This window comes from Brucella sp. TWI432, assembly GCF_039674445.1.
GTDB lineage: Bacteria > Pseudomonadota > Alphaproteobacteria > Rhizobiales > Rhizobiaceae > Brucella > Brucella chromiisoli.
This window is the reverse complement of the sequence record NZ_JBDJNL010000021.1, coordinates 1-57,671: the sequence shown is the minus strand read 5'-3', so window position 1 is coordinate 57,671 and position 57,671 is coordinate 1. Positions and strand designations below refer to the sequence as shown.

Here is a 57,671-nt window from a genome sequence, read left to right as displayed (position 1 = left end):
AGCTTCATAGACTGCCTTAAAAAAATGTGACTGATCAAACTCTGATACGCGTGTCAGATCTTTATATAGCTCCTGTCTGGAGACATTGAGCATACGCAATTTCAGTTGCGCGCCAGTTTCGCTGCTTTGTACGAGATAATGCAGGCCGCGCCAGCTGCCTTCTAGCCGGCTAAACTCCGGCGCTTGCATAATGACGGAAAGCTGACGGGAAATGAGTGCGTCCAGCCTGTCCACGGCCTCACGGATCGTAACCGTAAAATTACGGTTAAATGTGACGGCTCCGGCCATAGCCTGACTGGTTAAAGCGCGTATCATATCTTCCACACGGTCAGGGGCAGTCTGTTTTGTGACCGCAATAATTTGTGGCAGCAGAGCGTGGTCTTTCACATCTGCTTCGTGGGCAATATCATCTTTTACTTCTGCGTTCATATCTGAGGCATCCTGATCTCAAAGAGAATTATTGCGGGGTTTCTTCCGTCGTGTTCTGCGGTGCGTCCGGCTTTTCAGAGGATTGGCTGTCGAGTTCTGCGACCAGTTTTTCAAGGACAGTCCGGTTCTGAAGTAAGTTCTCAAGCATGGACTCGAGTTCCATTGAAAGATCTGCCTTACTCATCAGATCACGCAGCATATTACGGATTTCGAGCAGTTTTTTTAGCTCTGGAACCTGATCTACAATCGCGGCCGGTTCGAAATCACTCATTTTGGTAAAACTGAGCGTAACGGGCAGTTCGGTGTCATTGTTCTCCAGCAGATTTGGCACTTTGAGATTGATTGCCGGCGCAATATTACGCATGACGTCGTCAAAATTATCGCGGTCGATCTGGACAAATTTTCGCTCATTGAACGGCTTTGAACGGTCACCGGCATTACCGAAAAAATCACCAAGAACACCGACAACAAAGGGTAATTCCTTTTGGACTGTAGCGCCCTCAGTTTCGATCTCATATTTGATATGGACCCGTGGTTTCCGTACGCTGTCTATCTTATCGTATATACCAGTCATGTCCGGTCTCCTTGCTGGGGCTAACGGCTTTCACAAATTGCGGAATGAATACCTGCAGCTGCCAGAATGGCGCCGCGTGTCACATCATCGGCAAGTAAATCTTCAAGCAGTGCGGCAAAAGGCAGGCGCCCTCGGCGGACTAGCGTTTCGATTGCGGGAGCAATGGGAGATTGTGGCTCATTCTGGTGAAAAAAATGAGCCACATCACCCAGTAATTGCAGTGCCTGCTCGCGATTGATAATTGTGATATGTGTAGAACTCGTCACAGGGCTAGTCGCTGACAAATCTGTTGCTGTAATATCAGTCAGATTTTGCTCCAATGTATTTTTGAAGCCGGTTAGATCATTGATGGCATGAACATACTCATGTAAAATATTAAGTAAGTTAGCCGATGCGGGCGGATTATCGGGGAATAGTTCTGTAAATTGAGCAATCATTACCTGATAAGCTGCAATACAGGCAAATGCAGTATCGCGATGCCCATGCATGACGGCGCTGCCGGCATCATAAACGGTTTGTGAAAGAGAGCGAAATGCCTCATTTTCATTGCGATTCTGGATATTGCTTTGATATTGCCACAGGCTGTTTGTGCCGTATGGTTGACCTGGCACGAGTGCGCATAGGCGTAAAGGCTGGATCAGCACACCTTCCCGGCCTTCGCCACTTAATTCGGAAATTGGAGTGATCCAGTATTGTGGCATTTCTGTTGCTGACTCTACAGAATGCAGATTTGTTCCATGCGTCTCTATAAGTTGGCTGATAGTATGGAAAACTTGCTTTAATCCGGATATTCCTTCAAGGCGCAGAACTGCCTCGGCTAGCCAGCCGCATAATTCTAAGTCCGCACATCCCAGACTAAACATCTGCGTGAGTTTCTGATGGATAATTTTCCATTGATCATGAACCGCGGGGGAAATGTCGCCATGCTTTTCCTTTTGACGTGCAGCCATACACAGATCTTTCACTGAATAATAAAGCTCTCGAGCGGCAGGAAAAATACGAGGGTCCATAATACTTACTATAATAAAATGAAAGTTGTTTATTATTAATAATAATGCATATCGTCGAAATTATACAATAGCAATGAATGGCTAGTTATAAAGTGCTATTTACTTATTAATATATATCTATAAATTGGTTTCAAATGTTTTAAATATATAAAAAGGTATGGGGAATGGGTATTTATCTAAGGTTGGAAGGTGTAGAAGGCAATGCAACTCATGATAATCATAAGAAATGGATTGATATAGACTCGTTAAATTTCAATATAAGCCGATGTATTACAAGCGTTTTAGGTGCTATTACCAACCGCGAGGGTGTGCAACCAAATTTCAGCGACCTACAATTACGTAAGCGTTATGATAAGTCTAGTGTCAAACTGAAGCAGTTTGCGACTTCTGGTCTGTCATCTAAAAAAGTTGAAATTCATTTTGTTACAACGGGTGACCCGGGTGAAACCTATCTAGAAATCACTCTTATTAACGTGCTGCTCTCTAATTATACGTTGCTCTGTGGCGATGGCCGTATGCCGGAAGAAGATTTTTGGTTGAATTTTTCTGAAATTGAATGGAAATTTACAGATTATAACGATAGTCATAAAGCACAATCGCCGCTCGTAGGCGGATATAATCTCGCGACGTGTAAAGTAAAGTAATACTTTAATTGATAGATTTTCCATAATGTTTTGTTTCAAAGCGGATAACAAACAATGTCTGCAGCTGAGCAGAGTAGCTATAGTTCAAAAAGTCGCTCTCTTCGTCTCGCATTATCTGGCATATCTGGCAAGGTACATGCCATATCTGCCGACATCAGCGAGGGTGTAAGCTGGCTCTTTTTTGCAGATATTGTGTTTATGAGTGAAGAAGTTATTGCCCCGCAAAAGCTAATTGGCAGCAATGCGCAAGTTGAGTTTATTTTTCCGTTATCCGGCAGCAAGGAGGGTATTTGTCGAACGATCAACGGAGTTGTGACAGAGATTGAATTTCAGTCAACCTCGCAACAAGGCTGGCAGCAATGTCGTATTGTCGTTCGGCCGGCTCTTTGGCGTCTCAGTCAATCATCGGATCATCGTATCTGGCAGCTTATGAGTGCTGTCGATGTAGCAGAGACGCTCATACGAGAATATAGTTTGCCCTCTGCTCAATTGCGGTTACAGCAGCAGGTGCCTGTTGTAGAATATAGTGTTCAATATGGTGAGACTGATCTTGATTATATGATCCGCCGTCTAGAGGCTGCGGGGCTGTTTTGGTGGTTTTACCACGCTAATGGCCAGGATAAATTATGCATTGGGGATCAGGCCTCTTCGTGGATCGCTGCAACGGACTGGCCTGATGCAACATCTGCATTTTATGTAGATAGTCAGCCAAACCGGCAGGCTCAAATTTATCAGTGGCAGAAGACATTTCGTTATGTGCCCGCTGCGCACGCAGGAGGTGACTGGAATTTTGAAATGCCGGATGCTGCAATTATGGCTCAGGTACCTTCGCTGGTTCACTGTGCGGATCGGACTAATAAAGAACGCTTTGCATTTCCATCCGGTGCGCAAACGGCAGAGGCCGCAGAGCGTTTGCAAAAATTAAATATGCAGGCAGAGGAAGCGCGATATTGTACGATTGAAGGGCAAAGCACTGTGCATGTTCTAGCTCCTGCCCGGGTATTTAGACCTAAATTTGTTCATGGCGAGATGCTGCCAGATCACGTGATTACTGATATAGTCCACCATATATCTGCGGCCGCGCCTGTATCAGGCAAACAAGTTCCGTCTTATTATAATAGTTTTACGGCTATACCTGCAACTGTTCCACTGACGCCCCAGCGTACACACGCTAAGTTGCCTATCGAAACGATGCAGACCGCAATTGTTGCCGGGCCTGAAAAAGAGCAAATCCACTGTGATAAATATGGCCGTGTCAAATTATGGTTCCCCTGGGACAGGCGCGCAAAAAAAGACGGCTCAGATACCTGTTGGGTGCGTGTGGCTCAAATTTGGGGCGGATCGAATTACGGGGCGCAAATTATACCTCGTGTCGGCACAGAAGTGGTGGTGTCTTTTCTGAATGGTAGTCCGGATCATCCGGTGATTACGGGCACTGTTGCTAATCCGCAGACAATGCCTGCCTACACGTTGCCTGATATCAAGTCGCGACTGACACTCCGTTCTCAGAGCTATAAAGGGGAAGGTTTTAACGAGCTGTCTCTCGAAGATACAGCAGGTGAAGAAAATTTTTTCACCTGCGCACAAAAAGAAAGAACAGAAACAGTTGGTGGTAGTGATACGAGCCGGATTACTCAGCACCAAGTCATGCAAGCTGGTGGTAATCAGATCTATAGTGTTACTGGAAATTATAAGATTGAGACCGGAGGTTCAATGCATATTGCTGTCGGCGAAAACGGCGCAGGCGCAAAAAGTGTTTTTGAAAGCCTCTCAGATCTAAACAGAAAAACGACGAAATTACTCGATCAGGGTGCTGAGCTTGCGAGTGGAGCAGGGCGCATTGGACTGAAGGCGCTAGCCGATGCACTACGTGGCAACCAACTGGGCTTCTGGTCCCAAAATGCGATTCAAAAAAAGAATGATTATCTTAAAAATAATGCCGGGCTTGATGCAGGTAAAAAACTGGCAGAGCTAGGCACAGCACTAGGTGCAGATCTTGGCAGTGCGTTTGATGGCGCCGGCGAACATCATACAATTATTGCGCGGTTGAGTTCCGAAACAGTTGGACAGGCCTGTGTGGAGCAAATTGCTGGCGGTAAGGTGCTACATATAGGTGGTGTTTATCTCAGTCATACAGCGGAAGAACATACCACCACTGCGGGCAAAATCCTGACGATGCTAAGCGGTGAAGCCACCAATATTGAATCCAAGAAAGTTGAAATCTTTGCTGATGCGGCGATCCGTCTTTCAACACCAGGCGGTTATATTGAACTGAGTAAGAGCGGGATAATCCTGCATGGTCTAAAAATTGATATTCAGGGCAATAAGGTCGATTTTCAGCAGGGTGGAGGCGGTGAAGGTACCAGGAAGCCTTTGCCAGAGAGTTAGTTAGTAATATTACTAAACGCTATCAGAAGGGGAGAAATTGTGGCCGGAATGCCCATTGCTCTATTGGGGCATAATCATATCTGCCCCCGTGTCGAAATCGTTGGTGGTGTATCAGTCCCCCATATAGGCGGACCAATCATCAGTACACAGCAGGTTTTCGTTACTGTTTACGGTGTGCCGGTTGCCACCATTTCAGATAAAACTATTTGTACAGGAATGGGACAGCCAGATGAAATTAGGACCGGATCATCAATTGCTAGTATTCAAGGAAAAAAAATAGCCCGTATTGGCGATCAGTGCAAGCATGGCGGTATTATCGTGCAAGGTATTCCGTGGATTATAGTTTCATAAATTCAATATTTATTGCCAAACCGGATCTTCAACTCAGCTTTGTTGCAAAATTTCACGTCTGCTTGGTTATTATCGTTCTGTTGGCTCAATTGAGCATAGGTGAATGGGCATGACAATCAATTTTAAAGCGGCTCAACGTCCTAGAAGTATTATCTTCTATGCTGTTTTCTTTTACGTTCGCTATCCCTGTTCCTATCGTGATCTGCAGGAAATTACGGCTGAACATGGGGTAGACGTTGGCCATGCAACATTGAACCGGTCGGTTGCTCGTTATGCGGCACAGATCGCCGCGCACGAAAAGAAGCTTCAGCGCCCAATGCTTGGCTCATGGCGGTTTGACGAGACCTATATCCAGATCAAAGGCAAATGGTCTTATCTATACCGGGCTGTTGATCGTGATGGTCAAACGTTAGATGTCATGCTCACTGAATGCCGCGATCTTGGCGCTGCTCGGCGTTTTTTTAAGAAAGCGATAACAAGCAATGGCATTCCGCACAAGATTGTCATTGATAAAAGCGGAGGCAATCTGGCCGGAGCGCAAGCTTTAAATGCGATCTTGATAATCGCGGGTCACATCACGATGATTGAGATCCTGCAGGTCAAATATCACAACAATCGTCCTGAACAGGGCCATCATCTTATCAAGTGGATTACAAAAAACACTTTAGCTTTCAAAGCACTTCACAGTACATCTGCAACAATTGCGGGCATCGAAGTGGCTCATATGATCCGCAAGAAGCACTTCGCAAATAACAATCGCTCGCCATTAGAGCTCTTTACGGCGCTCGATGCATAATACCGTTCCAGCATAAGGGCGCGTTTAATAGATTCTAAAAAATTTATTATAAAATATTCGTAGATGGAAATCAATTAAATATATAGGTTTTAATATGTTAAATTTAAAATCAACGTATAGCGCTATGCAATCCTTGGCTACATGTAATAATTATGAAAAATGCTTCATAGCAGATACTATAAGTTTGGTAAATTTATTAGATAGGCAATCGCTACGTGTTATACAAAATTTGAGAGTTAATGAAAGGGACGTGCTTTCCAAGATAGAAGATATATTCAAAAAAACAAAAAATAAAGATTTCGGATTTAAAGATTTAGATTATTACAATAAAAAGCATGTAGCTCGACTTAATAAAATTAACGAAGACTACACATATTATAATACTTCTTATGGTGATATATTATTTAAAAATCTTGATACTAGACAGCGGTATGCGAGCAATACATGTTCATTTAGCAATGCATTTAGTTTAAGTTTCGGATTCATAGCTACGTTAGTTGGTATTTTATTTCCTGATATCGATGGAATTAGCGAGAGAACAAAAAATGGAGTTAAGATTTGCATTTGTTTATTAGCATTTTGCTTTTCTGCACTCGGTTATTTCTATGGTTGGTATGCGAATTCTAGTAGATTATCATACAACGATCTCGCAAGACATATAAAAATATTAATCGATATTGTTGATAAAAGAGTTAAACTAATTGATGATATATGTTGTATTCAAGCTGCTCTGAATGATAACGAAACAATGATTAATTATGTGGAATCAAAAGCGGTAAAACATTCAGATTATCAGAACGTGGCTGTTTTTTTCAAAGAAATCAAACACCTCATAAATTACGAAAGAATAAGACTCCCAGAACTGTCGAATACTAATTTTTGCGACAGATGCCGCACTCTTTATTCAGACCTTCAAATACCTTGGTCTGACGCGGGGGAAATTGATTCAGTGTATGAATTATACATGAATAAACAATTGCGCGGATACGAGACCTTGCGTACCCCTAGGGAGGATTTGTCGCAAAATCTTCGCGTCTGGAGAGGTATTTCACGTCGGCGGTATAATTGAGTGAGATGAATGGCAATGGCGACTGGGTTGAAAGCTATTGCCATCTCTTGCTACCTCAAGCCATGGTCCGTAATGACAGGCATGTAAGATAAAAATGTAAAAGTTTGCGACAGAGCCAGCAACTTCGTATCCATCGTCGAAATCACAGCTGTTTCAGCTTAATCAAACCCGCCCGCACGGCCTAAATGTGAATTAACCCCGTATATCGAAAATAACTATTTTCTATTGTTCTATAGTTTTTGGGTTTCTGAAATGGTTTGTGCCGCATTTTGAATCAGAGGCCCAAAATTATCGCTGAAACTTTCTGCAGTCCATTCCTGCAAACTGCCGGCAACGTGAATCGCGCCAATCGGCATGGATGAAGAGTCCAGTATCGGTGCACCTATGGCGACTTCGTGACTCAATAATTGCCCGCACAAGACCGAATGACCGCGCTCGCGTGTGGCACGAACCTCGTGCATGACACCGTCCAGATTACAAATAGTGTGGGGCGTGAAAGGCGTCAGATCAGAGCGCGCGACAATGTCTGCAATCGCCGCATCCGGCAGACGGGCCAGGATGGCGATACCGCCTGCCGTACAATAGGTCGGGACCGCATGTCCGACGATCGTGGCACTGAAAATCTCATGCTTCGACGGCATCCGAAGCGCATAGACAACGCGCACATCATCGAAAAGAGAAAGATCGACACGCTCGCTGACACGGCGTCGCAATTCCAGCATGACGGGATTCGCGCGCTGAAGCATTGGGTTCAGTCGCAGCAGATCATGCGTCATATCCAGAACGCGTAATCCCGGCAGATAGCCACGATCTTCAGGGTCGCGCGCCAGCATATCAAGTTTTAAAAGCGAATGAATGATGCGTTGCGCAGCACTTCTGTCTATTCCTGCAGCAGTTGCAACTTGGCTAAGCGACAAGGGATGGCGCGCCGTTTGAAACGCCGACATGACTGCGACGGTTCTTGCTACAGATCGCAAGAATAGGGGATCATCCTTGAAAGCCTCCGCTTCGTCGGGATCAAAGGTAGATATACCGCGCAGGTCTCGAAATGTGTTCATAAGAAAAAGCTATAATCCTGATTCAGTGATTGACAAGCGTCAAAGTTGGTCCCTATCATAAAAATCAATATAGATGTATCGCTGATAGATACACGTCATAGCCCGAGGGGGCAATCAATAAAATGGGAGTACGCTCGTGTCAAAACGCGTGGCTGTAGCTGGCTTTCTGCATGAAACGAACACTTTTGCTGCCACTCCAGCAACATTGGCAGCGTTCGTTCAAGGTGGCGGATATATCCCGCTTTCGCGTGGTGATGCGATTTTCAACAATGCGCAGAACGTCAATCTTGGTATCGCCGGGGCGCTGAAATTTGCGCAGGAAGCGGGCTGGGAAGTCGTGCCGATCCTGTGGGCCGGGGCTATCCCTTCAGCGCCCGTCACAAAGGACGCTTACGAGACAATCGTCTCCGAGATTGTCGAAGGCTTAAAGGATTGCGGCCCGCTTGATGGTATCTTTATCGACCTGCATGGCGCCATGGTTGCCGAGCACATCAATGATGGGGAAGGTGAACTTCTGGAGCGGGTGCGTGCGGTGGGGCGCAAAGAGCCGCTATCAGTCGCGCTCGATTTGCATGGCAACATTACAAAGCGCATGTTCGACCATGCAGATGTCATGGTTGGATTTCGCACCTATCCGCATATCGATATGGCTGAAACCGGTTATCGCGCAGCAGAAGCGTTGCAGGCACTAATGGACAAGCCTGATGGCTGGCATAAGGCAATGCGACAGGGTGAATATCTCATCCCGATTGCGTGGCAGTGCACAGATGAACAGCCCGCCAAGGACCTTTACGGCATGACCATTGAGCTACCGGACAACGTGCTGACGGCGTCGCTTTTCATGGGATTTCCGGCGGCTGATTTTGCAGAATGCGGTCCATCCGTTTTTGCTTATGGCTGGGACCATAAGGCGGTGGAAGCCTGTGCAGATAATATACTTGCGGCACTTTCCGCGGCCGAGCCAGCCTTTGCAGGTACAGCCTATCAGCCTGAAGAAGGCGTTGCGAAAGCGATCGAGCTTTCCCACGATGCAAGTCGTCCGATCATTATTGCTGATACGCAGGATAATCCCGGCGCTGGCGGCAGTTCCGACACCACCGGAATGCTGCGTGCGCTTGTCGCCAGCGGTGCGCAGCGCGCTGCGATTGGCTGTATTCATGATCCTGAAGCAGCAAAAATTGCCCATCAGGCAGGCGAGGGGGCGGAAGTTGAAATTGCCCTTGGTGGCAAATCCGGCATTGCAGGCGATGAGCCATATAAAGCGACATTCACTGTTGAAAAACTGTCGGATGGTAAGGCGCATGCGACAGGCCCTTACTATGGTGGCACGTGGCTTGATATGGGACCATCCGCCTGTTTGCGGCTTGGCGGAACCCGTGTCGTGGTAACAACCAATCTCGCTCAGATGGCAGATCGCGCGCTTTATCGCATGGTCGGCATTGAGCCGGAGCAGGAAGCTATTCTTGTCAATAAAAGTTCGGTGCATTTCAGAGCCGACTTTGCGCCGATCGCTGAAAAGCTTCTTGTCTGCACCGCTCCCGGCGCAATGCCGCTCAGCCCAGCACAATTGACATGGAAGAACTTGCGTTCAGGCATTCGGCTTGAGCCGCTGGGAGACACATTCAAATAAAACAATAAAAACAACCTTCAGAGGAACCAAGTATATGACGTTTTTCAAACCACCACAGACTGGGCCTATCCTCCGCAAACTCAAATATGGCATTGCCGCTTCGCTGATCGCGCTCAGTGCTGGCCATGCCGCAGCAGAAACAACACTGACTGCCGTTATGCACTCGGATCTGCGCATGCTCGATCCGGTCATCACTACAGCGCATATCACCCGCGATCATGCCTATATGATCTATGATGTGCTGATTGCCGTTGATGAAAATTTCAAGCCGCAGCCGCAGATGGCGGAATGGACTGTTTCCGATGATGGCAAAACCTATACATTCACGTTGCGCGATGGTCTGAAATTCCATGATGGCGCGCCGGTAACGGCTACTGATGTTGTCGCTTCGCTTGAACGCTGGGCCAAGCGCGACACTGGTGGGCAGCTGATCATGGATATTACGGATTCGCTGAAAGCAAACGACGACAAAACGATTGTCTGGACACTCAAGGAGCCTTTTGCGCCGTTCCTCGATACGATTGCCAAACAGTCGGCTCTTCCGCCATTCATCATGCCCGCACGCATAGCTGCCACGCCTGCCGACACGGCTATTACCGAACATATAGGGTCAGGTCCCTTCAAGTTTGTACCCGCCGAATTTCAGCCCGGTGTCGGCGTGACCTACATCAAGAATGAAGATTATGTGCCACGCAGTGAACCTGCGAGCTGGATGGCAGGCGGCAAGGTCGTTAATGTTGACAAGGTTCGCTGGGTCACAATGACGGATGCGCAGACCGCTGCCAATGCCCTGACAAGCGGAGAAATCGACTACATTGAACAGGTTCCAGTCGATCTGGTACCGCTGTTCGAGGGTGACGACACGGTTGTTTTGGAGCAGCGCGATCCGCTAGGCTACCAAACCATGGGTCGGTTTAACTTTAAACATCCGCCATTCAACAATCCGGATATTCGCCGTGCGGCGTTCCTGGCCATGTCGCAGGAGCCGGTGTTGGCAGCTTTGATGGCTGATCCGAATTACTATAAAGTATGCGGCGCAATTTTTGGTTGTGGCACTCCAAATGCCACCGATGTCGGCTCCGAAACTATTGTTGCACAGGGCAATATCGAAGAAGCAAAGGCTTTGCTGAAAAAGGCCGGTTATGACGGAACGCCTGTTGTATTGATGCAGCCAACCGATGTTTCCAGCCTTTCGCCACAGCCCGTTGTTGCAGCCCAGCAGCTGCGTGCGGCTGGGTTCACCGTCGATATGCAGCCGATGGACTGGCAGACACTGGTTGGTCGGCGCGCATCGAAAGATGAGCCTGCGAAGGGGGGCTGGAATATGTTCTTCACCAACTGGCAGATTCCGGAAATATCAACGCCATTGAATTCCGTCATGCTGAACGGCCGTGGTGAAAAGGGATGGTTTGGCTGGCCGGAAGATGAGAAGATTGAAGCGCTGAAAAAGGAATATATCGCAGCCAAAACACCGGAAGAGCAGAAAGCTGCCGTTGAGAAGATTCAGGCCCAGACGCTTGAAAATGTTCTCTACATTCCCCTTGGTGAATATAACCCGCCACAGGCCCGCAGAAGCAATGTGGTTGATATGCTCGGCTCACCCGTTCCAGTCTTCTGGAACGTGAAAAAGACCGAGGAATAATCCGCCCGCAGCTATCGCTTTAACGCGATGGCTCCCAGTTCAACGTGGGACCGGCGCTCTGTCGGTCCCACCTCAAGCGGGACGCGCATATGGCTGTCTATCTGTTAAAACGTATCTTCGCACTCGTGCCGGTATTGTTGCTGGTATCAGTGTTTGTATTCCTCCTCCTGAGACTGACACCGGGTGATCCAGCTGCAATTCTGGCCGGCGATGCCGCCACCACTGAACAGCTTGAACGCATCCGCGAAGCGATGGGCCTTAATGAACCGATCCTCACGCAGTATTTCACCTGGATGGGAAACATTCTGCAGGGCGATTTCGGCGTGTCACTGATTTCCGGTGTTCCGGTTATCGATATGGTCTCCCAACGTATCGGACCAACCATCTCCATCGCAATTCTGACCATCATCATCGCGGTGCTTGTTGCGATACCGATGGGTGTGATCGCTGCATGGCGGCATCGTTCATGGGCGGACTATCTTGTCATGAGTTTCTCGGTGCTCGGCTTTTCCGTTCCGGTGTTTCTGGTTGGCTATGTGCTTTTGCTGATTTTCTCGGTCAATCTGGGTTGGCTTCCGGTGCAGGGCTTCAAGCCGATTTCATCAGGCCTTGGTGGATTTCTTGAGCGCGCAATCTTGCCTGCTCTGACGCTCGCTTCGATCTACATCGCGCTGATTGCCCGCATGACCCGTGCGGCAATGCTGGATGTGCTTGGCGAAGATTATATTCGTACCGCACGCGCCAAAGGCGTGAGTGATCGTCGCCTTCTCTTCGTTCATGCGCTGAAAAATGCGGCTGTGCCGGTCGTGACAATCGTTGGTACCGGCTTTGCACTGCTGATTTCGGGCGTAGTTGTGACAGAAAGCATTTTCAACATTCCGGGCATCGGGCGTCTGACGGTCGATGCGGTGCTTGCGCGTGATTACCCTGTCATTCAGGCAATGATCCTGCTCACAAGTGCGCTCTATGTCTTCGTCAATCTTCTGATCGACCTTTCCTATACACTGTTCGACCCAAGGATCCGCTATTGATGCGCTCAGAACCGACATCGGCAGGTATGCACTGGATGCTACGCCTGTTCTCGCTGCCGCGCGTTACACGCGTTGGTATCGGGCCACTGATTGCCGCCATTCTTCTCGCTGCAATCATTCTTCTTACCCTTATTTCCCCATGGATCGCACCACACGATCCACTCACCATGAACCCGATGATGCGGCTTAAGCCACCATCGGATGACTATCTGCTTGGCACCGATAATTATGGTCGTGACCTCTTTTCGCGCATGATCCTCGGTGGGCGTATTTCGTTGTTGATCGGACTTCTGGCAGCTGCAGCTTCTATTGGTGTGGGTGTCATGATCGGTCTGATTGCAGGTTTTTTCCGCACTGCGGATGCTATCATCATGCGCATGATGGATGCGCTGATGGCAATGCCATCAATCCTGATTGCAATCGCACTTGTAGCACTCAATGGCCCCTCTATCGGTTCGGTCATTCTGGCAATTACCATTCCGGAAATTCCCCGCGTTGTGCGTCTGGTCCGCTCGGTCATTCTGACCGCGCGTGAAGAACCTTATGTTGAAGCAGCGCTGGCACTTGGCTCAAGCACGCCCAAGATTTTATTCCGGCATCTGCTGCCCAACACGATGGCACCGTTGATTGTGCAGGGCACTTATATTATTGCCTCCGCAATCCTCACCGAAGCAATCCTCTCGTTTCTCGGTGCCGGTATCAGCACGGAAATCCCGACCTGGGGCAATATCATGGCAGAAGGTCGCCAATTCTTCCGTATCAAGCCATCAATCGTGCTTTGGCCGGGCCTGTTGCTGACACTCTGCGTTTTGTCGATCAATCTATTGGGTGACGCAGCGCGCGACACACTCGACCCACGACTGAAAAAGCGGGAGGGCTGATATGGAACTGCGCAATCGTGATTTCACAAATGAGCCAGTCGTTCTGGATGTCGAAAATCTTGTTGTGGCGCTTCCGGGCGGCACACCCGTTCTGCGGGGCGTAAGCTTTGATATTCGCAAAGGGGAGACCGTCTGTCTTGTGGGCGAATCCGGGTCTGGCAAATCAGTGACGTCGCTCACCGCCATGGGCCTTTTGCCGAAAGATGCGCTTCTGGTCAAAGAAGGAGCAATCAGGCTTGATGGTACTGATCTGCTTAAGCTTTCGGCTGCGGACATGAAAAAGATGCGTGCAACACGTATCTCCATGATTTTTCAGGAGCCGATGACTGCACTCAACCCTGTTATGCGGGTGGGTGAGCAGATCACGGAAGTTCTGGATGTTCATACCAGTCTTTCGTCAGAGGCCAAGCGTGCCAAAGTCATCAACATCATGGAGCAGGTGCATCTGCCGGATGTGGAGCGGATTTATCAGAGCTATCCGCACCAGCTTTCAGGCGGCCAGCGTCAGCGCATCATGATTGCCATGGCGCTCATTCTGGAGCCCGTGGTTCTGATTGCTGACGAGCCAACGACGGCACTCGATGTGACCACCCAAAAACAAATCCTTTCCCTGATTGCGGAATTGCAGGAAAAACACGGAACAGCTGTGCTGTTTATCACCCATGATATGGGTGTGGTCGCCGAAATTGCTGATCGTGTTTGCGTTATGCGCAGTGGCGAAATCGTCGAGCGTGGCACAATCCGTGATGTTCTGACATCACCACAGCAGCAATATACCAAAGACCTGCTTGGCTCAGTGCCAAGCCTTACCCCTAGATTGGCGCGCGAACCACAGGGACGGGAAGCTGTCATCCGTGTTCACGACCTTGGTATGACCTATAAAAGCGGCGGGTTGTTCAGCACCAAACCGGGCGTTAAAGCCTCCTATGATGTGAATTTTGAACTCAAACCCGGAAGAACACTCGGCATCGTGGGTGAATCCGGTTCCGGTAAAACCACTGTTGCCCGCTCTATCATGCGTCTGATCGAGCCGACGGAAGGCGAAATCGTCGTGGACGGGCGCGATATTGCCCATCTGGGAAAACGTGAAATGAAGCCGTTCCGCAAGAAGCTTCAGGTCGTGTTTCAGGACCCGTTCCGCTCATTGAACCCGCGTTGGACAATTGAGCAAAGCCTGACGGAAGGCCCGGTCAATTATGGTGTTCCCTATGAAGAGGCGGTCGCTGAAGCAAAGCGTCTTTTGAAGATCGTTTCGCTGCCGGAAGATTCACTCAAGCGTTATCCGCATCAGTTCTCCGGTGGCCAGCGACAGCGTATTGCCATTGCGCGTGCGGTAGCTCTTCGACCGGATATTCTGGTGGCCGATGAGGCGGTGTCTGCGCTTGATGTCTCGGTGCAGGCGCAGGTTCTCGAACTTCTGGCCGAATTGCAGCGCGATACCGGCATTGCGATCATTTTCATCACCCACGATCTGCGCGTGGCCGCGCAGATTTGCGACGAGGTGCTGGTGATGAAACGTGGACAGGTGGTCGAGCAGGGCAATGCTTCCGATGTGCTTGGCAAACCTTCGCATGAATATACGCGATCATTGATTGAAGCGGCTCCCGGTCGCTTCTGGGATTTTGCGGCGGGACGCCCCGCCGCCTGATTATCTTCAGTGTTTCAGACAGGAATGAAATTATGCCCATCATACCGTTTATTGAGGAGAAAGCCGGCGAGATGCGCGCGGTTTTCGAAGATTTGCATCGTCACCCGGAAATTGGTTTTGAGGAACAGCACGCTTCCGGCGTTGTAGCAGGACTTTTGGAAAAATGGGGCTTTGACGAGGTTCATACCGGCATCGCCAAGACAGGTGTTGTCGGCATCCTGAAAGGCCGCAATGCAGGCAATCGCCGCGTAGGCCTGCGCGCAGATATGGATGCGCTGCCGATCGATGAGATTTCGGGCGTCTCTTATACGTCGCAAAACCCCGGCCGGATGCATGCCTGTGGGCATGACGGACACACAACCATGCTGCTTGGTGCAGCCCAATATCTTGCAGAAACGCGCAACTTCGAAGGCACAGCCGTTTTTGTGTTTCAGCCTGCTGAAGAAGGGCTTGGTGGCGCGCGCGGCATGATTGCCGAAGGCCTATTTGACCGCTTTCCCTGCGATGAAATCTACGGAATGCACAATCAGCCGATGGGCACACTCGGCAAAGCGGTTATCCGCAAGGGTGCGGCCATGGCAGGTGCAAGCTTCTTCGATATTAAGCTGACCGGCAAGGGAAGCCATGCAGCGCAGCCACACAATGCCCGCGATGTGCTGGTGATTGGTGCGGATCTGGTCGGACAGTTGCAGACCATTGTATCGCGCAACATTCCGGCAACCGATGCCTGCGTGGTTTCCTGCACGCAGTTTCATACTGGCAGTGCTTATAATATTGTGCCTGAAGTGGCGACAATCACTGGCACCATCCGCTATTTCGAGCCGCGGGTCTGCGATCTCGCGGAAAGCCGTATCCGTGAAATCTGTGCCGGTGTGGCAGCGGGTTATGGCATCACGGTCGATGTTGATCTTCGCAACGTCTTTGATGTGCTGCGCAACGACCATGAGCTGTCGGATGCCTATATGGCGGCAGCACGCGATGTGCTGGGTGAAGACAATGTGAGTGACGATTGTCCGGCCTTTATGGGCAGCGAGGATTTTGCCGACATGCTCGCGCGTGTTCCGGGTGCCTACATCAATGTCATGCATGGCGGCAAGGCTGCGCTGCATAATCCTGCTTTTGTGCTTGAGCCTGAAACGCTGCCGATTGGCGCGTCGATCTATGCCCGGATTGTTGAAACCCGCCTGCCAGTAAACAAGGACTTAGCAGCATGAGCACGCATGAATTTCCATTTAACCTCGACGATATGATCGCACGGCTGCGCCCTTGGATTGAAACGGAAAGCCCGACTTTTGATGCGAGCGCCGTCAACCGCATGGTCGAGGTTGCAGCCTATGATTTCGCAGCGGCAGGGGCCACAATTGAATTCATTCCGGGCCGCATGGGTTTCGGCGGATCTCTGCGCGCCCGTTTCCCCCACAAGGATCAGGGCAAGCCGGGCATTCTGGTTTCAGGCCATCTTGATACGGTGCATCCGCTCGGTGTGATCAACATCAATCCCTATCGCCGCGAGGATGGTAAACTTTACGGCCCCGGCATTCAGGATATGAAGGGCGGCAACTTCGTAGCCCTTGAAGCCATGCGTGAGATCGCACGGAGTGGGCTTGCAACAAAGCTGCCCGTTACGTTCCTGCTGACACCGGATGAAGAAGTCGGCACGCCTTCGACGCGCGATTTGATTGAGCAGGAAGCGCTCAAAAACAAATATGTGCTGGTGCCGGAACCAGCACTGCGTGATGGTGGCGCGGTCGTTGGCCGTTATGCAATCGCGCGTTTCAATCTTGAGACTGTCGGCAAGCCAAGCCATGCAGGCTGGGCTCTCAAAGAAGGCCGCTCGGCAATCCGTCGTATGGCAGAAAAAATTATTGAGATCGAAGCGCTGACGACAGATGATTGCACCTTCTCGGTTGGTGTTATTCAGGCGGGCCAGTGGGTCAATTGCGTCTCATCAAGCTGCAATGCGGAAGCACTGAGCATGGCCAAAACGCAAAAAGATCTGGAAGACGGCGTTGCGCGCATCATGGCGCTTGGCGGAGAAAAAGACGGGGTTGAATTGATCGTCACCCGTGGCGTCACGCGTCCGGTTTGGGAGCCGGGGCAGGCGCAGGATATGAAGCTTTTCAATTTTGCGAATGATATCGCAAAAGAAATCGGTTTCACCATGACCGCTCAGAGTTCTGGTGGCGGCTCGGATGGTAATTTTACTGGTGCGCTCGGTGTTCCAACGATCGACTCCATCGGTGTGCGCGGCGAGGGCCTGCATACGCTGGGCGAGCATATTTTCGAAGACAGTCTGATTGAACGTGCCCGCCTTCATGCGGGTCTGTTTCTTGGGCTTGCATAAATAGAACAGGTGCGGCCATGGCCGAAGATACAGGATTAACAGCAGCCCACGTTGCGGGCCTGCTCAATGATGTCACGATCAATGTCGACCAATGGGGTGTCGCTCATATCAGGGCGGAGAACCTGCATGATCTGTTTTTCGCGCAGGGCTTCAATGCCGCGCGTGATCGGCTGTGGCAGATCGATACTGCGCGCAAGCGCGGGCTTGGGCTGCTGGCGCGTGATTTTGGTCCCGGTTATCTTGAACAGGACAGGGCCGCACGTCTGCTGCTTTATCGCGGCGATATGGCACCGGAATGGAAGGCTTACGGGCCGGATTCGGAGCAAATATGTTCGGCCTTTGCCGAAGGAATCAACGCTTATATCGATGCCTGCGAAGCGGGTGAGAGGTCACTTGCGCCGGAGTTCTCTCTGCTCGGGCACAAGCCTGATCATTGGCGTGCTGAAGATGTGGTTCGCGTGCGCACCCATTCACTGACACGCAATGCATCATCGGAGCTTTTGCGCTCGAAAGTCATGGCCAAGGCGGGCATTGAACTGGGCGCAAAGCTTGATCAGTTGCGCAAGGAATTGTCGCATGGCGTGGTGCCAAAGCCGGTTGAAGGCTTTGACCCCAACATCATGACAGACAGAGTTTTGCGTGATTTCCAGCTTGCTGTCAGCCCTGCCACCTTCTCCAAAGAACGATTGGCTGCAACGCTTGATGAAGCCAGCCTCTGGACGATTGTTTCGGCGTCCGGCGACATCGCGCGCGCCTCTTTTGAAGAGGGTTCCAATAATTGGGCAATCGCAGCTGAAAAGACCACGACCGGGCGGCCGATACTGGCACTTGATCCCCACCGAACCCATGGTTTGCCATCGATCCGCTACGTCGTTCATCTCACTATGCCGGGCCTTGATGTGATCGGCGCAGGCGAGCCAATGGTTCCCGGAATTTCCCTGGGTCATAACGGCACCGCTGCCTTTGGCCTCACCATTTTTGGAGCCGATCAGGAAGATATCTACGTTTATCAGACAGATGAAAACGACCCTGACCAATATGTCTATCAGGGCGGTTGGGAGAAGGTCACGACGATTACTGAAAACATCCCCGTCAAAGGCTATCCTGACCAGATCGTGGAACTCAAATTCACGCGGCATGGTCCAGTGCTTTATGAGGATAAAGCCAACAACCGTGCCTTTGGCCTGCGCACCGTCTGGATGGATGCGGGCATGGCGCCTTACATGGCCAGCCTGTCGGTCATGCGTGCTAAAACCTATGCCGAATATGCCAGCGCGCTCGATGGCTGGGGATGCCCATCGGTCAATCACATCTATGCAGATACAACCAACGCAATCGCATGGAAGCCTTCAGGCGCCACACCTGTTCGTGAGAACTGGGACGGGCTTTTACCTGTTCCCGGGGATGGACGCTATGAGTGGAAGGGCTATCTGGCGCCGCAGTCTGGCCCGGTTGAAGTTAACCCGCAACGCGGCTTTATCGCGACCGCCAATGCCATGAATGTGCCTGATGTGTGGACCGCCAACAATCCGGCCATTGGTTTTGAATGGCTGGATAGCAGCCGCCATGACACCTTGCATTGGGAGCTATCCCGCGATGCACCAATATCGCTGGAAGACTGCGCGCGCCTGCAAGCGTCAACCTTTTCGCCCATTGCCGCGCGGGTCTTGAAACGTCTCAAGGCGCTCTTCCAGAACAACGATGATCAAACGTGGCTGCTTCTTCGTGATTGGGATGCGAACCTGTCGGTAATATCTGCACCCGCGGCACTTTTTGAGGTGTGGTTTAGTAAATACCTTGGTCCACTTATCGCAAAAGCTGAGGGGGCTGCTCCAGAAGTTATACCGTTGCTCATGCCTTTTGACGCGCCGAGCATCGTCGCTTGGCTGGAAAATGCTAATCCAACGAATGAACACATGATCATCATACAACAAAGTCTCGCAGATGCTTGGGCTGAATGCGTTTCTTTGATGGGAGCAGATGCTACGCAATGGGCATGGGGCGACATTCATAAGCTTGAACTGCGCCATCCTTTACAAGCATTGACCGACGAGGACTGGTCACTGAAGCCGATTCCGCTGGGCGGCAGCAGTTCAACGCTTAATTATGCCACATACCGCTTACATGACTTCTCGGTTGTCGCTGGCCCATCCGTCCGGATGATCATTGATGTGGGTGAATGGGATAACAGTTTGTTTGTGAACAATCCCGGACAGTCGGGAACGCCTGGATCGCGACAGTATCAAGACCTAGTGGAAAACTGGCGTTTAGGACTGATGGTGCCGTTGTTGTATTCGAAAGAAGCAGTCGATAAGGTAACCACCGAACAGATAATTCTATCGTCTTATCAAGAATAACCTTTTGTTAAGTCTGGTCATGATGCCGAGAGGTATTGCCAAGTGGTCTGACCTTGGGGTTTCCGGTATCGAAGCGACATGCAAGTACCGAGTTCTTTTCCCCCGGTTGAAGGGTTTTTAATTTCTGCGTGAAATTCTTGCTGATGCAGTAGGGGCTTATCACCGGTTTGCGTTGAACGCAGCCGATGTGGAAGACCTACTTGCCGATCGCGGTGTGATTGCCGGCCGGGAAACAGTCCGTCTTAGGATCAATCTCTTTGGCCGCCATCGTGCAAATTGTCTTCGCAAAGACCGGCCAAGGCCGCATGGCAAGTGGCATCTGAATGAGGTCGTCATGACGATACGCCGCCAGAAGTTCTGGTTCAAACATGCAGCAATAGGAAAGCCGCTAAGTGCTTCTTCTCAAGGCTGGTCAGCCCGCGTTCTTGTGGCAGATAAGCTTGGCAGCGCTATATTAAGCCGATGCAGGTTATCGCTCCCGACTCTCATTATCGCGCTCATAAGGGCTTGAACAACAGAATTGAATACTCATACCGTCCTCGCCGCCACGATCTCACTGCCACCTCATATCGCCATGTAAGGGGCAGATGCTTTCTGCTTATGGACACATTGCATAGCAGAAATGACGGCTTGAAAACCCGCTGCGAAAATCACTCAAAGCGTTACGTAGATAACTTGGCAATGCCATCAGCACATCACTCTGCCTATGCGTCTGCTATTAAAGCGCCTGCAACGCAATTTTTATAAATGTTAGTGCTGGTTGACTTATATAAAGAATCACGCAAAAAGTATCTAAATAGAGTGTGAGGGCGTAGCAGGAGTTCGGGATGTTAAGACTTCGGGAGGAGGCTCTTCGCAGGCTAGTGGTGAAACCGGAGTTTGATGTTCTCATTATTGGTGGAGGCGTAAACGGGGTGGCTGTTCAGCGCGAACTCGCACTCAATGGCGTTTCTGCTTTGCTTGTCGATCAGGGTGATTTTTGTAAAGGCGCAACAGGCGCCTCGTCGCGCATGGCGCATGGCGGTTTGCGTTATCTTGAAAATAGAGAGTTTAAGCTTGTTGCAGAGTCTGCGCGCGAACGTAATTTGCTTTTGAAGTATGCACCACATTTCACAAAGCCACTGGAAATAATCGTTCCTCTTTCCGGATATATTCGTGGTTTGGCGGGTTCGATCCTGCGTTTTCTTGGCTTCAAAGCGGCAAATGGTCCTCTTAGTGCAGCAAGCTTGAAAGGCGCGCTTTTTCTTTACGAGTTCCTTGGTCGTATTGAAAAAGTGCTGCCGGATCATCGTGTGAGTTTGTCGCGTCGTGGTTTTCCGAAATCAATAGCCGCTCGTTACAAAGTGATCATCAGTTATTTCGATGCCCGAATCCGTAATCCGGAGGCACTTGTTCTGGAGATGATCGCCGATGCTATGCAGGCGCATGCGAACACGGTTTGCCTTAACCATGTCGATTGGCGCTATGACATTGATGGTAGCGTGGTTTTAAGCGATCCGATTACCGGACAAACTGCATCAATCAAACCACGCATAATTGTCAATGCGACTGGTGCCTGGGTCGATGTGGTCAATGATCTGCTGCATTTGAAAACGCAATATATTAGACCCGTTAAGGGAGCCCATGTTCTGCTCCGTCATGATGAACTTCATCAGCGTATGGCGGGACGTGCATTCTATTTTGATGATGGAACAGGGCGGATGGTTATTTGCTACCCGCTCGATAAGACCATTCTTCTGGGTACAACTGAAATTCAGATCAAGAGTCCAGATGATAGTTCTGTTGCACCATCAGAAGTCAGCTACCTTCTTCAGGCTTTGTCTGATCTTTTTGACGATATTGACATCACAAACGACCATGTTGTCGCTTTGACGAGCGGAATTCGGCCGTTGCAAGCTGGAGGTTCTGGCAGTGCCAATCAGGCAAATCGCGATCACCGTATTGCCTGTGATGAGTTGAACGCCGGCACGCTGCTTTTATCGCTGATCGGTGGGAAATGGACAACATTCCGTGCGTTTGGGGAGCAGGCTGCAAATCTCATTCTGGAACGTCTTCGTGTCAGCCGAACCGTTGCAACACGGGATCGGGTATATCTCGGTGCTGTCGGATTAACCGGGGATGAAACCGCAACAAACAAGCTTGCGGCATGTATCGCGGATAAGTTTGGGTTGCCCGAAAAACGCGCCGCAGATCTGGTTTCCCGATACGGGGCGATCGCAAGTTCTGTTGCCGATTTTTGCAGCGAGGACGTGGATGAAAATCTGGCGGGTGTTCCCGATTATAGCAAGCGTGAGCTCCGTTGGCTGGTCGAGTTTAGAGCGGCATTGTTTCTCGACGATATTCTGCTTCGACGCACGCAACTCGTTCTTGAGGGGCGTTGCAATCGAAATGTGGTGCGGGAAATCGGGCACGCGCTCGCGCATATAAGAGGTTTGGATCAGCAATGGGCGGAGGAGGAAATAGCCCGCTGCCTGGCAATGCCGACAATTATTCCGCGTTAGTCGCGCGAACCAATAAAGGGAGGTGTGACGATGGGAGACCTGTTTCTCGCTATCGATGCTGGAGGAACAGCTGTAAAGGCAGCCGTTTTCGATGCAAGAGGCAAGCTTGTCGCTCTTCGTGAAGTCAATGTCACGACCGTATATCGTGACAATGGCTGGGTAGAACGTGAACCTAAGCGTTTTTGGGAAAATACCGCGCAGGCAATCCGTGAGCTGACATCAACGGTTGTTTCACCTGAGCGGATTGCCGCGATAACCTGCACTGGCTTTGGGAACGGCATCTTCCTTGTCGATGAAAATGGTCGTGGAACGCGGAACGGGATTGTTTCCGTTGATCATCGTGCTCAGCCGATTGTCGATGCATTTCTAGAAGACGGCACCGCAGCCTTCATGGAAACCGCTACCGGGCATCGTATATGGGGTGGACAAACAATCATGCAACTGGTCTGGCTCGCTCGCAATGAGCCTGATGTCGTTAAAACGACGCGTTGGGCGCTGGCGTGTAAAGATTATGTCCGCATGCAGCTGACAGGTATTGCTGCATCTGACCCGACCGATGCCAGCGGCGGGGGGCTGCTTGATCTCGCACGAAATGATTATGACGAAGAGTATTTCAGTACGCTTGGGATTTCGGCATTTTTCGGTCGTATGCCATCGCTCGTGGATAATTCGGGTATTGCCGGACATGTAACGACACAAGCTGCGGCGCAAACCGGACTGCTTCCTGGAACACCAGTTGTCGCAGGTATGATGGATGTCAGTTCATGCGTTATCGGGTCGGGTGTTATCGGCAGCGATGTTTTGACTATGATTGCTGGAACATGGTCTATAAATGCTGTTGAAACGCAAGGTCTGATCAATAACGTGCCACCCATTCTCAATATGTTGCATAGAGACCGGACTTGTCGCTTGATTGCGGAAGGCAGCCCAACATCTGCTGGTAATTTGAATTGGTATCTCTCACGGGCTGCGGGCGGCCAAATAACGATCGATACTGCGAATGAACTGGTCGCTGCGAGCACAGTGGTCGGGCGCCGCTGCCATTTTATGCCTTTCCTGAATGGACCGGCACCGCGTCAGGGCGCCTATATTGGCCTTGGTAGCTCTGATGATCAGGGGTCAATGCTGCGTGCCTTGTTTGAAGGGGTCGCATTCCAACATCGCCGTCATGGCGAGAGCATTTTGCGATATGTTGCCCCCCAGAAGCCTGCTGCAATCCGGTTAGCTGGGGGGGCTTCCAAAAGCGAAATCTGGGCACAGATTTTTGCAGATATTTGCGGCTTGGATGTTGAAGTTTCCGAAGGGGAAGAGATTGGGGCATTAGGGGCAGCCGTTTGTGCTGCCGTTGCGACCGGCTTTTATTCAGACATTGCAGAAGCCACAAAATCCATGTGCCGCATCACGCGAACAGCGTCACCAAACCCTGAACTGCGTGAATTTTACGAGAACCGCTATGGCCAGTTTCTGACGCTGGATCAAAAGCTTGCGGGTCTCTTTGCCTGATTTTTGACGTCACTAAGAGTTCTTTGGAGGAGGAATGAGAATGAAACTGAAAATGATTTTGCTGAGTTCCGTCTACCTGCTGTCCGGTGCAGGGCTGGCAAATGCCAATGACGATGCCTGCGTCGGAAAGGTGCCCACGCTTAATGTGATTGGTCAGGGTATGCCATCTGTCACTGAACTCGACAAATATGTTGGCGAGTTCAACGATAAATGGAAGACGACGGTTAAAATCAACCTGCTGGGCGAAAATGAGCGGCGCGCCAAGGCTCGCCTTGATGCTTCAACCGGTGCGGGCGCATATCAGGTACTTTATGTAGACGAGGCCAATACACCTGAATATGCCAGTGCGGGCTGGCTATACCCGCTCGCAGAGGTCTTGCCTGAAGAATATGACATTGCGGATTTCCGTGTGGATCTCGCCAATGTCGCAAGCTATGAGGGTAAACAATATTTCGCCCCGCTTGTCGGTGGCGGCGACATTCTGATCTATCGCAAGGATGTGCTGGAAAAGGCGGGATTGTCCGTACCCAAGACGCTCGACGAACTCGTTGCGGGTGTGAAGGCGGTCAACGATCCTGCAAATAAACTTTATGGATGGGCGGCTCGCGGGCAGCGAGGATCAGGCATGAATGTCTGGCGCTGGACGCCGTTTTTCCGCGGACTTGGCGGCCAGTGGCTTGATGGCGATCAGCCTGCGTTTAACTCTGAAATCGGCGTTAAGGCAACCGAACTTTATATGGACCTTCTGAAGTCCGCCCCTCCGGGGGTTGGCACATTCAGCTGGTCTGATGCTGTTGAAGCCTTCCGTGGCGGTCAGGTTGTATATTTGATCGAATCCGATGTCTTCGGTCCGTGGATGGAAGTTCCTGATAAATCTGTCGTTGCCGGTAAGGTGGGTTATGCTCCTCCGCCAGAGCCTTTGGGATCGGCTGGCTGGGCACATGGCTTCGCCGTTTCCGCAGTTGGTGCGAAAGATGAATGCACCAGAAAGGTCGCGGCAGATTTTGTCGGCTGGGCGACCTCGAAAGATATGGAAGCCCGCCGACTATCCGACGGCATTGCTTCTGACTTAGGTCGGCAATCGAGCCTGAAAAGCGAAGCTTTCAGCAAAGCAGTTCCCAAGGAGTATATCGATGCTCTCCTTGCGACGGGCTCGCGTACACAATTGCTCATCATGGCAAGTCCGGCTTGGCCAGAGATCGGCGATAATCTGGGTCTTGCGCTTGAGGAGCTGTTTACTGGCACCAAAACAGATGTGCAGGCGACACTGGATGAAGCAGCCTTCACCGCCGAAGACGCACTTCGCCGCGTTAAATAAACAAAGGTCAGACCGGGTGTCTTGAATGGCACCCGGATACGCTTTCAAATTCATGAGCAACGGAATGCATAAACAAAGATTCGTATTCTGGACGCTTGCGCCTGCGTTCAGCATTCTGGGAATTCTAGCCTTCGTTTCGATCGCGGGAGCCATCTATTTTTCGGTGATGGATCGATCATTGCGTTATGCCGATTACGACTTCGTTGGGCTTTATAATTACCAACGTCTTCTTGCCGATCGACGATTCCTAAACGCGCTTAAGATCTCGGCCATATGGGAAGTAGTGACTGTTACAGGTACGCTGATAATAGCGATGTTGCTATCTGTGTTGATCTTCGAAAATGTAAAGTCATTGCGAACCCGCAATCTGATTTGCATCGCATTTCTTGCACCGGTCTTGTTGCCAAGAGTCGCCGCAGCATTCATCTGGCGGTTTCTCTATTCTCCGTCACTTGGCCTGATTAATTATTTTGCGGATACTCTGGGGCTGGGCCCGATAGAGTTTCTCGCCAATCCGTCGTTGGCACTAATTTCTGTGGCTGTTGTCGATATTTGGCAATGGGGGTTGTTCTTCACAGTCATTATGCTGAAGCTTCTCGAAACCTTGCCCAAGGACCCGATTGAAGCGGCGCAGCTTGATAATGCCAAGACGTGGGAAATTCATGCTTATGTGACGCTACCGATGCTGAAAGCGCCAATCATAAGCCTCGCTTTGGTAAAGGCAGTTGAATCACTGCGTTCCTTTGATCTCATTTACGTCATGACCGGCGGTGGGCCGGGTACAGCGACTGAGACTCTCGACCTTTACGCGTATCAAGCGGGTATTAATCTTGGTGGACGTGTTTCCTATGCCTCTGCAATGTCTATTCTTTTGCTGGTGATCACAACGGTTGTCTTTACACTTATCTGGAGAGGTATCCGCAAATGGTCGGTTTGATCCAGCGCGTCGTTGCGCGTACCGTTTTGGCGCTCATCATCCTGATCGCTCTCATACCCATTTTATGGACAGTTCTTGGTTCCTTTAAGCAGCTTAAAGATATTGTCACACCTGTACCGAAGCTGTTTTTCAGTCCGACTCTAGAAAACTTTGGAGTTATCCTTCAAAACCCTTCTATCCGAGACGGGCTTCTTAATTCGGTTGTAGTGGTTGGCGCCTCGGTCATCCTCGGTGCGCTCTTTGGCGTACCTGCGGCTTATACGCTGGCGCGTCATGTGAGACGCAAGAAAGACGACCTGCAATTCTTTGTCTTGTCACTGCGTTTCATGCCGCCTGTCGCAATAGCGATACCTTTCATCGTGCTGTATCTGGATTCTGGTCTTTATGACACGCTGACAGGGTTGATCCTCGTCTACCTTATATCGACGATTTCGACAGTCATCTGGCTGTCGGTACCAGCATTTGAGCGTGTACCAAAAGAGATTGAAGAAGCTGCTGCCATGGAAGGTTGCTCGCAAACTGAAATCTTTTTGAAGTTTGCTTTGCCGGTAGCCGCACCATCGCTTTTTGGCGGGCTGGTCTTCACATTTGTTCTCATCTGGAATGAGCTTCTTCTCGCACTGACGCTTGCGGCGGAGAACTCAACACTGCCGGTCGTTGCCGCTTCGATTACGTCGCTCGGTAAGGAAGTTCCATGGGGTGTGATCAACGCCTCGACCGTTATTCTCGTGTTGCCACCGTTGATTTTCATCGGGCTGTTGATGGGCTTCATCAATCGTATGGTTTCTACGGGTCGCAAATAGGATACCCATTATGGCAAATATCAAATGCACCCAAATTCGTAAGTCTTACGGAAACACCACCGTGATTTCTGATCTCAATCTTGACATTGACGATCATGAGTTCGTTGTCTTTCTGGGGCCTTCCGGCTGTGGTAAATCGACAATGCTGCGTATGATCGCCGGGCTTGAGGAAATTTCAGACGGAACTGTGACCATTGGCGGGAGGGATGTGACGCATTTGCCTCCGGGCGAGCGCGGTGTTGCGATGGTGTTCCAATCCTATGCACTTTATCCGCATATGTCCGTTTTCGAAAACATTGCTTTCGGCCTAAGACGGCAGAAAGTGCCCAATGATGAGATCCAACGCCGTGTAAAGCAGGTCTCTGATGTGCTTGGGCTGGCGCAGTTGCTGGATCGAAAGCCTAAAAACCTTTCGGGTGGCCAACAACAACGTGTTGCAATGGCGCGCGCCATGATTAAAACGCCAAAGCTGTTCCTTTTTGATGAGCCGCTTTCAAACCTTGATGCAAAACTGCGTGAAAAGCTGCGGACGGAAATTCGTCGTATGCATCTTGAATTGAAAACAACAACAATTTTCGTCACGCACGATCAGCTCGAAGCCATGACCATTGCTGATCGTATCGTGCTGATGCGCGCTGGTGCTATCGAACAGCAAGGAACGCCTTCTGAAATTTTTGATAGCCCTGCCACACGTTTTGTTGCTGATTTTATCGGCTCACCAGCGATGAATTTCCGAGATTGCTCAGTGCATATAACGGGCGAGACTGCGGAGCTGGTTTCTGGATCAATTCGCCTGAAAGTCCCGGTCAATTCATATACTGGCTTGGTAAATGGACTTCAGGTCGAAGTTGGATTGCGTCCATCGAAAATGGACATTGCAGCTTCCGGAGATGCGAATGTCATGACTGGCAGCGTTGTGCTGGTTGAAAATATGGGAAGTGAGGGACAGGTGATCGTAGACATGGATGGGCAGGAAATGTCGTTCCTTACGAAATCTTTCCGATCACTTGAAAGTGGGCAGACGGTCCATTTCTCAATTGACGCGCAGAGCATCCATCTTTTCTCCAAAGATGATGGACGTTCTCTTCTGCGTAAAGCTAGCTAATATTTCTGTACACGAATGGGTAATAGACAATGACTACAACACGTTATGACCAGAAGATCGAACGTATTCGGGCGGGCCACTATACCAAGGGCGATTTTCTGATCGCTGACGCGAAGGATGCTGATCTGTCAGGCGGAATTCTCACTGCCGGGGTGAAACGTGATGAGACGGGCAGAGCGATAGGAAATCGGTCCCGTGCTGAATTTCTGGCTGAGATTGAAGCATTGATCGAACAGGATGTTGTAGACATTATGCTCGCATCGACATCCAACATTGAGTATCTCCAGAATAAGAATGCGTTCAAAGACACAGGTGTCGTCCCAGCCTTCAGAGCAAACGATACCACGGATGTATGGGGTGTCATACGCGGCGGTGCTTATCGATCTGCGCTATCTAAACCCTATAGCGGAACAGATCTTTCTAAAGCGCAGGCTGATCTTTGCCTTTACTCGATGACATTCAACAATGATGCAGACGCGGATATGGCAACGCTTGAAGCCTATCGCGATTTTAGGCCGCGCGCGCGTGCCGCTGGCAAACGGCATTTTCTGGAAGTGTTCAACCCAAACATCGCGATCGGGTTCACGGCTGCTGAAACCGGCATGTTTGTGAATGATTGTATCGTTCGTGCACTTGCGAGCCTTACAATTGATGAGCGCCCTGAGTTTCTCAAAGTAGCGTATAATGGTGCAGCCGCTCTGGAAGAGCTGGCTGGTCACGATTCATCGGTCGTTGTTGGGGTTCTCGGTGGCGGGGCTGGAACGCATCGTGATACATTTGAGCTTGTCTGGCAGGCCGAAAAATATGGTGCACGTCTGGCCTTGTTTGGTCGTAAGATCAACCTGGCAGAACACCAGCCGACCTTCATTCGATGGATGCGATGCGTTGCTGACGGCAATGCGAAGCCGGAAGAAGCAATTCGTGGCTATCATGCGGATATCGCGAAGCTTGGACTTGTGACGGATCGCTCACTTGACGATGATATTCAGATGACGGAAGAGGTTCTTTTTCACGCGGCCGAAAAATAAAGTCAGAAAAATCAATGTATAAATCGCAACATCCGTCCAGCAAAATTATCGCCGAAGTTGCATGGATGTATTATGTGAAAAACCTCAATCAGGGAGAAATTGCTGATATTCTCTCCCTGTCGAGGCCGACGGTGATTAGCTATCTCAAGATAGCAAAAGAACGCAATATCGTTTGTATCCAGGTGGCGCCGGAACATTATCAGTTAAACGACACTGCGGATAAGCTATCGCGGCAATACGATCTAAAAAGCGTGCATGTCGTGCCGGATGAAGGCCTTGAGGGGGAGATGCTGTCCCGCCGCGTCTGTGAAGTAGCGGCGCAGTATCTGCCATTTTTCCTGAAAAAAGGAGACAGTCTTGGTGTGTCTTGGGGGCAGACGATTTCGTTTGTCTCGGAGTATGTACCGCATTGGCCGATTGAAAATCTGACCGTGCGCCAGTTGATTGGATCGATTGCCAATCCGCTGTTGAACACTTCCGAAAGCTGCACCACCGAAATAGCGCGCCGGCTTGAAGCCTATTGTGTCAATTTGAATGCACCAGCAGTCTGTTCCAGTGCATCATTGGCTGCTGCTTTGAAAGCGGAACCTATCATCAAGGAGCAGCTTGATGCTCTGCAAAGCTGTAATAAATCCATTTTCTCGCTTAGCCCCTGTACGCCAGATACCCATGTCGTACAGTTTAAGATTGCCAGTGTCGAGGACATCGAAATCTATCGCGGGAAGGGGGCTATTGGTATCATTGCCGGCCGTTTTATCGATGCTGAAGGGCAACCTATCCTTGGTGATCTGGATGAGCGGATTATTGGCGCTGATCATGCGCTGTTGAAGAAGATGGAAGGCCTGATGGTCGTAAGCGGAGGCTTTAAGCTTGATGCAACATTGGCTGCTCTTCGAGGTGGCTTCGCAGACCATTTGGTCATTGATCAGAAAACTGCGCGTGAGCTTTGTATATAAATATAAATTTCTTACAGAGGCCTTGAGGTAAGCCGTTTGCACGACTAATTAGCCATGGTTTCGGTTCCGCGTATTTGACAAAATCTTACAGTCATTTGTTCGTGACTGACATTCAATGTGTTTGATTCGGGCCCAAACGCCGAGATAAACGCACCTATTCTTTCCGCTGATATTGTGCGCGGGATGTTTCCTTCACGCGCACAGTGCTTACTCAATATTTCTTCTATTGATAATTCGGCGTAAGATGATTTGAAATAGCCGGGACTTGGTGTTCATGCCTGGCTTAATGAAAGCCAGTTTGCGATAGGGTCTGGCGGTCTCTTCCGAGATTCCAAGCTTGACCACAATTTGGCGCGCATCACTGCCATTCAAATCAAGTAAAAGAACTTCCTGTTCGCGGTTTGAGAGCGCACTGAATGATTGGTTCAGTCCTTTAAGGGTTAAGAGCGCGTGCGCCTGTAAAGCATTATAACCAGAGTGGTAAAGGGTGAACTGCATTGTTTGCAGCGGCAACAATTTTACAGCAATTGCAAGTTCTGAACTGTGTTTCGGAAAACCGCGTCATAACAGCATCATAGACTGAATTACGTTCGGCCACAGGTGAAGGCTATGCTGCCAGAGTTTGCATCATAGCCAATGAATAGTGGTTCTTTTGGCGATGTTATGATGACGCAATTTATATTTAGCAATTTATTAGAGTTGTTGTTTTGAATAATTAATTCAAACTAAAACATAGAATACTGATTCTATTAAGTAAATTTCGGCGGCGATATTATGAATATATTATATTCATAAATATTGCTTCGATTAGATTGGAAAATTTGAAATACAGTTTCTAATCATAATTCGTATTCATAAGTTTGGTGTTGCCCAGCGTTATTTCAGAGTATCTGTAAAACCCAATAATTATTCGCAGAAAAACTTAAGTTAAGCGGATTTCGTTCGCTTATTCTTTATTGGCAGCGCGTTTTTAAAGCACGCTGACATGCAGATTGCTGCGCAAATAAATCTTGGCTGAAAGACGTGTGACCGCCTCACGGTCCCGCAAGGGAGAACTACTACGTCAAAGTATTAAAATACAATTGAAAGGATATAATATGTCTACCAAGTTAATCGCCATCGGACTCTCGTCAATTATAGCAACGGCGGCTTTCATGCCATCAGCCAATGCTGGCTCAGTATCTGGAAAATTATCAGTTAGAGCCAACATTACATCAAGTTGCGTACTGTCAAATGGCAGCAATCCTGTAATGGATTTTGGAAATCTGAGTGATCTTAACCCCACCGACACAAAGCAGGCAGTACCAGCAGATAAAGGGATCAAGCTTACCTGCAACAAAGATCTACCTTACTCAATTGGCCTTAATGGTGGGCAACACAGTGCAGTTCCCATCGGCGGTTTACCGAGGATGGCGAATGGCGACAATTATATAAGTTATTTTCTCTTTCAGGATGATAAATACAAACTATTGTGGGGCCACGACCACGATAAAAGACTATTCGCAACAGGCAACGGTCAAGAACAAAAATATCCTATATATGGAATAATACCTAAGCAAAAAACACCTAAATATGGTTTATATACAGATGAACAAGTAATTGATGTAGAATTCTAAAAATCATCCCGGAGATATACTATGACTAGAAAATCTTTAATTCTGGCTGCTGTCTCCGGGTTGGTTTGCGTGAGCAGCGTTCAGGCGGCATCTTTACAAGTGTCGCCTGTTGGCCTCGACATCACCGCACCAACTCGTAATGCATCCGTCACCCTCAGCAACAAGAGCAGTGAGCCAGCCGATGTTCAGATACGCGTTTTTAAATGGACACAAATTGGGGGCGAAGATCATCTGACACCGGCAACCGACGTCATCGTCAGCCCACCGGCTGCAAAGGTTCAGTCAAACACAGCCTATACTATTCGTGTTGCACAACTTAAAGCACCAAGTAAAGACCGCGAGGAAAGCTATCGACTGTGGATTGATGAACTACCCCACATTAACGTGCGCCGTCGCGGTGGGTCTATTACTTTTACAAGCCGTTATTCCATACCCGTTTTCTTTTCTGATCCGTCCGCAAGCACAGATTTGCAATGGAAAGTAAAACGCCAAGGCAAGAAACTGGTTGTTGAAGCTACCAATAAAGGCACACGTCATGCCAAAATAGCCAATTTGACTGCGGCAACAACAGGCGCACGCGTCAGTTTTGGTACAGGCTTGAACGGTTATGTCCTGCCGGGCAGCACGGTGCACTGGACCGCCAATGCAGGCTCCATTCAGGCCGGCAGCAATGTCAAAATTACGGCAACAGGAGATGATTATGCTGTCGATCAAGCAGCCACGGTCTCCGGGCGTTAAGATAACCCTTGTAGTTTGGTGCCTGCTTATGGCAGGCACCGGACTAACGGTAGGTGCACAAGAAATCAAACCTCCAGACAACCAGGCACAAACACTCATGCTGGGTGTTGTCATCAACGATCAGCCAACGGATGCATTTGCTACCTTTCGGCGCCTTCCAAATGGTCGGTTTGCTGCCACGTCCGGCGACTTGCAGTCGGCGGGCCTCAAATCAGAAGCTGTCAAACCCGGGCCCGATGGCTTAATTAATCTGGATAGACTACCCGGTGTTACATGGCGCTATGATGAGTCAAAGCAGCTCATTATCTTTACTGCACCTGATAGCGCTCGCATTCCCAACAAGATTGAATTGGAATCGCCCGGAAAGCCGATCGATTTTTCCAAAATTCAATCCAATCTGGGTTTTGTCCTTAATTATACGCTCTATGGCTCGGCCGATTGGGGGAACGGCTCCCGGAAAGCTTTCAGTGGTAGTTTTGACGCGCGGATTTTAACACCCTTTGGAGTTACATCGACTTCTGCTCTCGGCAAGTTTGATCCATTGGTTGATAAAACACTGGACTTCCGTAGCGGCTTCACCCGTCTCGAAAGTTCATGGCGTTATACCGACCCCAAAAGAGCATTGGTCTATCAGGTCGGAGACTCCGTTTCCGGCAGCCTTCCCTGGACGTCATCCTGGCGCTTTGGCGGCATCCAGTTTAAACGTAATTTTGCCATCCGCCCCGACCTGATCACATCTCCTGTACCCAACCTATCTGGGTCTGCCTCCCTGCCTTCGACGCTTGATCTCTACCTTAACAATAATAAGGTTTATTCGGGCGATGTGCCTGCAGGTCCTTTTGACTTTAGCGGAATGCCGTTCCTGACAGGCGGCGGGAATATCAATCTCGTCATGCGTGATGCATTGGGGCGCGAAGTCCGTACTGAACACGCTTATTATTATGGCCCAAACATGTTGGGCAAAGGCGTCTTTGACTTTTCAACCGAACTCGGGTTTCCACGCTTTGGTTTTGGTGAAAAATCGTTTGAATATGATCAAAACATAGCGGGTTCAGCGAGTGTGGCCTACGGTCTGACGAATTGGCTAACCGTGAATGCACACTTTGAAGCTACAAAAGGACTCATCAATGGGGGGAGTGGCTTTGTAACCAGTCTGGGGGCCTTCGGATCGCTCAGCGCGTCATATGCAGCCAGTCGTTTAAATGATGCTCATCAAACTGAAATCGGAAGCAGAGCCTCAGTTAACTATCAGGTCGGATATAAAGGCATTTCTTTTTATATAGGAACCAGTCACAGCTTTGGTCAATACGCTGATATTGGTCTTGTAGCGGATCGTCGCCATGGTAATATAACGCCGGTTTCAGCGCGTGCACGAAGTATTGACACTATCGGTGTTTCGCTTCCGCTCGTTTTTGATCCCTCTTTTATTAATATCAATTTTTCGCGCGTGCGCGGCGCAGGCAAAGAAGACGATGCCAGCCTTTTAGACCTATCCTGGTCACGTAATTTCTTCAAGAAAATCTCGTTTTTTGCCACCGGCTATACTGATTTATATAAGAAAAATAACTATGGAATCTTTGCCGGGTTGAGCGTCTCCCTTGGCGACAATATGGCTGCTTCTATCAACGCAGACAATGATGGGATCTCTACCAGCTTAACAAAATCCGCCCGTTTTGGCGAGGACCCGGTCTCATGGTCACTGCGAGATCGCGAGAGGTTCAGGGGAGAGAGCAGTCGTTCAGCAACCGTCAACTACCACGCTCCGGTAGGCCAATTTTCTGGATCGGTTGACCAGTCTGGCGGTATAGGGCGTGTGACCGCTACAGTTGATGGGGCATTGGTGATTGCCGGACAAAGCGTGTTCTTTGTTAATCAGACAAATGATGCTTTCGCAATCGTCAAAGGTGGTGGGCCTGACACAAAGGTTTCGCTCAATGGTCGTTATGTTGCCAACACCAATTCTCGCGGACGAGCCTTCGTGCCCGATTTGCAATCCTATCAAGACAACACCGTCACACTCGATCCAACCAACTTACCTGCCGATCTTCAGCCGGATAACACAACCGTAAACATTGTGCCTGCGGATCGCTCTGGCGTTGTCGTGGATTTTGGAACCAAAAGGTTGAACGCTGCAACGGTCGTTCTCATAAATGCAGAAGGAAAGCCTTTACCTGCGGGAGCCGAAGTTCTGCGTGAAGGCTCTGATCAGCCGTTCATCATGGGGTATGATGGACGTGTATGGCTAACCGATCTGGCTGATCACAATAATCTCACTGTCACGCTGCCAGAAGGGCTCGGTGCCTGTCACGCAAGCTTTAATTACAAACCTGTGAATGGCACCATTGCTGAGATCAATGGGGTCGTATGTCAATCGAACGGAGTATAATCATGCCCAGATCAATATCACGGCTTCGCGTCCGATGTTTAGCTATTTCCAGGCCCGGCCAGATTGCATCATCGGCGCATCTGGTAGCCAAATTCATTCTGGTATTACTCCTGCTGCACCCCTCCTGGGCTGTAGCAAGCGGAGGAACTTGCAGTCTTAAAAATCTAAGCTCCTTCGGCAACACCGTGATTGATATTGTTGCCAACAACGCAACCTATACGACCAGCCAGGTAGAATATACGTGCAACTCGCCTCTTAAATTCAATAATATAAAATTTTGCACTTACATAAGACCTGTCGACAATAACTCAGATAATAATACAAGTAACATATTTTATCAGAGGCTTGGCCAAAAAAACCAACTTGCATGGCAGTTGAAACTGGCGAATGATCAAAACATACCACTCTCCAAATATGGTGGAGTGGGCGTGACAGCAGGTTGGAACCACTCAGTCAACCGGTCGTCAGCCAACCAAAGTACTATTGCTTCACAAAAACTTATACTGTCCTACCTTGGCCGACAACAACAGGGTCGTGTCGGTTCAGGTACCTATATCGGAACATACCAGTTGGTGACGCAATATAAATTCAATCATGGAATTTCATCCACATGTGGCTCCGCTATAGCCGATCCTGACGGAACAATCATAACTAATTTCAATGTAAGCACTACAGTGGAGAAGAAATGCCAGTTGGAGAATTTCCAAGATGTAGATTTTGGTAATCTGCGCGGCACGGACCTGGCATATAATGGCAACCACGTTGCAGCAGCCTACGGCAATATCGGTATTCGCTGCACATATCAAACACCTTACAAAATCAGTTTGAATGCCGGTAACAACTCAGAAAACGGTACTCCGCGCATGAAAAATGATAAAAATTTTCTTCCGTATAGATTGCTTCAAGAGGGCTGTAAAACCGCTTGGGATGATAAAAAAGTTCTGGCCGGCAATGGCAATACAGTCAACGCTATCAATAACCACCAAGTCTGTACACAAATAGTTACATCACTCACAACCGCTCCAGCCATTGGAAATTATACCGATACAGTCATCGTAACCGCTACTTTTTGAAGAACTGTATGAATATTCAGACTCAGCAATTGTTCGATTGTAACCAGTGAGAATTAATCGGCTGACGAGGTTACAATGAGGAATTTATATATAGCAATTTATTAGAGTTGATATTTTGAATAAATAATACAAACTAAAAATAGTACACTGATTCTAATATATAAATACGAAGCGACTTTATAATAAATATATACAATTATTAATTTATTATCTCTGAGATTAGAAAATATAAACTACAATTTCTAATCATACCTCGTATTTGTAAGTTTGGCGTTGTTCGCGTTAATTCAGAGTAGTTATTACTTCCAGCGTGTTTTCGCAGAAAGTCTTAAATTTTAGCGAATTTCATTCGCCTATTCTTTATTGGCGGCGCGTTCTTAAAGCGCGCTGACATGCAGATTGCTGCGCAAATAAATCTCGGCTGAAAAACGTGTGATCGCCTCACGGTCCCGCAAGGGAGAACTGCCAAGTCTAAATATTAAAATACAACTGAAAGGATATGATATGTCTACCAAGTTAATGGCCTTCGGCCTTTCGTCAATTATAGCAACGGCGGCTTTCATGCCATCAGCCAATGCTGGGTCAGTATCTGGAAAATTATCAGTTAGAGCCAACATTACATCAAGTTGCGTACTGTCAAATGGCAACAATCCTGTAATGGATTTTGGAAATCTGAGTGATCTTAACGCCGCCGACACAAAGCAGGTAGTGCCAGCAGATAAAGGGATCAAGCTTACATGCAATAAAGATCTACCTTACACAATTGGCCTTAATGGAGGTAAGTACAGTCGAGGTTCATCCCTAGATATACCGAGGATGACAAATGGCGACAATTATATAACTTACCAAGTTTATAAAGATGCCGGATATACAAAACCTTGGCGACTAGACACGGAAGGTGTTGTGTCAGCTGTAGGAACCGGTAAAGAACAAGAATATGCCCTATTTGGGAAAATATTTAAGCAAACCACACCTAAATATGGCTTATATACCGATGAGCAGGTAATTCAAGTAGTGTTTTAATATTTCCGGAGATATGCTTCGACGGTATATTATTTAAAAGTTGTGGCTGTCTCCAGTTTGGTTTGCGCGAGCAGCGTTCAGGCGGCATCTTTACAGGTGTCGCCTGTTGGTCTTTGCCCTCACCGCATCAGGCTTTGTCACAAACTTTGGTTAGATAAAATGCGGCCAGATATTCGGGGGCTATTATGCTGATAGCGCCGCAAGGAGTTGGAACGGCGAACAATTGTCATTTGTGAATTCATTCTTGCGGATCGAATACGCCACTTCAATGCCAGCGATTGTCGCTGAAGCGGAATGAAACGCTTTGAAGTCCAACATGTGTTTGGCAATCGGCTTGATCAAACGATGGTCCTTCTCAAGACTATTGTTGAGATATTTGCCCTGCAGGATTTTCATCATTTTGCCTGTGTCCCGTGACTTTCAGGATCATATTTATAGCTTTCGCCAGCCAGATTGGCTCCGCTTTTATCAATGACAATCCTCTCATGAACCCATTGCTTGCGATGGCTTTCTTAAAGAAACGCCGTTCGCATTGATTGCATGCCAGAGAAAGAACCTCTGGCCGCGTATTGTGATGACGACCTCATCCAGATACCACTTTTCATGCGGCCTTGGCCGGTTCTTGCGAATGCAATTGGCAAAATGGCGGTCGTCTTTAATCGTAATAGCGACTTCATCCAGATGCCAACTATCATCAAGACACGGTGTGCAGCGACGGATTTTACAGGCATAATCTCGTCCGAACCTCTCTGCCCATTTGCGCACCGTTTTGTGGGCAATCATGATCCAGCGATAGGCCAGCATGTCTTCAACCATGCGAAAGCTTGGTACAAAACGGAAATGCGGCCCCAGCGATGAATCTCGGCTGGAAAATGGTGGGGGTAGACTCTGGGCCATTTTCAGCGAAAGTGCGAGGTGGCTTTGCGTGGGATCATGCGTAAAAACAAAAAGATAGAACATTTAATAATTCAACTTAATTCAGTAATGCTCTAAGTTGAATTTCTGTGCAAAGCATTGCTGTGCGGTGTGGAGAAGCGAGCGCAATCGCGTTCATATTGTCAGATCGCCGCTTTAACGCTTTGCATCTGCGCGTTCCTTGACGACTTCCAACATCCTTCGCCCTTGGCGCTCTTGCGGGTTCATATCATGCGCATCTTCACCGCCTCCCTTGCAACTGAAACCAACACATTTTCTCCCGTTCCAACGGATATGGATGCCTTCAAAGCGGCATTTTATGCAGGGCCTGGTGAGCACCCGGATACGCCCACGTTGTGTTCTTCGGTTGTGCCGGTTTTGCGCCGACGCGCTGCGGCGCATGGGCTTAGCGTGATTGAAGGAACATCCTGCTGGGCTGAGCCTGCCGGTCTTATCCAGCGCAAAACCTATGAGACGTTACGGGATACAATTCTAAAAGAGCTGAGAGCGGCATTACCGGTGAATGCCGTGGTTCTGGGGTTGCATGGAGCAATGGTTGCGCAGGGTTACGATGACCCGGAAGGCGATTTTCTTGCGCATATCCGCGCGATTGTGGGGCCAGATGTTCTTGTTACAGCCGAGTTTGATCCACACAGCCATTTGTCTGCCAAGCGTGTTGCCCATCTTGATCTGATGGCGGCCTTTCTTGAGTTCCCCCATACCGATTTTGAGGAGCGCGGTGAGCATGTGGTTGATTTGACGCTTCGCGCTTTGCGTGGCGAGATAAAGCCTGTTATTTCGACCTTTGATTGCCGCATGATTACGCTTTATCCGACAAACCGCGAGCCGATGCGCTCTTTTGTGGACCGGATAAACCGCATGCAGGGCAAAGACGATATTTTGTCGATCTCCGTTATTCACGGCTTCATGGCGGGCGATGTGCCGGATATGGGAACCCGCATTGTTGTCGTAAGCGATAATGAAAAAGCGAAAGGCGATGCGCTGGCGCAAAGGCTTGGCCATGAGCTTTATCGCATGCGTAAATTGACGGCGATGCCGATGTTTGACACCGATGCCGGGCTTGATCATGTGGCAGCAGTGCGCAAATCCAATGCGTCTTTGCCTGTTGTCATTTCTGACATATGGGACAACCCCGGTGGTGGTGTTGCCGGTGATGCCACTTTCATCCTGCGTCATATGCTGCAACGCGGAATGGATAATTTTGCCGTGGCAACGATCTGGGACCCGGTCGCAGTGTCGTTTTGTCATGCGGCAGGCGAGGGCGCTGAACTTGAGCTTCGTATTGGCGGAAAATCGTCATGGCATGGCGGAGAGCCGCTTGATCTGCGCGTCACAATTCAGAAAGTGATGGATGCCGGATGGCAAAGCTTCCGCAAGAGCCGGGTCAATCTCGGTCGGGTGGCGGTGATCAGACCGGTTGGAACGACGATCGATATTATCCTGATTACCAGCCGCTCACAGACCTATGAGCCGAATATCTTTTCCAATCTCGATATTGATTTTGCAGCCAAGGATTATCTGCTGGTTAAATCGACCAACCATTTTCAGGCTGGCTTTCAGCCGATAGCGTCAGAAATCGTTTATATAGCGGCGCCAACATCTTACCCGACCGATGCAGCCGTTACCCAATATAGAAAGGCGAGTATGGAGCTTTGGCCACGCATCGCCGATCCATTGGGGCTGGATTAGAGCGCATCCCGAAAAGTGTGAAACGGTTGTCGGGCAGGACACGCTCTAAATTAGCGGAGGCTTATTCGATGATGGCAAGCGCAGCACCAAGGCTTACGCTCTTGCCTGCTTCGGCACAAAGGCTGATCTTGCCTGAGCGCGGTGCTGCAATGCGTGTTTCCATCTTCATCGCTTCGATAATCGCAATGATTTCGCCCTCAGCCACCGTTGCACCATCTTCGACCAGCCATTGCTGAAATGTGCCGGGAATGGGGGCTGTAACGGTTCCCTCTGCGGCCTGTGGCACAGTTGATGCCGGTTTTTGGGGTGTGTTTAGCCCGGAAAATAACGCCGCCGGCAAACCGATGTCATGGCGCTTGCCGTCAATTTCGATGAAGCTGCGCAACAGGCCACCATCGACGGGATCAATCCTTGCCGATGGTTCAACACCCCGGAACTCAGTCTCGATCCAGTTGGTGAAGACGTTGAATCCATCTTCGCCGGTAAAGTCTTTTTCTTCGACAACCGCACGATGGAATGGAAGCACGGAAGCCACACCCTCAATTTTAAACTCGGCCAGCGCACGTCGCGCACGGATCAGTGCTTGCTTGCGTGTTGCCCCTGTGACGATCAGCTTGGCCATCATGGAGTCGTACAGGCCCGGTATTTCCGATCCGCTCTCGACGCCGGTGTCAAGGCGCACACCCGGACCCGAAGGCGCGCGGAAACGGGTGATCATGCCCGGCGTTGGCAGGAAGCCGCGGCCGGGATCTTCTGCATTGATGCGGAATTCAAAGGCGTGGCCGCGTGGTGTCGGCGTTTCGGTCACCGACAGCTTCTCGCCATCTGCAATCCGCAACTGCTCGATCACGATATCGACGCCGGTGGTTTCTTCGGTGATTGGATGTTCGACCTGAAGGCGGGTGTTGACCTCCAGAAACGAGATCGTGCCATTCTGCGAAAGCAGAAACTCGACAGTGCCAGCCCCGGTATAGCCCGCGGCTGCACAGATTGCGCGCGCGGATTCATGAATACGGTTGCGCTGGTCCTGCGTGATAAAGGGTGCAGGTGCTTCTTCAACGAGCTTCTGATTGCGGCGTTGCAGTGAACAGTCCCGCGTACCCAGAACCACGGTGTTGCCATGCGTGTCGGCGATCACCTGCGCTTCGATATGGCGAGGTTTTTCAAGAAACTGTTCTGCATAGCATTCGCCACGACCAAAGGCCTCAATGGCTTCCCGCACCGCGGAATCGAAAAGCTCCCCGACTTCGTCCAGATGATAGGCAACTTTCATGCCGCGACCGCCACCACCAAAGGCCGCCTTGATCGCAAGCGGTAAGCCCGCCTCGCGTGCAAAAGCCACCGCTTCTGCAGTAGATGCCAAGGGACCGGCTGACCCCTTGACGAGGGGGGCACCAACTTTTTCGGCAATGCGCCGTGCTTCAACCTTGTCGCCCAGTGAAGTGATGACTTCTGGCGATGGACCTACCCAGATGAGGCCAGCATCAAGGACGGCTTTGGCAAATTCGGCACGCTCCGACAAGAAACCATAGCCGGGATGCACTGCATCGGCACCGGCGCGTTTTGCAATGTCGAGTATTTTTGCAATATTGAGATAAGTATCCGCCGGGCGGCCTGCACCAAGGCCATAGGCCTCATCTGCAAGCTCTGCATGCAGTGAATTTGCATCGGCATCGGAATAGATTGCAACAGATGCCACACCATAATCGCGGGCTGCGCGGATGATGCGGATGGCAATTTCGCCACGATTGGCGATAAGCAGCTTTTTCATCAGACTATGATTTCCTGCGGCTCGAAAGCAGAGATCGGGTTAAAACGGATACGGGCGCCGATGGGTATCTGGCTCGCCAGATCGAGATGATGGCTGGCCACAACACCAATCACCGGGTAGCCGCCTGTCAAAGGATGATCGGCCAGAAAAAGCACGGGTTGCCCGTTTGGTGGCACCTGAATTGCCCCAAGGGCTGTGCCTTCGGATGGTAATTCATCGTGGTTGGCGCGTTCGATTGTTGCCGATCCGAACAGGCGCATACCGACGCGGCTTGATTGCGGCGTGACATCCCATTCCTGGGCTGTGAGGGTTGCAAGCCCTTGCGCCGTAAACCAATCGGTGCGGGGGCCAAGTACAATATCCAGTGTAACAACTTCACCTGCGCGGGGCAGGCGGCGCTGGTCGTGGCCAATATCACTGACTGCAAGTGCGGGGCCATTGGCGGGCACCAATATGTCGCCAACCGTAATGGGCTCCGGGCCGATTTTGGCAAGTGTATCGCGGGCTTTTGACCCGAGAACGTCGTCAACAGCAAATCCCCCGCGCAGTCCGAGATAGCTCAGCATGCCTTCGGGCGGGACGCCAAGGATCAGCTCGTCGCCAGCATTGAGTGCGATGGGGCTTGAAAACGTCGCGGTGAGTTTTGTTTGCTTGGCTGTACGGATGGTTAGCGGGCAGGGCGCGCCGGTTACAGCCACAGTGACCGCACGGTCAGCCTTGAAGGCAAAGCCGCCGAAGCTAATTTCAAGAACCGCAGCATCACGCAGATTGCCAAGACAGCGATTGACTTCAAGCATCGCTCTGCGATCAAGCGCACCCGATTGAGAGACGCCCTGACTTGCAAGACCCAAACGGCCCAAATCCTGAAACAGTGCCGGGCGGTCAGCCTGCGTGACAAGCAGGCCGTCTGCGGGTTTGCGAGAATTGTCCAGCTTGGTTGCAGGCTTTGAAACAGGAGTGGTTTCACTCTTGGCCATATCGCGAAAGCGCACGCGATCGCCGGGTGCAAGCAGGGCTGCACGTTTGCGGGTCGTGTCCCACATGGCAAGCGGTGTTGTGCCAAGCAATTGCCAGCCGCCGGGACTGTCGGATGGATAAATGCCGCCGAATTTGCCAGCAAGCGCCACCGATCCTGCCGGAATTTTTACACGCGGGCTTTGACGCCTTGGGACATCAAAGCTGGGGTCGTCGCAGGTCATATAGGCAAAGCCGGGTGCGAAGCCGGTAAAGGCAACCGTATAGGTTGCTTGCGTATGACGGCAAATGAGTTCTTCGACGGAGCAGCCAAGGAAAGCCGCGACATCATCAAGATCTTCACCATTGTAGCAAACAGGGATTTCGAAAAATGCACCACTGCGCGACCTGCGAACCGACAGATCAAACTTCGCAATCTGCTTGGTCAGTTTTGCGCGATCCGTCATAAAGGGGTCAAAGTGCACCATAATGGTGCGCGCGCCGGGAATGACTTCGCAAATGCCTTTAAGCTCAGCTGCGAGCAGCGCATCAAGCAATGTCAGACTTATGCCAAGATCGTCAAGCTCGACCAGAAAACTGTCGCTGCCGGAAGGCAGAAAGCGCAGGCGTTCACTCATGATGCAGTATGAACGAAAGGCTTGAGTTCTACGCCGCGTGCCTCAAGTGTGCTGCGCAATGTGCGGGCGATTTGAACGGCTGTCGGATTGTCGCCATGAATGCAAATCGACTGTGCATCAAGCGCGATGTCGGTTCCATCAATGGCGGTCACGCGCTGTTCATTGATCATGCGCAGCATTCGCTCTGCAATGACGTCAGGATCATGAATAACCGAACCTTCAAGGCGGCGATTAACGAGACTGCCATCAACATTATAAGCACGGTCTGCAAAAGCCTCGCAAACGACGCGCAGTCCCGCGTCGCGCGCCTGATCCACAATCGGTGCCGCTGCAAGCGCCATGAGCACCAGATCAGGGTCGATTGCCTTAATGCCTGCGATAACGTCTGCTGCCTGTCGTTTGTCATGCGCAATGGTGTTATAAAGCGCGCCATGGGGCTTTACATAGGTGACTTTTGTTCCGGCAGCTTGCGCCAGCCCTTGCAAGGCACCGATCTGGTAGATCGTATCGGCAATGAGTTCACTGCTTGACGGGTCCATATTGCGGCGGCCAAAGCCGACCAGATCGCGATAGCCGATATGCGCGCCAACACGCACACCCCGCCGCGCCGCTTCACGCAATACGCTGAGAATTCCGGCAGGATCGCCAGCATGAAAGCCGCAGGCAATATTGGCACTCGTCACAATTGCCAGCATCGACGTGTCGTCACCCATCGGCCATGGCCCGAAGCCTTCTCCGAGGTCGCTGTTGAGATCGATAAATGCCATGTCTCTTCCCGGTTGAATAATCATTCTTTACGGATTATTGTTGAATAACCTATTATGTATTGTTCAACAATATGTAATTCGTATATTCTCTGGAAATTCACGGGGAATAACGCGGCGCAGGCCGCAGAGCGGTTTAAAGCATGTCGCGGAAAAATGGGAACCGGTTTTTCAACAACGACATGCGTAACAACAAGAACATAGAGCGAGCGTATTGGGTACGATTAAGCGCGACACGCTCTGGAGTGAGAAAGTCTGAAGGATATTCATGACGAACGCAATGCCTTCGCTTGATGATGACCAGCCATTGGCGACCCAAACCGCCGCTAAAATCCGCGAAATGTTGATTACAGGCGAATTATTGCCCGGAACCAAGCTTTCCGAACAGCAGATTTCAGCGCAGTTTGGCATATCCCGCAACACGTTGCGTGAGGTTTTTCGCCTTCTGACCAGCCAGAGTTTGCTGACCTATATTCCCAATCGCGGTGTTTTTGTTGCAACGCCTGACGAGGCGACGGTCGTTGATATTTATCGTGTTCGGCGTGTTATTCAGAAAGGCGCCGTTCAAATCGCCGTTCCCGCTCACCCGGCTTTAGAGCGTATGAACGCGCTGCTGGAGCAGGCGGTTCTGGCCCAGGGAAAAGGCGACTGGCGGCAGGTTGGTACCATCAATATGGAGTTTCACCGTGCCATGGTGGAGCTTTGCGACAGCACCCGGCTGAGCGCCTGTTTTGATCTCGTTCTTGCGGAATTACGGCTGGTTTTTGCCCAGCTTGAAGATAACGCGCATCTTCATGAATCGTATATTGCGTTGAATGCAGAGCTTTTGGGTTCGCTTCTGGCCGGCAATAACGAGATCGCCGCGCAACAGCTTGATCGCTATCTTCTCAGCTCAGAGCGCTCCGTTCTCGCCGCACTTCAACGTAAAAAGCGAAGCTAGAGCATTTTCAGCAAAAGTGCGAAGCGGCTTTGCGTAGAATAATGCGTGAAAACAAATAGATAGAGAAGTTCCGTTTCAATGGGAACCGCTTTTATTCAACGCTTCACTGAATTACTCTGCATTATCAATGCGTCCCAACGGCCTGACCATAGACGCGGATGACATTGCGCACCGCTTCGACCATGAGCGCGTGTGGCGTGGCTTCGACCTTGCCGGATGCAACAGCCGGATAAAGCGTGCCAAGATACTGGCTGATCAGTGTTTCCGGGATTTTGCGGCCTTCAAGACGCGTTAGAAGCGCATTGACAGCAGCCACAGCTTCCGGATGCGGCCAGTAATAGCGAATGCGGTCGCTATAGGAGAAATGGCGCTGAAGACGCAGCTCTTCCGCATCGCCATGATAATATTTCTCCCATTTCTTCGGCTCGTTGAGAAGAAGCTTCTCAAGCTTGCCGCGAACGGTCTCTTCTTCCGGTAGCTTGTCGAGGAAAGCTGCAATCTGATCAAGGCCATAGAGCGCTTCACGCAGCGCAAAAGTCAGGCCCGGTCCGACTTTGAGAATGGCAAAACCATCATGAACCAGATCGGAGAGCGCCTCAACCGGCTGATAGTCGGTCGAATGGGCTTCAAAGACAAATTGTGGTGTTTCGTTGAGAACGCTGCTGAGAGCAGTCGCCTTGTCGCTGTCGTAATAGACAACGTTTTCATTGCCGAATTCCACGCCCGGCTGCACGACAACGCCGATCGCACGCGAGAATGCATCTTCTAAACCAAGCGCTGCAAAAGCTTTGCGGTGAATGGCGATGGTTTCAAGAGCTGCATCTGGCTTGGTCAGTTCCAGATCTTCGATTTCTTCCATCGCGCCACCCGGGATCGGAACTTCCGTGCCGACAATATAGACAGGCAGATCAAAGCCGGATTCAGCCGCTGCTTTTTCTGCAACCTTGGCAAGACGGGCCGCACGTTCTGCGGTCACGGCATCAGGCAGAGCAACCGGCTCGCCCGCGCAGCCCATAGAGGTATCGAGGTGGATTTTGGTGAAGCCTGCTCGCACAAAACCATCCATCATCACTTCGGATTTTGCCATGGCTTCTTCAGCAGTGAGATGCTTCCACGGATTTGGGCCGAGGTGATCACCACCTAAAATAAGGTGCTTGGTATCAAAGCCAAGACGCGCTGCAATTTCTTCAACGAAACGCCGGAAGTCAGCCGGTGTCATGCCGGTATAGCCGCCATCCTGATTGACCTGATTGCAGGTCGCTTCGATCAGAACATCGGTGTTGGTGGCAATACCTTCGAGAAGAGCTGCTTCAATGACCAGCGGATGGGCCGAGCAGATTGAGGTGATGCCTCCGCGCGCGCCGCTCGCATAACGGGCGGGAAGTTGGCTCAATCGTTGCGTGCTGCTCATAACGGAACTCCGTGGGTATAACAAAAATTTCAGAGAGAAATGCGTTTCAAATTGCCGTCCAAAGCGAGAAGCTCTGGTAGTGGCGTGCCTGCACCAAGGTTGGGGGCAGCTTTGCCCATCACATCGGCAGGCACAATACAGGCTGCGCGAATAGCTTCTTCAAGCGGCACGCCGACATGCTGAACGAGATTAGCAAGACAGCCGACCATATCAATATGCGCACCTGCAAGTGATCCGGCTGCATTAACCAGTGCGCCATCGCGCACTTCAATCCGCTCGCCATAAAGTTCGAAATGATCCGGGCCGCCAATGGTGGACATGGCGTCCGACACAAGGAACATGCGGTCACGCTTCGGGCGTGCACGCCATGCGACGCCGACCATTTCCCATGTCACATGATGCCCATCAACAATGATGCCGACAAAAGCATCGCTGCCGATTGCTGTGCCAACCACGCCCGGCTCACGCGAGGTCATTGGCGGCATGGCATTGTAAAGATGGGTGAAGCAACTCACACCTGCGGCAAGTCCGGCGCGTGCCTGTTCCGTTGTGCCATTGGTGTGGCCGGCGGAAACCACGACACCCATATCAGCAATCTCGCGGATCGTGTCGCCCGGTACCATTTCCGGTGCAAGCGTGAGCATGACAGGCACATCCGCTTTGCGCAGAATTTTGAGCGCTTCAAGCGTGGATGCATCCATCGGGCGAATGAATTCAACGCGATGGGTGCCTTTGCGGGCAGGATTAAGATGCGGACCTTCGATGTGGAGGCCGAAGAAGCCATCCATGTTCTTGCACTCGACTGCTGCATGGGCGGCCTCGATCATGCGTTCCGGCTCACAGGTAATCAGTGTTGGCAGAACCCTGCCCGTGCCAAGTTTGCGCAATGTTGAAACGATATGCGCGATGCCTTTTGCGCTGGTATCGGAATTGAGCATGACGCCGCCTGCGCCATTGACCTGAAGGTCGATACAGGCTGGCATCAGCACATGCGGCGTGAGATCGGACGTCTCGTCCGATTTGCGCGGACGAAGGCGCGTGATACCAGAAGTGCCGATCTCGGCCACGAGACCAGTCTGAAGCCGCCCGTTCAGAAACACATAATCGGGGGCGACGAGACGAGTCATTGGCTTTCTCCTGATTTATTTAAGGCGTATAGGGCAACGCCGCGTGCGCCCGAACTATCACCGAAACGTGCAGTTCTGATGGCAGGGATACGTGTGGGGCCAAGCTTGCGCTTTTCAAATGTTTTTGAAACGCGCTCAGTGACGCCATCTATATTGGACAGGCCGCCGCCCAACACAAAACAATCCGGATCGACAACAAGCTGCATGGTCAGAAGCGATTCCGCCATCAGGTCAGCCCAGTCATCGAGCACCTTTTCTGCGTTCGCATCGCCATTGGACGCGCGCAATGTCAGTTCCTGATTGGTGACGGCCTCACCAAGCTTAATTTGGGAAATAGCAGCAAGGCCAGTGCCGGAAACATAGCGTTCCATGCAACCTGTCTTGCCGCAGCCGCAAGGGATCAGCGGAAGGCTCTGCTCGCTTAAGATTCGCGCAGGCATACCCGTATGACCAATTTCCAGTGCAAGACCATTATAGCGCGGCGGAATCTCGCCGTTGATGACAACACCAGCGCCCATGCCGGTGCCGACAATAAGACCGATCATTGCTTCGCTTCCTTCGGCTGCACCGCCATGCGCTTCCGAATAGGCGAAAGCCATACAGTCGTTCATCAGCGGAAAGCTGCGCCCGAAACGTTTATGAAGCGCTGCGCCCACATCGCGACCGGTGATAGGAATATTGGATGCAAAGCCATGGCCGGTGGCCGGATCAATCCAGCCGGGCAGGCTGATGCCGACGGGCAGGTTTGGGTTGCCCGCCGTTTCGGTCAGCCATTCAATCTGCGCGGACAAGCCATCGATGAAAGCATCGAAGTCGCTGACAGGCGTTGGAATGCGCCGTGTCAGAACCGTTTCCATATTTGCGTCGAACAGGCGACCCTCAATTTTGGTGCCGCCCAGATCAATGGCGCCGCAGATCATGCTGACCTCGTGTTTCATGCTGTAAACGGGTAGATCTTAACGCCGGAAACAACGCGTGTCAGGTTGCCCTGATCAATAAACGGGTTGTCGATGTTAAGATTAAGTTCAGCCGACCAGCGGGCAGACCAGATCTGCGCCAGAAGCACATAAAGCACGGCATCCCAGCGGCTGTCGCCAGTCAGATCAAGCGCAAGATCACAACCTTCGCCGCCAACAGTGGTCACGGTTGCGGAAGGGAACTGCTGCGCAATCTCAACGGCAATGTCGCGATCATAACGCGCGGTGTGCTGATCCGGGTGAATGAAAACCACAACGCGGGTATTGCCGACAACAGAAGCCTTTGGTCCGTGACGGAAGCCAAGCGTGCTGTCCCAGTTGGTCATAACCTGACCAGCAGTCAGTTCCAGAACCTTGAGTGCGCTTTCGCGTGAAACGCCGGTCAGTGCACCGGAGCCCAGGAAAATCGCGCGTTCTGGATGTGGGGCAGACATTGCGTCGAGCTTTGCTATCGCTTTTGCGCCTGCAGCCGAGAGCTTGTTAAGCTTGTCCGCGACATCCACCGTGTCATCAATGCAGGCGAGCGCCGATAAAAGCATGGTCGTATAGCTCGACGTCATGGCAAATGCCTGATCATGCGTTGCTTCCGGCAGAACGATCACGCGCTGGTCGCCCGGACCTTTCGCTTTGCGAACGGCCAGTGCGCTTTTGCCATTGCAAGTAATGTTGAGGCGGTGCGCCTTTGGGAAATGCGCGTCCAGCAGGTCGAGCGTTGCAATGGTTTCCGAGCTGTTGCCGCTGCGGCCAAATTGCACAACGAGCAGTTCCGCATCGTTGGACAGTGTTTCAGACGGATTGGAAACAATGTCGGTGGTTGGAATTGCTTCGAGCGAAATCGCGCCAGTCTTGGCTGATGCCAGTGCCTGACCGATAAAGGCCGAGGTGCCGGCGCCGCTGAAAACGATATGCTTGATACCCTTGGCGGCGATCCATGCGCGGATTTCAGCCGACTGTTTGGCAAGCGGAGCAGCCCATGCCTGCCAGATGCCCGGCTGTGCATGAATTTCCTGCCAGGTATGGCTCGTTTCCAGTTTAGTCATGAATACCGTCCTCTTGAGTACTGATGACACGCACGCCGCGCTCGCGGATGCGGTTGGGTATGTCGTGATTGGGCTCAAGATCGGTTACGATGGCCGTAATCCGATCCATTGCGCAGATACGATGCAGCCGTGGTTTACTGAATTTGTTTTTATCGGCCAGCACGATGATGCGGCCCGAGGCTTCGATCATCGCACGGTTTTCGTGGGCTTCGTCTTCCAGGAAAGTGCTCACACCGGTTTCCGGATCGATACTGTCCGCCCCCATCACAAAGGTGTCGAAGCGCATTTCAGAAAGGGCAGTTTCAACCAGTCGTCCGGAGAAGGACATGGTCTCACGGCGTATGCTGCCGCCGGTCAGCATCACCTGATGCTGTTTGTGACGCAGCACACTTTGTGCGACGTCGAGACTGCGGGTCATGACGATGAGCGGTGCGAGATTGCCAAGGTGAGCGGCCAGACGCTCGGCGCTTGAGCCGTTATCAAACAGCACCGAAGTATCGCATTCGAGCAAATGAACCGCCTTGCGTCCAATGGCATCCTTGGCTTCGAAATTGACGGCACGGCGGTCAACCGGATTGGCTTCCACGCCTGTGGGAACGAGACCAGGACGCTGGGCAAGTGACAAGGCAAGATCAATGCGGAAATCGGCAAGCCCTGCATAGCCAAAGCGCTGGCAGAAGCGGATGAGCGTCGGCTCTGACGTGCCAAGTTGATTGCACAATTCGCGTGCCGTGGAGCGAATGAAACCTACCGGATCATTTTCGATCAACAGGCATATGCCGCGCAGCTTCGGAGTAAGCTCCGGCACTGCCGCTTGCACAGTCTGATAGAGGTCTTCTGTCGGCTGCAACTCCGGCCCTTTCCTTGTGTCGTAGTTGTCTAGTTAAAAGAAAACTTTACTTCAACACAAACTTCTAATGTCTTCTGTTTATTTCAACACAAGTTACTTTTGTTTTTCCTTCACAATCAGGAAGGCGGCTGTCTGCCGTCGGCAATGGCATCAAGCGCTGCACGCAATTCGGCAACCTTTGCGGATGTGGTTCTTGTTGCGCCGGGCACAGCAAAGCCAAAATTCAGTAAGGTTTCGTCCGTGTCGATTGCGGCGCTGCAAGATGCATGAATTTCGGCGAGATCAGGCAGGGCAGCGGCGATGGCTGCAACTGTTCCTATATTCACGCCAGAACCCGGCATGATGGTTATTTTGTCTTTGGCAGCACGCTGCATTTTAGCAAGGCGTTCAAGACCGGATGTGGCTTTCAAAGCACCGCCTGAACTCAAAATCCGGTTGATTCCAAGCTCAGCCGCCATTTGCACCGCTTCCGCTGTGTCAGGGGTAAGGTCAATTGAGCGATGCAGAGCAATTTCAAGACCTTGTGCTGCTTTGACCAGTCTTTGCAGTGCGATCTTATCAAGTCTGCCGTCAGGCAGATTGGCACCAATCATCACGCCTGCGAGGCCAAGTTCGCGCGTTGCTGCAATCTCGGCTTCCATGATCTGCAATTCATCTTCCGACCACACGAAACTGCCGGCGCGGGGCCGTATCATTACCATGATCGGAATTGGCGCTTTGGCTGCAAGCTGCATCAGGCCAATGGAAGGCGTCAGTCCGCCGATTGCGAGTGCTGAACAAAGTTCAATCCGGTCTGCACCGCCTTTGATTGCGGCATCAAGACCTTCGGCATCATCAACGCATACTTCCAGTATTATCCGGTTCAAGGCATCCCCCTCAGTTTTTGTTGTACTCTACCTTCGCCAGTATTGCGACACTCGCCAATCCCGCCATAGCCCCCATAATGGAGACGGTTCCATAGCCAGCAACGCTTGTGCCAATTGCAAAAAGCGCTGTGCCGATCCCCCCGATTGCTGATGCTGCGTAAATCTTCCATCGTGTGGTGAGGAATGCAAGCCAGACCAGATAGATTGCATAAAGAACCGACGCGACAAAGAAGATGCTGATCTGGCTTTTGCTGCGTCCGATACGCGCCCAGACCAACATAAGCACCGCTTCAAGGCCGGCAACGAAGCCCATGACCATGCCGACATCTTCAACGGAGCCGCCGCCGCGCCCGGTAATGATCAGCGTGCAGCCATCTGTCGTTGAACGCCTCGGACAGCAGACGATTGTTTACAGCGTGCCGGAGGGCATGAGCGAAACCTTCTACATCATTACGCCGGGCACGGCACCTGTCAGCAGCGATGCAGCAAGCAAAATTGGTATCGATGCGCAATTCTGCCATCTGTTTGACCAGAACGGTATTGCCTTTATGCGCCAGGGTGATTTTTCCGATCTGCCTGCGAATTAAACGATCTGAAAATAGATGAGAACGGGGCGGCCGTGACGATGACAGCCGCTTTTTCTTTACGGTCTTTTTGGCTTTCACGCTTCAAAATGTCTGAAGTTTATTTATTCTGCCAACGGTTACCGACCTTTAACTTCGTCAACGACATAGCGAGTGAATAAGAATGACGTTTTCTGTGCTCTCCCCGGATGATCTTGGCCCCACCATTTGCGCTGGCGAAATACTGGTCGAGATCGTTGCAACAACCGTGGGCAACGGCTTTTTCGAAGCACAGCCACTGATTGGTCCTTATCCAAGTGGCGCTCCGGCAATTTTCATTTCGCAATGCGCGCGTATGGGCAATCAGTCCGCTATGGTTGGATGTGTGGGAGACGACGATTTTGGACGTGTGAATATCACGCGTCTTGAGAATGATGGAGTCGATGTTGCGGGCATATCCATTGATAAGGATTTTCCGACCGGTAGTGCTTTTGTGCGCTATCGATCTGATGGGTCGCGCGATTTTGTTTTCAATATTGTACAGTCTGCTGCGTCTCGCTTTGGCTGGACCGCCAATGTTGAAAAGCTTGCGCACCGTGCCGGGCATCTGCACGTCATGGGATCGGCACTGTCGATGCCTGCGGCGCGCGGAGTAATCGAACAAGCGGTTACTATCATCAAGGCGCGGGGCGGGACGCTCTCTGTTGATCCCAATCTGCGTAAGGAAATTAAACAGGATGCAGATACGGCGCAGTTTTTTGCACGGTTGATTTCCATGACGGATCTGTTGCTGCCATCTGGCGAAGAGCTTGAGCTTGCGGCAGGGATTGAAGGTGAGGCCAACGCAATCGGGCATCTGTTCAAGCTGGGCGTGAAAGAGATCGTACTCAAGCGCGGTGGCGAGGGTGCAAGTTATTTTGCAGCCGACGGCACACAGCTTCATCAGAGCGCGTTTATCGTTGATGAAATCGATCCCACCGGCGCCGGTGATTGCTTTGGTGGCGCTTATGTTGCTTGCCGCAGGCTGGGTCTGTCGCCCGATGTTGCGCTTAACTACGCCTGTGCCGCCGGTGCGCGTAATGTTACGCGACGGGGGCCGATGGAGGGGGCGGGAACACGCGCAGAACTCGATGCTTTCATGGCTGCAACCAAGCGCAGAACGTGACAGGCACTTGCCCAACACTTTTGTACGAACGTTGCCGATGAGGATTATGCTTTAAGGAATAGGGACCAGATTTTTTCTTTGTTCATTTTTTAACGCGCTTCCAAGCGGCGCTTAAACGCTGTTTTAAGCATATTTATCGGTGCATAGCCTGCGAATGAGGAATGATTATCCAAATACGACGTCAATTGGTCAATTGTCGTCGAATTTGGTTTTTTTCTTGCGCTTTGGATGCTAAGTCGCTCTCGCGATCAATGTCGACAACCTTATATGGCGAATTCATCAGCATAGCCGAAGCCTGGAAGCCCCCAACATGACTGCACGTCTTTCATTCGCGCGTGAGCGTATCAATGTTCTTCTTCTCGAAGGTATCAACCAGTCTGCTGTCGATTATTTCAAATCGTCAGGCTACACCAATGTCGTTCATTTGCCAAAAGCACTGGACAAGGCTGATCTGATTGAAGCAATTTCGTCCGCACATATCGTGGGTATTCGCTCGCGCACGCAGCTCACCGATGAAGTGTTTGCAGCAGCGCAGCGTCTGATTGCCGTCGGATGTTTTTCGGTAGGCACCAATCAGGTTGATCTGAAAGCAGCGCGTAAGCGCGGTGTCCCGGTTTTCAATGCGCCTTTCTCGAATACACGCTCCGTTGCCGAGTTGGTGATTGGCGAAATCATCATGCTTATGCGGCGCATTTTCCCGCGCTCCACTTCTGCGCATAGCGGCGGCTGGGACAAGAGTGCCACGGGCAGCCGCGAAGTGCGTGGCAAGACGCTGGGCATTGTTGGCTATGGCAATATCGGTTCCCAGGTTGGCAATCTGGCTGAAAGCCTCGGTATGACGGTCCGCTACTTCGACATGACCGACAAACTGCAATATGGCAACGTGATCCCGACCGAAACGCTTGATGAGCTGCTTGAAATTTCGGACGTGATCAGCCTGCATGTGCCATCGAACAAGTCGACGGCCAAGATGATCACCGAAGCCAAGCTGCGCAAGATGAAGAAGGGGGCTTTCCTCATCAACAATGCGCGTGGTTCTGTGGTCGATCTGGAAGCACTCGCCAAGGTTCTCAAGGAAGGTCACCTCGCAGGGGCTGCGATTGACGTTTTCCCGGTTGAGCCAGCATCCAACAAGGATCCGTTCGTTTCGCCGTTGCAGGGGCTGGAGAATGTCATTCTCACACCGCATATCGGTGGCTCCACCGAAGAGGCGCAGGAGCGCATCGGCATGGAAGTCAGCCGCAAGCTGGTGGAATATTCCGATGTGGGTTCGACGCTCGGTGCGGTCAATTTCCCACAGGTGCAATTGCCTGCACGTCCAAACGGCACGCGTTTCATGCATGTGCATGAAAACCGTCCGGGCATTCTCAACAGTTTGGTCAATATCTTCTCATCGCATAATATCAACATTATCAGCCAGTTTTTGCAGACCGATGGCGAGGTTGGTTATGTCGTGATTGAGGGGGATGCAATGGAAGATCATGCTGACGAGGTTCTTCAGGCTATGCGCGAGATTCCGGGCACAATACGCACTCGTCTGCTTTACTAGTGGTTTAGTCCCCAAGCGTGATAGTTTATTATTGTCCGCTACGCAGCGGAAAGCACTATAGGCAGTTTCTTTACGGCAGCGGCAAGATCAAGCATCTCTGTCGCTCGCCCCGTATCAAGCTGTTGCCGTGACGCCGCTAACCTTAATGAGACATCGCCTTACATTGGACCAGTGAATAAGCTGAAACGAGAAACGGCTCCAGAAAATTCAAAGGAGCGCCAGCAAATATTCCCATGTGAGTCAAACGCGGAGCCAGCCAGTTTGCCAGCAATATGGCATCCAGCCCATCGCCGTTCTTGTTGGCAAAGCCATCTTCAAGGGTCAGAAATGCAAATGCATCATCAAACGGCGTTGTGAGGTCTGCCCAGAATTGTCTTGCTGGCTTATCGGCATTTTGGGAGGCGGTGGCAACATTCATACCCACGCCAAAGAGCAGAGCATTGGATTGCGTCATGGTTTTATTCCGATCATCAATGAATGGGTTGGATCGTTAACCAGCACGAGAAGCGCTGAGTTTTGAGCGCGCGGCATCAGAAGCCGGAATAAGCTGCGCGAAATCGCGCAAAATTTGCGCATAATCCTCGGCGTAAAATTCGTAAGGCAGTTCCAGGCGAAATTCGGAAACAAGCGGCAATACCGGATCTTTGCGAAGCGTTTCCAGAATTTCCTCTGTCGTACCGACAATATCCGGCAAGAAAAGTGTACGGCGCGAGCCATGGGCAAAACCCGTCCGCCGATCGCGCTCGGCGACAAACTCTTTATAACGGCGGCGCGTATCCGGATTTGCACTGTCGGTGGGCAGGATCACGCGGCCAAGAGCAACACGCGGTGCACGTTCATGCCGCCATTCCTGGCGGAAGCGTTTAATCAATGCTTGTTGTGCGGTTAAAAAATCATCCGTGTTTTCACCCGTGATGATATTGCCGGTCAGCAGATTAAAGCCTGCTTGTCCGGCCCATCGTGCAGAATTTTGCGAACCACCCCCATACCACAAACGATCAGTCAGACCTTCAGCGAAAGGTCTCAAACGCGGAATTTGGGCGCCTGCGGCATTGCCTGCTTCCGTCTGTTCGGAAAGCGGCTCGGAGCGCAGAGCGCGCGCAAATTTTTCTGCGCGGGAGTGGCTGTAATCCGCGATTGGAACCGCATCAACAAAATCCTCAATCAAATGTGCAAAGGGGGGTGCACCGACCGAAACACCAACATTCAGCCTGCCGTGTGACAGCAAGTCCACGGTCGCCAGATCCTCTGCCAGACGAAACGGATTTTCATAGCCAAGCTGAATGACCGCCGTACCGAGACCGATGCGCTTCGTGCGCTGTGTTGTTGCGGCTAGAAAGGTAGCCGCAGAAGATATGCCGCGCTCCAGATGGCGCTGGCGCACCCAGCCGCTGTCATAGCCAAGTCGCTCGCCATGCTCGAAAAGCTGAAGCGTATCTTCAAGTCCTTGCGCGGGATTGTCTTCGTGATGACTGCCGGGAATGAGAAAGGCAAAATGTTCGATATGTGAAAGAGGCATAGTTCTGTTTCCTTTTTAAGTAGCGGTTTCGCGATAGCTTTGAAGCCTCGCCAGAATTTTTGCTTCCTGCGCGGCTTTGCGCTCCTGCACACGCAATGTTGCCTCCTCGAAAGATGAGGATGGCGCGTATATCGGTGTCGATGTTCCTTGGCCCAGCTTGGCACCGATGTGTTTTTCAAAAGGCAGCGAGCGGTAATGCCGGGGATCAACTGAAGGATCAAAAAGCGGGCGATAGCCGAGAGAAATATAAAGAGCGTTGGCTTCCGGTTGCCGAAAACCAGTCGAAAGATAGGCGCGGGTGTAACCTAATTTTCCGGCAGCCTCTTCAAGTGCCAGAACGATGCGGCGTGCCAGCCCCTGCCTGCGCAGGTGTGATGTAGTCCAGATGCGCTTTAGCTCCACGGTCTCATCGTCATGGCTCATAAAAGCACCACCAGCGATGGTTTCACCATCTCGCTGCAAGAGCAAAAAGCCACCCAACGGCGGCGAGAATACCTCGACCGGATAGCGCAGGATTTCTGTTCGCGCGCCGCCGGGACGATCGAGATTTGCATAACGGCTCTCATACTCATGAACGAGACCATCAATGAGCGGCTGCGCAGCAGGATCGAAAAGCGATGATTGGGTAATAACATCTATCATAATAACCCTCGTAAGAAATAAATACTTCTTCATATGTGTTTATAAGAAATAAAACACCAAAAATGAAAAAGCATATTTTCCGTAAAATGCATCGTTATTTTATGATTTGCATGGCATGAACGTTTAATGATGAAATAAATATTAGAAGAACATTGCTATATTAAAAATACCAAGAAAATATAGGCTATATCTTCATTAAAATTACCAACGAGGATAAAATGCCTTATGCGCTTAGCTTTCTTGACAAAAGCCCTCTTCATGATGGCGAAGAAGCCAGAACGGCGATTAGCCGTACGATAAAGCTTGCAAAGAAAGCAGAAGCGGCAGGATTTCGTCGCTTTTGGGTCGCGGAGCATCACAATTCGCCAGCACTTGCCAGTTCTTCGCCGGAAGTGCTGATCAGCTTTTTGCTTGCTCATACCCAGCATATCCGAATTGGTTCCGGCGGCGTCATGTTGCAGCACTATAGTGCTTATAAAGTAGCCGAAAACTTCAATCTCCTCGCCTCTCTTGCTCCAGGACGTGTTGATTTGGGTGTCGGCAAAGCGCCAGACGGCTTGCCACTCTCAACACGCGCGTTGCAGGGCGCTTATGACCCTGAACGCAAGCCGTCCTTCACACAACAACTGACTGAGCTTGACGCATATCTTCGCCATTGCGTCAAAAACGCTGATGACGAAAATCATCTCGCCGCCTATCCGGTTCCACCTCAGAAGCCGGTCCCTTTCCTGCTCGGCGCGAGCGTGGAAAGTGCGCGGCTTGCCGCGCGGCTTAATTGGGATTTCGTTTATGCCGGCCACATTCAGGGCGATCCGGCAGCGATCAAAGACGCACTTGATGCTTATCAAGCAATTGCAAAGCGCCCTGCCGTTTTGGCTATCAGTGTGATCGTTGCCGAAAGTGAAGCGGAAGCAGAGGAGCTAGCCGTTGACACGCGCCGCTTCCGTGTCGCCGCCGAAGGTTCACAGCCGGTCAATGTCGGCAGCTGTGAGCAGGCGCTTGAATATTTAAGGCAGGCGGGCGCCACGCAATACACGATTGAAGAACGCGCGCCCCATCTCGTCCGTGGCACGGCTCTTCACGTTCACGCAGAGCTTAAACGTCTGCATCAAGCATTGGGTATTGCTGAATTTATCATCGACTGTCCCGTTTCTGAAGGTCGTCACCGGTTCAAAACAATCGAACTGCTCGCCGATGCCCGTCCGGCCATCGCCGCGTAACGTCCTCCGCAATTCTTCCAACACTGGGTATTCAACGTGATAACAAGACGAATTTTCCTCGCAGGCGCAAGCGCCATTGCTTTGTCACTCGCCGCAGGATTACGGCGTAGACTCATAAACTGATGCACCAGATGCGGACAGCGATGAGTTTGACAGCAGCCAGGAAATTGGCCGGGTTTTTGTCGTAACGTGTTGCAATGCCGCGATAGTG

50 protein-coding genes and 4 pseudogenes (1 of these 54 running past the window's edge) are annotated in these 57,671 nt (G+C 50.8%); 34 read left to right on the top strand and 20 right to left on the bottom strand.

The genetic code is table 11. From position 1 onward, the window contains the following. The 3 genes in view from tssC to ABE527_RS18860 are tightly spaced (at most 28 nt apart) and all read right to left on the bottom strand, a layout consistent with a single transcriptional unit that may run on beyond the window. Window positions 1–429, bottom strand: the 5' portion of a protein-coding gene (gene tssC, locus ABE527_RS18870) for a type VI secretion system contractile sheath large subunit (RefSeq protein WP_499697938.1). The gene continues 960 nt to the left of window position 1, outside the view; only the first 429 of its 1,389 coding nucleotides appear in the window; it begins with the start codon at window positions 427–429; its stop codon lies off the left edge, out of view. A 28-nt stretch (window positions 430–457) separates the two neighbouring features. Further along, window positions 458–1,003 carry a type VI secretion system contractile sheath small subunit gene (tssB, locus tag ABE527_RS18865; protein WP_499697937.1) on the bottom strand — a complete coding sequence of 182 codons (546 nt, stop codon included), beginning with the start codon at window positions 1,001–1,003 and terminating at the stop codon, window positions 458–460. 20 nt (window positions 1,004–1,023) lie between these two features. Then, window positions 1,024–2,013, bottom strand: a complete 990-nt coding sequence (locus ABE527_RS18860) for a type VI secretion system protein TssA (RefSeq protein WP_499697936.1) — start codon at window positions 2,011–2,013, stop codon at window positions 1,024–1,026. Window positions 2,014–2,177: 164 nt separating this feature from the next. On the opposite strand from ABE527_RS18860, the gene ABE527_RS18855 reads away from it, so the two are divergent. The 5 genes from ABE527_RS18855 to ABE527_RS18835 all read left to right on the top strand — a co-directional run bounded on the left by ABE527_RS18855 (window position 2,178) and on the right by ABE527_RS18835 (window position 7,261). Then, the gene (locus ABE527_RS18855) at window positions 2,178–2,657 is read left to right on the top strand and encodes an Hcp family type VI secretion system effector (RefSeq protein WP_499697935.1); all 480 of its coding nucleotides are present in this window, start codon (window positions 2,178–2,180) and stop codon (window positions 2,655–2,657) included. Window positions 2,658–2,711: 54 nt separating this feature from the next. After that, window positions 2,712–5,045, top strand: a complete 2,334-nt coding sequence (locus ABE527_RS18850; RefSeq protein ID WP_499697934.1) for a type VI secretion system Vgr family protein — start codon at window positions 2,712–2,714, stop codon at window positions 5,043–5,045. A 48-nt stretch (window positions 5,046–5,093) separates the two neighbouring features. After that, entirely contained in the window at window positions 5,094–5,396 is a 303-nt protein-coding gene (locus ABE527_RS18845; protein WP_499697940.1) for a PAAR domain-containing protein, read from the top strand. A gap of 109 nt (window positions 5,397–5,505) precedes the next feature. After that, on the top strand, window positions 5,506–6,192 hold the full coding sequence (locus tag ABE527_RS18840) for an IS6 family transposase (RefSeq protein WP_499697939.1): 687 nt from the start codon (window positions 5,506–5,508) through the stop codon (window positions 6,190–6,192). Between the two features lie 250 nt (window positions 6,193–6,442). Further along, complete coding sequence (locus ABE527_RS18835; RefSeq protein ID WP_499697933.1) at window positions 6,443–7,261, top strand: hypothetical protein; 819 nt, start codon at window positions 6,443–6,445, stop codon at window positions 7,259–7,261. A gap of 230 nt (window positions 7,262–7,491) precedes the next feature. On the opposite strand, the gene ABE527_RS18830 is transcribed toward ABE527_RS18835, so the two are convergent. Further along, window positions 7,492–8,319, bottom strand: a complete 828-nt coding sequence (locus ABE527_RS18830; protein ID WP_499697932.1) for an IclR family transcriptional regulator — start codon at window positions 8,317–8,319, stop codon at window positions 7,492–7,494. Between the two features lie 136 nt (window positions 8,320–8,455). Here ABE527_RS18830 and ABE527_RS18825 point away from each other — a divergent pair, with 136 nt between their 5' ends. From ABE527_RS18825 to ABE527_RS18740, 18 genes and pseudogenes are all read left to right on the top strand, one after another. Next, window positions 8,456–9,949 carry a M81 family metallopeptidase gene (locus ABE527_RS18825; RefSeq protein ID WP_499697931.1) on the top strand — a complete coding sequence of 498 codons (1,494 nt, stop codon included), beginning with the start codon at window positions 8,456–8,458 and terminating at the stop codon, window positions 9,947–9,949. Between the two features lie 34 nt (window positions 9,950–9,983). After that, window positions 9,984–11,591, top strand: a complete 1,608-nt coding sequence (locus ABE527_RS18820; RefSeq protein ID WP_499695309.1) for an ABC transporter substrate-binding protein — start codon at window positions 9,984–9,986, stop codon at window positions 11,589–11,591. Between the two features lie 89 nt (window positions 11,592–11,680). Beyond that, the gene (locus tag ABE527_RS18815; RefSeq protein ID WP_499695308.1) at window positions 11,681–12,622 is read left to right on the top strand and encodes an ABC transporter permease; all 942 of its coding nucleotides are present in this window, start codon (window positions 11,681–11,683) and stop codon (window positions 12,620–12,622) included. 35 nt (window positions 12,623–12,657) lie between these two features. Further along, complete coding sequence (locus ABE527_RS18810; RefSeq protein ID WP_499695314.1) at window positions 12,658–13,503, top strand: ABC transporter permease; 846 nt, start codon at window positions 12,658–12,660, stop codon at window positions 13,501–13,503. Between the two features lies 1 nt (window position 13,504). Then, window positions 13,505–15,151: an ABC transporter ATP-binding protein gene (locus tag ABE527_RS18805; RefSeq protein ID WP_499697930.1), complete on the top strand. Its 1,647-nt coding sequence runs from the start codon at window positions 13,505–13,507 to the stop codon at window positions 15,149–15,151. Between the two features lie 32 nt (window positions 15,152–15,183). Continuing rightward, window positions 15,184–16,365 (top strand): M20 aminoacylase family protein, encoded by a 1,182-nt coding sequence (locus ABE527_RS18800; protein ID WP_499695306.1) that lies wholly within the window; start codon window positions 15,184–15,186, stop codon window positions 16,363–16,365. Next, window positions 16,362–17,495 (top strand): M20/M25/M40 family metallo-hydrolase, encoded by a 1,134-nt coding sequence (locus ABE527_RS18795; RefSeq protein WP_499697929.1) that lies wholly within the window; start codon window positions 16,362–16,364, stop codon window positions 17,493–17,495. Before ABE527_RS18800 ends, ABE527_RS18795 begins: the two co-directional genes overlap by 4 nt. 17 nt (window positions 17,496–17,512) lie before the next feature. Then, window positions 17,513–19,852: a penicillin acylase family protein gene (locus ABE527_RS18790; protein ID WP_499697928.1), complete on the top strand. Its 2,340-nt coding sequence runs from the start codon at window positions 17,513–17,515 to the stop codon at window positions 19,850–19,852. Window positions 19,853–19,930: 78 nt separating this feature from the next. Beyond that, window positions 19,931–20,208: pseudogene (locus ABE527_RS18785) on the top strand (transposase family protein); the annotation flags it as partial. Between the two features lie 62 nt (window positions 20,209–20,270). Continuing rightward, window positions 20,271–20,392: pseudogene (locus ABE527_RS18780) on the top strand (IS6 family transposase); the annotation flags it as partial. Between the two features lie 287 nt (window positions 20,393–20,679). After that, complete coding sequence (locus ABE527_RS18775) at window positions 20,680–22,353, top strand: glycerol-3-phosphate dehydrogenase/oxidase (RefSeq protein WP_499697927.1); 1,674 nt, start codon at window positions 20,680–20,682, stop codon at window positions 22,351–22,353. 30 nt (window positions 22,354–22,383) lie between these two features. Next, window positions 22,384–23,856 carry an FGGY-family carbohydrate kinase gene (locus ABE527_RS18770; RefSeq protein WP_499697926.1) on the top strand — a complete coding sequence of 491 codons (1,473 nt, stop codon included), beginning with the start codon at window positions 22,384–22,386 and terminating at the stop codon, window positions 23,854–23,856. Between the two features lie 40 nt (window positions 23,857–23,896). Next, a complete protein-coding gene (locus ABE527_RS18765; RefSeq protein WP_499697925.1) occupies window positions 23,897–25,174 on the top strand; it encodes an ABC transporter substrate-binding protein in 1,278 nt (425 codons plus the stop codon). 64 nt (window positions 25,175–25,238) lie between these two features. Further along, window positions 25,239–26,111, top strand: coding sequence for a carbohydrate ABC transporter permease (locus tag ABE527_RS18760; RefSeq protein ID WP_499695300.1), 873 nt, complete (start codon window positions 25,239–25,241; stop codon window positions 26,109–26,111). Beyond that, on the top strand, window positions 26,099–26,914 hold the full coding sequence (locus ABE527_RS18755) for a carbohydrate ABC transporter permease (protein ID WP_499697924.1): 816 nt from the start codon (window positions 26,099–26,101) through the stop codon (window positions 26,912–26,914). The genes ABE527_RS18760 and ABE527_RS18755 overlap by 13 nt, the downstream gene beginning before the upstream one ends. Window positions 26,915–26,924: 10 nt before the next feature. Beyond that, on the top strand, window positions 26,925–28,019 hold the full coding sequence (locus ABE527_RS18750) for an ABC transporter ATP-binding protein (protein WP_499697923.1): 1,095 nt from the start codon (window positions 26,925–26,927) through the stop codon (window positions 28,017–28,019). Window positions 28,020–28,048: 29 nt separating this feature from the next. Then, complete coding sequence (locus tag ABE527_RS18745) at window positions 28,049–29,047, top strand: hypothetical protein (protein WP_499697922.1); 999 nt, start codon at window positions 28,049–28,051, stop codon at window positions 29,045–29,047. A 14-nt stretch (window positions 29,048–29,061) separates the two neighbouring features. Next, entirely contained in the window at window positions 29,062–30,003 is a 942-nt protein-coding gene (locus ABE527_RS18740; protein WP_499697921.1) for a sugar-binding transcriptional regulator, read from the top strand. A 207-nt stretch (window positions 30,004–30,210) separates the two neighbouring features. Here the strand turns inward: ABE527_RS18740 and ABE527_RS18735 are convergent, their stop codons facing one another. Continuing rightward, window positions 30,211–30,501, bottom strand: a complete 291-nt coding sequence (locus ABE527_RS18735) for a LuxR C-terminal-related transcriptional regulator (RefSeq protein ID WP_499697920.1) — start codon at window positions 30,499–30,501, stop codon at window positions 30,211–30,213. A 599-nt stretch (window positions 30,502–31,100) separates the two neighbouring features. Between ABE527_RS18735 and ABE527_RS18730 the strand changes: the two genes are divergently transcribed. The 5 genes from ABE527_RS18730 to ABE527_RS18710 all read left to right on the top strand — a co-directional run bounded on the left by ABE527_RS18730 (window position 31,101) and on the right by ABE527_RS18710 (window position 36,839). Then, on the top strand, window positions 31,101–31,619 hold the full coding sequence (locus tag ABE527_RS18730; protein WP_499697919.1) for a Csu type fimbrial protein: 519 nt from the start codon (window positions 31,101–31,103) through the stop codon (window positions 31,617–31,619). 21 nt (window positions 31,620–31,640) lie between these two features. Beyond that, window positions 31,641–32,357 (top strand): fimbrial biogenesis chaperone, encoded by a 717-nt coding sequence (locus ABE527_RS18725; RefSeq protein WP_499697918.1) that lies wholly within the window; start codon window positions 31,641–31,643, stop codon window positions 32,355–32,357. After that, window positions 32,320–34,743 (top strand): fimbria/pilus outer membrane usher protein, encoded by a 2,424-nt coding sequence (locus tag ABE527_RS18720; RefSeq protein ID WP_499697917.1) that lies wholly within the window; start codon window positions 32,320–32,322, stop codon window positions 34,741–34,743. Before ABE527_RS18725 ends, ABE527_RS18720 begins: the two co-directional genes overlap by 38 nt. Window positions 34,744–34,745: 2 nt before the next feature. Then, on the top strand, window positions 34,746–35,816 hold the full coding sequence (locus ABE527_RS18715; RefSeq protein WP_499697916.1) for a Csu type fimbrial protein: 1,071 nt from the start codon (window positions 34,746–34,748) through the stop codon (window positions 35,814–35,816). Window positions 35,817–36,320: 504 nt separating this feature from the next. Beyond that, the gene (locus tag ABE527_RS18710; protein ID WP_499695291.1) at window positions 36,321–36,839 is read left to right on the top strand and encodes a Csu type fimbrial protein; all 519 of its coding nucleotides are present in this window, start codon (window positions 36,321–36,323) and stop codon (window positions 36,837–36,839) included. Window positions 36,840–37,022: 183 nt separating this feature from the next. On the opposite strand, the pseudogene ABE527_RS18705 reads toward ABE527_RS18710, so the two are convergent. Continuing rightward, window positions 37,023–37,436: pseudogene (locus ABE527_RS18705) on the bottom strand (DDE-type integrase/transposase/recombinase); the annotation flags it as partial. Between the two features lie 549 nt (window positions 37,437–37,985). On the opposite strand from ABE527_RS18705, the gene ABE527_RS18700 reads away from it, so the two are divergent. Then, a complete protein-coding gene (locus ABE527_RS18700; RefSeq protein ID WP_499697915.1) occupies window positions 37,986–39,464 on the top strand; it encodes a M81 family metallopeptidase in 1,479 nt (492 codons plus the stop codon). Window positions 39,465–39,525: 61 nt separating this feature from the next. On the opposite strand, the gene ABE527_RS18695 is transcribed toward ABE527_RS18700, so the two are convergent. Genes ABE527_RS18695 through ABE527_RS18685 form a run of 3 tightly spaced genes read right to left on the bottom strand, consistent with a single transcriptional unit; the run spans window position 39,526 to window position 43,594 of the window. Beyond that, window positions 39,526–41,235 carry an acetyl/propionyl/methylcrotonyl-CoA carboxylase subunit alpha gene (locus ABE527_RS18695; protein WP_499697914.1) on the bottom strand — a complete coding sequence of 570 codons (1,710 nt, stop codon included), beginning with the start codon at window positions 41,233–41,235 and terminating at the stop codon, window positions 39,526–39,528. Beyond that, window positions 41,235–42,827: a 5-oxoprolinase subunit B/C family protein gene (locus tag ABE527_RS18690; protein ID WP_499697913.1), complete on the bottom strand. Its 1,593-nt coding sequence runs from the start codon at window positions 42,825–42,827 to the stop codon at window positions 41,235–41,237. The genes ABE527_RS18695 and ABE527_RS18690 overlap by 1 nt, the downstream gene beginning before the upstream one ends. Then, the gene (locus ABE527_RS18685) at window positions 42,824–43,594 is read right to left on the bottom strand and encodes a LamB/YcsF family protein (protein WP_265985937.1); all 771 of its coding nucleotides are present in this window, start codon (window positions 43,592–43,594) and stop codon (window positions 42,824–42,826) included. The genes ABE527_RS18690 and ABE527_RS18685 overlap by 4 nt, the downstream gene beginning before the upstream one ends. 265 nt (window positions 43,595–43,859) lie before the next feature. Between ABE527_RS18685 and ABE527_RS18680 the strand changes: the two genes are divergently transcribed. Next, the gene (locus tag ABE527_RS18680; protein ID WP_499697912.1) at window positions 43,860–44,531 is read left to right on the top strand and encodes a GntR family transcriptional regulator; all 672 of its coding nucleotides are present in this window, start codon (window positions 43,860–43,862) and stop codon (window positions 44,529–44,531) included. A 124-nt stretch (window positions 44,532–44,655) separates the two neighbouring features. Here ABE527_RS18680 and ABE527_RS18675 read toward each other — a convergent pair whose 3' ends face one another. The 7 genes from ABE527_RS18675 to ABE527_RS18645 all read right to left on the bottom strand — a co-directional run bounded on the left by ABE527_RS18675 (window position 44,656) and on the right by ABE527_RS18645 (window position 51,121). Further along, the gene (locus ABE527_RS18675) at window positions 44,656–45,942 is read right to left on the bottom strand and encodes a D-tagatose-bisphosphate aldolase, class II, non-catalytic subunit (protein ID WP_499697911.1); all 1,287 of its coding nucleotides are present in this window, start codon (window positions 45,940–45,942) and stop codon (window positions 44,656–44,658) included. Window positions 45,943–45,971: 29 nt separating this feature from the next. Next, window positions 45,972–47,069, bottom strand: a complete 1,098-nt coding sequence (nagA, locus tag ABE527_RS18670; protein ID WP_499697910.1) for an N-acetylglucosamine-6-phosphate deacetylase — start codon at window positions 47,067–47,069, stop codon at window positions 45,972–45,974. Next, the gene (locus tag ABE527_RS18665) at window positions 47,066–47,989 is read right to left on the bottom strand and encodes an ROK family protein (protein WP_499697909.1); all 924 of its coding nucleotides are present in this window, start codon (window positions 47,987–47,989) and stop codon (window positions 47,066–47,068) included. Before ABE527_RS18665 ends, nagA begins: the two co-directional genes overlap by 4 nt. Window positions 47,990–48,003: 14 nt before the next feature. Continuing rightward, on the bottom strand, window positions 48,004–49,086 hold the full coding sequence (locus ABE527_RS18660; protein ID WP_265985932.1) for an SIS domain-containing protein: 1,083 nt from the start codon (window positions 49,084–49,086) through the stop codon (window positions 48,004–48,006). Further along, complete coding sequence (locus ABE527_RS18655) at window positions 49,079–49,936, bottom strand: DeoR/GlpR family DNA-binding transcription regulator (protein ID WP_499697908.1); 858 nt, start codon at window positions 49,934–49,936, stop codon at window positions 49,079–49,081. The genes ABE527_RS18660 and ABE527_RS18655 overlap by 8 nt, the downstream gene beginning before the upstream one ends. Before the next feature lie 116 nt (window positions 49,937–50,052). Then, window positions 50,053–50,802 carry a copper homeostasis protein CutC gene (locus tag ABE527_RS18650; protein WP_499697907.1) on the bottom strand — a complete coding sequence of 250 codons (750 nt, stop codon included), beginning with the start codon at window positions 50,800–50,802 and terminating at the stop codon, window positions 50,053–50,055. Window positions 50,803–50,812: 10 nt separating this feature from the next. Further along, on the bottom strand, window positions 50,813–51,121 hold the full coding sequence (locus tag ABE527_RS18645) for a hypothetical protein (protein WP_499697906.1): 309 nt from the start codon (window positions 51,119–51,121) through the stop codon (window positions 50,813–50,815). On the opposite strand from ABE527_RS18645, the gene ABE527_RS18640 reads away from it, so the two are divergent. From ABE527_RS18640 to serA, 3 genes are all read left to right on the top strand, one after another. Further along, window positions 51,114–51,389 carry a hypothetical protein gene (locus ABE527_RS18640; RefSeq protein WP_499697905.1) on the top strand — a complete coding sequence of 92 codons (276 nt, stop codon included), beginning with the start codon at window positions 51,114–51,116 and terminating at the stop codon, window positions 51,387–51,389. The genes ABE527_RS18645 and ABE527_RS18640 overlap by 8 nt on opposite strands. Before the next feature lie 160 nt (window positions 51,390–51,549). Next, on the top strand, window positions 51,550–52,530 hold the full coding sequence (locus ABE527_RS18635; protein ID WP_499697904.1) for a tagatose kinase: 981 nt from the start codon (window positions 51,550–51,552) through the stop codon (window positions 52,528–52,530). A 310-nt stretch (window positions 52,531–52,840) separates the two neighbouring features. Next, entirely contained in the window at window positions 52,841–54,079 is a 1,239-nt protein-coding gene (serA, locus tag ABE527_RS18630; protein WP_265985926.1) for a phosphoglycerate dehydrogenase, read from the top strand. Window positions 54,080–54,221: 142 nt separating this feature from the next. Here serA and ABE527_RS18625 read toward each other — a convergent pair whose 3' ends face one another. The 3 genes from ABE527_RS18625 to ABE527_RS18615 are packed head-to-tail and all read right to left on the bottom strand — an operon-like array spanning window position 54,222 to window position 56,240. After that, the gene (locus ABE527_RS18625; RefSeq protein WP_499697903.1) at window positions 54,222–54,533 is read right to left on the bottom strand and encodes a hypothetical protein; all 312 of its coding nucleotides are present in this window, start codon (window positions 54,531–54,533) and stop codon (window positions 54,222–54,224) included. Between the two features lie 36 nt (window positions 54,534–54,569). Beyond that, window positions 54,570–55,598: an LLM class flavin-dependent oxidoreductase gene (locus ABE527_RS18620; RefSeq protein ID WP_499697902.1), complete on the bottom strand. Its 1,029-nt coding sequence runs from the start codon at window positions 55,596–55,598 to the stop codon at window positions 54,570–54,572. A 15-nt stretch (window positions 55,599–55,613) separates the two neighbouring features. Beyond that, the gene (locus ABE527_RS18615; protein ID WP_499697901.1) at window positions 55,614–56,240 is read right to left on the bottom strand and encodes a GNAT family N-acetyltransferase; all 627 of its coding nucleotides are present in this window, start codon (window positions 56,238–56,240) and stop codon (window positions 55,614–55,616) included. A gap of 218 nt (window positions 56,241–56,458) precedes the next feature. On the opposite strand from ABE527_RS18615, the gene ABE527_RS18610 reads away from it, so the two are divergent. After that, the gene (locus tag ABE527_RS18610; protein WP_499697900.1) at window positions 56,459–57,460 is read left to right on the top strand and encodes an MsnO8 family LLM class oxidoreductase; all 1,002 of its coding nucleotides are present in this window, start codon (window positions 56,459–56,461) and stop codon (window positions 57,458–57,460) included. Window positions 57,461–57,572: 112 nt separating this feature from the next. On the opposite strand, the pseudogene ABE527_RS18605 reads toward ABE527_RS18610, so the two are convergent. Next, a pseudogene (locus ABE527_RS18605) lies at window positions 57,573–57,671 on the bottom strand (IS5/IS1182 family transposase); the annotation flags it as partial.

Coding starts and splice junctions, on each gene's coding strand:
- tssB (WP_499697937.1), bottom strand. CDS start 1,003: ATGACTGGTATATACGATAAGATAGACAGCGTACGGAAACCACGGGTC.
- ABE527_RS18860 (WP_499697936.1), bottom strand. CDS start 2,013: ATGGACCCTCGTATTTTTCCTGCCGCTCGAGAGCTTTATTATTCAGTG.
- ABE527_RS18855 (WP_499697935.1), top strand. CDS start 2,178: ATGGGTATTTATCTAAGGTTGGAAGGTGTAGAAGGCAATGCAACTCAT.
- ABE527_RS18850 (WP_499697934.1), top strand. CDS start 2,712: ATGTCTGCAGCTGAGCAGAGTAGCTATAGTTCAAAAAGTCGCTCTCTT.
- ABE527_RS18845 (WP_499697940.1), top strand. CDS start 5,094: ATGCCCATTGCTCTATTGGGGCATAATCATATCTGCCCCCGTGTCGAA.
- ABE527_RS18840 (WP_499697939.1), top strand. CDS start 5,506: ATGACAATCAATTTTAAAGCGGCTCAACGTCCTAGAAGTATTATCTTC.
- ABE527_RS18830 (WP_499697932.1), bottom strand. CDS start 8,319: ATGAACACATTTCGAGACCTGCGCGGTATATCTACCTTTGATCCCGAC.
- ABE527_RS18820 (WP_499695309.1), top strand. CDS start 9,984: ATGACGTTTTTCAAACCACCACAGACTGGGCCTATCCTCCGCAAACTC.
- ABE527_RS18815 (WP_499695308.1), top strand. CDS start 11,681: ATGGCTGTCTATCTGTTAAAACGTATCTTCGCACTCGTGCCGGTATTG.
- ABE527_RS18810 (WP_499695314.1), top strand. CDS start 12,658: ATGCTACGCCTGTTCTCGCTGCCGCGCGTTACACGCGTTGGTATCGGG.
- ABE527_RS18805 (WP_499697930.1), top strand. CDS start 13,505: ATGGAACTGCGCAATCGTGATTTCACAAATGAGCCAGTCGTTCTGGAT.
- ABE527_RS18800 (WP_499695306.1), top strand. CDS start 15,184: ATGCCCATCATACCGTTTATTGAGGAGAAAGCCGGCGAGATGCGCGCG.
- ABE527_RS18795 (WP_499697929.1), top strand. CDS start 16,362: ATGAGCACGCATGAATTTCCATTTAACCTCGACGATATGATCGCACGG.
- ABE527_RS18790 (WP_499697928.1), top strand. CDS start 17,513: ATGGCCGAAGATACAGGATTAACAGCAGCCCACGTTGCGGGCCTGCTC.
- ABE527_RS18775 (WP_499697927.1), top strand. CDS start 20,680: ATGTTAAGACTTCGGGAGGAGGCTCTTCGCAGGCTAGTGGTGAAACCG.
- ABE527_RS18770 (WP_499697926.1), top strand. CDS start 22,384: ATGGGAGACCTGTTTCTCGCTATCGATGCTGGAGGAACAGCTGTAAAG.
- ABE527_RS18765 (WP_499697925.1), top strand. CDS start 23,897: ATGAAACTGAAAATGATTTTGCTGAGTTCCGTCTACCTGCTGTCCGGT.
- ABE527_RS18760 (WP_499695300.1), top strand. CDS start 25,239: ATGCATAAACAAAGATTCGTATTCTGGACGCTTGCGCCTGCGTTCAGC.
- ABE527_RS18755 (WP_499697924.1), top strand. CDS start 26,099: ATGGTCGGTTTGATCCAGCGCGTCGTTGCGCGTACCGTTTTGGCGCTC.
- ABE527_RS18750 (WP_499697923.1), top strand. CDS start 26,925: ATGGCAAATATCAAATGCACCCAAATTCGTAAGTCTTACGGAAACACC.
- ABE527_RS18745 (WP_499697922.1), top strand. CDS start 28,049: ATGACTACAACACGTTATGACCAGAAGATCGAACGTATTCGGGCGGGC.
- ABE527_RS18740 (WP_499697921.1), top strand. CDS start 29,062: ATGTATAAATCGCAACATCCGTCCAGCAAAATTATCGCCGAAGTTGCA.
- ABE527_RS18735 (WP_499697920.1), bottom strand. CDS start 30,501: ATGCAGTTCACCCTTTACCACTCTGGTTATAATGCTTTACAGGCGCAC.
- ABE527_RS18730 (WP_499697919.1), top strand. CDS start 31,101: ATGTCTACCAAGTTAATCGCCATCGGACTCTCGTCAATTATAGCAACG.
- ABE527_RS18725 (WP_499697918.1), top strand. CDS start 31,641: ATGACTAGAAAATCTTTAATTCTGGCTGCTGTCTCCGGGTTGGTTTGC.
- ABE527_RS18720 (WP_499697917.1), top strand. CDS start 32,320: ATGCTGTCGATCAAGCAGCCACGGTCTCCGGGCGTTAAGATAACCCTT.
- ABE527_RS18715 (WP_499697916.1), top strand. CDS start 34,746: ATGCCCAGATCAATATCACGGCTTCGCGTCCGATGTTTAGCTATTTCC.
- ABE527_RS18710 (WP_499695291.1), top strand. CDS start 36,321: ATGTCTACCAAGTTAATGGCCTTCGGCCTTTCGTCAATTATAGCAACG.
- ABE527_RS18700 (WP_499697915.1), top strand. CDS start 37,986: ATGCGCATCTTCACCGCCTCCCTTGCAACTGAAACCAACACATTTTCT.
- ABE527_RS18695 (WP_499697914.1), bottom strand. CDS start 41,235: ATGAAAAAGCTGCTTATCGCCAATCGTGGCGAAATTGCCATCCGCATC.
- ABE527_RS18690 (WP_499697913.1), bottom strand. CDS start 42,827: ATGAGTGAACGCCTGCGCTTTCTGCCTTCCGGCAGCGACAGTTTTCTG.
- ABE527_RS18685 (WP_265985937.1), bottom strand. CDS start 43,594: ATGGCATTTATCGATCTCAACAGCGACCTCGGAGAAGGCTTCGGGCCA.
- ABE527_RS18680 (WP_499697912.1), top strand. CDS start 43,860: ATGACGAACGCAATGCCTTCGCTTGATGATGACCAGCCATTGGCGACC.
- ABE527_RS18675 (WP_499697911.1), bottom strand. CDS start 45,942: ATGAGCAGCACGCAACGATTGAGCCAACTTCCCGCCCGTTATGCGAGC.
- nagA (WP_499697910.1), bottom strand. CDS start 47,069: ATGACTCGTCTCGTCGCCCCCGATTATGTGTTTCTGAACGGGCGGCTT.
- ABE527_RS18665 (WP_499697909.1), bottom strand. CDS start 47,989: ATGATCTGCGGCGCCATTGATCTGGGCGGCACCAAAATTGAGGGTCGC.
- ABE527_RS18660 (WP_265985932.1), bottom strand. CDS start 49,086: ATGACTAAACTGGAAACGAGCCATACCTGGCAGGAAATTCATGCACAG.
- ABE527_RS18640 (WP_499697905.1), top strand. CDS start 51,114: ATGACCATGCCGACATCTTCAACGGAGCCGCCGCCGCGCCCGGTAATG.
- ABE527_RS18645 (WP_499697906.1), bottom strand. CDS start 51,121: ATGGTCATGGGCTTCGTTGCCGGCCTTGAAGCGGTGCTTATGTTGGTC.
- ABE527_RS18635 (WP_499697904.1), top strand. CDS start 51,550: ATGACGTTTTCTGTGCTCTCCCCGGATGATCTTGGCCCCACCATTTGC.
- serA (WP_265985926.1), top strand. CDS start 52,841: ATGACTGCACGTCTTTCATTCGCGCGTGAGCGTATCAATGTTCTTCTT.
- ABE527_RS18625 (WP_499697903.1), bottom strand. CDS start 54,533: ATGACGCAATCCAATGCTCTGCTCTTTGGCGTGGGTATGAATGTTGCC.
- ABE527_RS18620 (WP_499697902.1), bottom strand. CDS start 55,598: ATGCCTCTTTCACATATCGAACATTTTGCCTTTCTCATTCCCGGCAGT.
- ABE527_RS18615 (WP_499697901.1), bottom strand. CDS start 56,240: ATGATAGATGTTATTACCCAATCATCGCTTTTCGATCCTGCTGCGCAG.
- ABE527_RS18610 (WP_499697900.1), top strand. CDS start 56,459: ATGCCTTATGCGCTTAGCTTTCTTGACAAAAGCCCTCTTCATGATGGC.